The sequence below is a fragment of the Rhodopirellula islandica genome, assembly GCF_001027925.1.
Lineage (GTDB): Bacteria > Planctomycetota > Planctomycetia > Pirellulales > Pirellulaceae > Rhodopirellula > Rhodopirellula islandica.
The window spans coordinates 288,358-346,028 of record NZ_LECT01000006.1; the positions used below are offsets into that span (position 1 = coordinate 288,358).

The following is a 57,671-nucleotide window of genomic DNA, read 5'->3' on the forward strand; positions in this document are numbered from 1 at the left end:
CGGAACTCGGAGTGAAAAATCAGCATCTTGTGGTCAATGGTGTCTTCCAAGCCATCGACTCAAGCGACCCGTATGCAGTCGCTCTGCAACAGCGAGGTGCCACGGCTCTGGACGCGATGCCGGAGGGACTCAATGCTCTGCCGCAAACGATTGTGCCACTCAGCCCCAATGGCATGCTCGGGATCGATTCCCTGCGATTGCTCGGGACGATCGATTCCGCTGCGGTGACCGATGCAATCGGCGAAGGGGCTGATCCGACGAATGAGTTGCCGATGCTGTCTGAGTTGATCGATGATTTGGTGGCTCCCGGCCACGGGGTGATCTTGGCGATGGGCAAAGGTGGTGTTGGCAAGACCACCGTGGCTGCGGCGGTTGCGGTGGCCATTGCGGAACGTGGGTATGACGTCCACCTTTCCACGACCGATCCGGCGGCTCACCTCGCAGCGGCAATGAACGACGAACGCTTGCCAAATCTGTCGGTCAGTCGCATTGATCCGGAAGTCGAAACCGCCAAGTACTCGGCGGAAGTCTTGGGTAAAGCGGGCAAAGACCTGGACGAGCAAGGTAAAGCACTTCTCGAAGAAGATCTGCGATCGCCTTGCACGGAAGAGATTGCTGTCTTCCGTGCGTTTGCCGACGCCGTTGCCAGTGGTGCCAACCAATTTGTCGTGCTCGACACGGCTCCCACGGGGCACACGGTGTTGTTGCTGGATTCCGCGTTGGCCTATCACCGCGAAGTCACACGGCAAACCAGCGAGATGCCAGAAGCCGTGGAAAACTTGCTTCCACGACTCCGCGATCCAGACTTCACCCGCGTGTTGATCGTGACGCTGCCGGAGTCGACGCCGGTGCATGAAGCGGCTTCGCTGCAGCGAGACCTGCGACGCGCCGAGATCGAACCATACGCGTGGGTGATCAATCAAGTGCTGTCGCCGCTGCCCCTGACCGATCCGTTGATGAAACAACGGCAATCGCATGAGCAGCAATACCTGCGGGAAGTCAGCGAGGTTCAGGCCAATCGAGTCGCCATCATTCCCTGGCAACTCGAGCCGCCAACGGGACTGCAGGGGCTCAGTCGCCTGACACATTCGGCCCAAAGCACCTCAGCGTCTTAGGAGATTCCACCATGGCGAAGATTCAAGTGCTCGGCACGGGCTGTTCCAAGTGCGGCTACCTGTTGAAAAACGCAGAAGCTGTCGTGGAGGAGCGGCAAGCGGGCGATACCGTCGAGAAAGTTGACGACATCATGGAAGTGCTCGAGTTCAATCCTTCGGCGCTACCTGCCCTCGCCATCGATGGCAAAGTCGTCTCGGTGGGGACGGTGCCCAGTCCAACCGAGATTCATCAACTCATTGACCAATCAAACCAAAGAGAGAATCTGTGATGAAGACCAAGTCCCTGGTCAGCCTGTTGCTGCTGGCGTTTGTCGCCGTCAGCATTGCCATGGCCATTCGCAAGGTTGGACCGTCAACCGGTTCTGGATCGGCGGAGGCCGTTTCAGCACAAACCACGACCGCGGCGGCAACGCCAGTGGGCCTGCAATCCAAGCTCGCTGAGTCATCGTTCAACGCGGTTTACTTCCACGCGCCGCATCGCTGCCCGACCTGCCGCAAGATCGAGAGCTTTTCTCAGGAAGCACTCACCCCGGAGATCGAAGCAGGCGAGCTCGCATGGCAGATCGCGGACTACACGTCTGACGAGAACTCATCGTTCGTCGATCAGTTCAAGGTCTTCACTTCGACAGTCGTGTTGGTTGAGATGAAAGACGGAGAAGTGGTCCGTTGGAAGAACCTCGAAGAGGTTTGGAATCACACCAGCGATCAAGCCGATTTCACGGCGTTCATCAACGAAGCCTGGTCCGAATTCAAAACGTCTTGATGGGAGATCGTCGGCCATGAATGGCTATTGGATCGCGGCTGGTTCCGCATTGTGGTTGGGGATTTTGACTTCCATCAGCCCCTGCCCGCTGGCGACGAACATCGCGGCGGTGTCGTATGTCAGTCGCAACTTGGGTCAGTCCTGGAAAACCGTTGTCTCCAGTTTGCTGTACACCTTCGGGCGTGTGTTGGCCTACACGGTTCTGGGGACGCTGGTTGTTGCAAGTTTGTTGTCGGCACCGGGGTTGGCGGTTGGACTGCAGAAGTATCTCAACCTCTTTCTGGGCCCACTGCTGATTCTTGTCGGAATGATCTTGTTGGGGCTGATCGAGTTGCCAACGGGGTCTGGCCAAGGGATCCAGCGTCTTCGCGAGAAGTTTGAAAAGCTTGGGTTCGTTGGATCGGCGTTGCTGGGGATTCTGTTTGCGCTCAGCTTTTGCCCCGTGTCAGCCGCCTTGTTCTTTGGCAGTCTGATTCCCTTGGCGGTGAAGAATGATTCTTCTGCTTTCCTGCCGGCTCTGTACGGTGTTGGCACCGGTCTGCCCGTCCTGGTGTTTGCGATCCTGTTGGTGTTTGGCAAGCAGTCGTTTTCCGCGTTCTTCACTAAGGTGACCCATGCAGAAACCTGGCTCCGCCGGATCACTGGTGGCAGCATCTTGGCGGTCGGGATCTACATCACGATCCAGCAAGTTTACTTGAGTTGAGGAGCAGCCTCGCCTTCGCTGGGCATTTCGAATTCAGCAAACGACTTGCTCGTTCGATTGGCATAGGCGACGAGCGCCAACATCACCGGCACCTCCACCAGGACACCCACGATCGTGGCCAGCACCACGGGCGAGGATGCCCCGAACAGCGTGATCGCCACGGCAACCGAAAGCTCAAAGAAGTTGGAGGCACCAATCATGCCCGCAGGCGCCGCGATGCTGTGTCGGCAGTGGAGTTTGTAGCAGACCCCATAGGCCAGGAAGAAAATCAGCACCGTTTGAATGATCAGCGGAACGGCGATCAGCAGGATGTGCAGTGGATTGTTGAGGATCACTTCCCCTTGGAATGAAAAGATCAGCACCAATGTCAGCAGCAAACCCGCAATGGTGATGTTGTTGAATTTCGGCAGGAAAGCGTTTTGGAAGTACTCCTCGCCTTTGGATCGAATCACCAAATGACGAGTCAGGACTCCGCCCGCCAATGGGACCACGACAAACAGAACCACCGAGATGATCAGCGTCATCCAGGGAATCGTGATCCCACCGATGCCCAGCAAGAATGCCACGATGGGGGTGAAGGCAACCAAGATGATCAAGTCATTCGTTGCGACTTGAACGACGGTGTAAGCGGCGTTGCCGCGAGTCAAGTGACTCCAGACAAAAACCATCGCCGTGCACGGCGCGGAACCCAACAGGACGGCACCGGCCAGATAGTCTTTGGCCAGTTCGGGTGAGATCCAGGGCTTGAACACCACGTAGAAGAAAAATGCCGCAATCCCGAACATCGTGAACGGCTTGATCAGCCAGTTGACGATCCAAGTGACAAACAAACCTTTCGGGTTCTTGCCCACATTCTTGATGCTGGCGAAGTCGACCTTCATCATCATCGGGTAGATCATCAACCAGATCAGGAAGGCGATCGGAATCGAAACGTTGGCGTATTCAAACTTGGCGAGGAACTCGGGGATCGCCGGCAGAAACTTCCCGATCAGCACCCCGATCACCATGCACAGAGCGACCCAGTAGGTCAGGTTCTTTTCAAAGAAGCTGATCGCAGTCTTTTCAGCCTTGGTCATGTCGTTTGTCCTTCCGATTTCATGAGCTGGGAGCATTCGTCCCACGTTGGTTCGGTTTAACTTCTTTGCGTCCGCGTCAAGGCGAAGCTTTTTTCGTGTTTCGTTTGGGGCGGCATCCCTCAAATGCCTTCGCGAGGGTGCGAAAGGAGTCGGTGAGGTGCTTGTAACGCACGGCATAGAAAACCGTGCGGCCTTCTTTGGTGGCGGTGAGGACGCCGGCTTTTTCCAGTGCACTCAAGTGGCGTGAAACCACGGACAAGTCCACCACGCAGCATTCCGCGAGTTCGGTGACCGAGCATGGCCTTCCGCACTTGGCCAAACACGAAAGCAGTTTCAACCGCGTCGGTTCACCAAGCGCTTTGAACAGTTCCGCGTCGAGCGAGTCATCGATCGGCCCGCAGCACTGAGAGGCTTCTTGTGGATTCATGATCAACCATTTGCATGCATGTTTGCGTCAGTGTGCAAGCATTGCGGATTGCAAAATGGGTGTCAAGGTGAGTCTTCCCTCTGGGCGGGCCTCGCAAAGCAGCCGATGATGCAAGGAATCAGGACAGGGAATGCGAAATGACTGTCGGGCTGGGTTCATGGAACGGACATTGCCATGCTGAATTCAATCGAGAACATGAATGAGATCGAGAACGCAGATGGAATTGGAGCGGAAGCCAGCCCTGCCACTGGGCGAGTTTGTCACCTTGATGGCGTTGATGATGGCCTTGGTCGCCCTGGCGATCGATGCGATGTTGCCAGCCCTGCCCGTCATTGGGGAGGAATTGGGGGCCACGCACGCCAACGACAGTCAGCTCATCGTGTCCCTGCTGTTCTTGGGCATGGCGCTGGGGCAATTGTTCTTTGGCCCTCTCTCGGACAGCGTGGGCCGGAAACCGGCGCTCAGCGCGGGGTTGGGGCTCTTCATCGTGGGTTCGCTGATTTCGATGTTCGCTGGAAGCTTCACGCTGGTGTTGGTTGGACGTTTTGTGCAGGGGCTCGGCGTGGCTGGCCCGCGAAGCGTGTCGCTGGCGTTGATTCGCGATCAGTATCACGGCCGGTCGATGGCACGCGTGATGTCGTTTGTGATGACGATCTTCATCCTGGTGCCTGTGATCGCACCCACCTTGGGTCAGGGAATTCTGTTGGTGGCGGATTGGCGTGCGATCTTTGGGGTGCTGGCCATTCTCGCCCTGATGCTGTTTGGCTGGTTTGCATGGCGACAGCCAGAAACCTTGTTGTCGGCTCAGCGAGTGCCCTTTTCAACCCGACGGATCCTGCACGTCACCCGTGAGATCGGCACGAATCCGATCGCCTTGGGTTACACGGTGGTCGCCGGTTTGGTGTCGGGAGCGTTTCTGGGTTTCCTGAGTTCGGCACCCCAGATTTTCCAGCAGCAATACGGGCTCGGGTCGCTGTTTCCGATCTACTTCGCTGTGTTGGCTTCGTCTGCGGGAGTGGCGTCGCTCTTGAATGCCAACTTGGTGATGCGATTTGGGATGAGCGTCTTGATCGGACATGCGATGCGTTTGCTGACCGCCACCTCGGTTGTCTTCCTGGGATTCGCGGTCCTGCAGGCAGGCAGTCCCCCGTTGTGGACCACGATGGGCTACCTGCTGGTGATTTTCTTTGCCATCGGGATTCTGTTTGGCAATCTGAATTCGATGGCCATGGAACCACTCGGGCACGTCGCCGGGATAGGCGCGGCTCTGGTGGGCGCTGTTTCGACTTTGATTTCGGTGCCGCTCGGCATCCTGATTGGACACAGTTACAACGAGACCATCGTGCCACTGGTCAGTGGCTTTGCAGTCCTCGGGGCTCTGTCCTTGGTGGTCATGCGTTGGGTGGAAAGCCGTTTTCTACGACCAGCTCTTCCAGGCTGAGTTGTCCTGGTTTCGGCCAAGGTTCTTTGGTGCCTTTGCCGATCGCGACCATGGGGCCCATCACGTGATCGTCGGGAAGGTGGATCAGTTTGGCGACCGCTTCGATATCAAAGCCGATCATCGGGCATGATTGATACCCCATGCCTTGGGCCGCCAGCATCATCGTTTGCATTGCCATGCCGATCGAGCGTTGGGCTTCGTCACGCTGAAGCCACTCGCGGCCTTGATGGAATTCACCCATCCAGTTGACGATCATCTCGGAGATGTCAGTGGGGACATTCACCCAGTAGCGAGAAGGGGCTTTTTCCCAGGCTTTGGTGTCCCCGGTGAACAGCACCAACAACGATGCGTCCGTGATTTGTGACTGGTCGTTCCCGTGTTCCTTGCGAATCTTCGCCCGCAGTTCTGGATCGCGCAGGATCACGAACCGCCAGTGCTGGATGTTGAAACTGGTTGGGGACTGGATTGTGGCTTCGAGCAGCTCCTTCTCTTCCGCATCGGTGAGTTTGTGGGCTGGATCGAATGCCTTGGTGGATCGGCGTTGGTAGATGGCGTCTTTGACTTGCATGGGGGCTTCTTGAGATCGAGTTGTCGGTCGTGGGAGAACAAGAGATGGTTTTTGGAGGCGTCCTTCCGCCCACACGGATGCGGAAGGTCTGCTTGGGATGTCGGCGTACCTGCACGCTCGTCGACCTTGGCAAGGATCGTCTGAATCCGAGTTTTGCGAAACGTCGTGGAGCCGCGACAAGCTGTCGCTGTTGGGACCATCCGAGGGCGGCCGTTTTCGGGACTCGTTCGGGGCCGCGTTCGGTTGGGGGGCATCACAAGAGCCTGTCCCGAAGCGAAATCCGGCGGGAGTTCGAACGAAGCCACTCAGCCGGGCATGTGTGTGGCTGGTGCCTTGGGGATCGCACACTACAATTCGGCAAAAAGCGGCTTGCGTGGTTGGATCCGTTTCCAAACCACTGAATCCTGGCTGCCGAACTTCGCCCTTTGAACTCAAAGAGACTTGTGTGGACTTTCCTGCAATCGTGACAGCCATCTTCGGAGCTTTTGTCGTCTTTGGAGGAGTGATGGGCTATGTCAAAGCGAAAAGCAAAGCTTCGTTGATCGCAGGCGGCATCACGGGGGGGCTCCTCCTGCTGTCAGCGTTCCTGATGGCCCGAGGCATCACAGCCGGGGCAATCTTAGGGATCGTTGTATCGCTCCTGTTGATCGGTCAGTTTGGGCCTTCGCTTGCGAAGAAGTTCAAAGTGATGCCCAACCTGTTGGTGGTCATCCTTGGACTGATCACCCTCGGCACCTTGGTTTTCAGTTTCTTCCGGTAGGTGCGGAGAATGACAGCTGACGAGCCCGTGTTCGATGCGTTGAATCCCCTAAAGACCCCCGTCCCCTTTTCCGTACCCGAATCAAATGATTCGTACCACGTCGTCTCCGGGGCGGAGGCGGAGGTCGTCTTCGGCAGAGGCGAAGTAGGCGTCGATGCCGCGCTCACTCAGCGATCGGTCTTTCGATCCGTCTGTGCTGAGTGCGGCGATCAGATCGTCCTCCAAGGTGGCCACTCGGTTGATGACAGTTTGGGAGGTGTCGGTCCAAACGGCGATCAACCTGTCCGCATCGGTCTTGCCTGGAACGGTGGTCAGCCAATCCATGATGATCAGGTCATCGCCGTCCCCACCATCGAGTTGGTCAGCGCCCAGGCCACCGATCAGAATGTCGTTGCCGGTGCGATCATACAAACGGTCGTTGCCGCGGCCGCCATCGAGGTAGTCGTCTCCGCCGCCACCGGACAGTTTGTCGTCACCGTCTCCGCCGAAGAACCGCACCGGGATGGTTGAGCGACGGTCGCCGTAGAGGTCGTCTTCGCCGTTTCCGCCATAGACCTCGATTCGGCTGAGGTTGTCGTAGGTTGTGATGACGCGTGTCCGTTTCCCCAGACGCAGATCGACTTCGATGCTGTTCGGTTTGCCACGCACCGTGTCCAGTCGGACTTGGTCGTCTTCACCACTGCCGCCGATCACCAGAATGAACAGTCCCGGGTTGTCGGGGTCGGGGATCAATTGGTTTTGTGCGACGACGGTCGTGGTCGATGCGATTCCGCTTCCGTTGACGTCATCGCGAGTTTCGACGGTGATGGTGTAGGTGCCAGGTTCATCGGCGACAAACGTGAAGGACTGGCCCGTGCCAGCATGAACGCCGCGGCCGTCGGAGTCTTTGACTTCCCAGGTGTACTCGGTGGTGGCACCGTCGGGAGCGTCGGTGACATTGGCGCTGAACTGTAGCGTTTGACCGACGACGCCAGCGGAGCCAGCGGTGATCGCAACCGTGCGAGTCGCAGGCGGATCGACGGGCGTCCCGCCTTCGTCACTGGGGGGAAGTCCGCCGGGCGTCCAGGTTTCGGTCGTTGCAGCAGAGGTGGCTGCGTCGAGCAACCACTGCGTCATCTGTGGCGAGGTGGTGGTGAACAATCGCTGACCGAGTTCGTCGCCGTCATCGAGGCTGGGATAGTTGCGACCCTCCTCGCTGACTTGGTTGATTCCGGCGCCGCCGTTGACCAGGTTGCGACCGGTGCCGCCAAGGACCACGTCGTCGCCGTCGTTTCCGTTGACGCGGTCGTCGCCGATGCCGCCCAATAGAATGTCGTCGCCTTCGTCGCCTTGAATGGTGTCCTCGTGGAAATCGAGGCTGATCCCGGAGAGCTCTGGCGATCGCATCAAGAAGGTTTCGTTGACATCGCTTCCTTCGATCGCATAGACGGCCAATCGAAGGTCAACCGAAGTGGATGGTGCATCGATCAAACGGGGGGCAAGGATCGCGGCATGGTCGCCCAGGACGATGTCGTTGCCGGCGTCACCGTCGATGTCATCGTTCCCGATTTCCCAGCGGGCATCGACGTGACCATGACGTGAACCTTGCGAGAGCCGTTCACTGGTTTCGGCAGCTCGGGCGAGACGTCCCTCGGTCGTTTGCACGTTGGTCGGGACTTGGGCGTTGTCCAGGATTGCTAACTGATCGAGCAGCTTCTCCACGTGCTTTTCGAGTTCCAACGTTGCGATCGCATCCGCGGGTGAGTTCAGCACCAATGGCATCACCAGCACGCCATTGTCACCGATCACCATGTCATCGCCGATGCCGCCGCTGATTTCGTCCTGGTCGATGTTTCGATCCATTTCGGCGACGTACGCGATCCGGTTCAGCGGAGTGCGATTGTCAAGCATCTCGTTGATGTCGACGGCACGGGTGGATCGACGCTGCGTCAAACGAGTCTCAGCCGCCGTTGTTTGAGTTTGAAGCTGGACTTCGAGGTCGGCCAACTCTGCGGTCGTGAGGCCCGGGGTCACGATCGTGTCGGGCAAATCGGACAGGTCTCCCGTGATCATCGGTGCCACCACTCGAGCGTCACCACCAACGAGCATGTCGTTGCCGTCGCCGCCGCGAATGTCGTCTTCACCAATGGTGATTTCAAGCGTGTCGACGTAGTCAACATTGCGGCCGGTGATCGCCGGTAGGCTGGGGCGTTGGCTGGCGGCATCGGCCAGCAATGTGTCGATCACACCGATGTGGGCAACGCCGATCAGGGTGCCAGCGTCGGAGGCGACCGTTCGCAGTCCCTCCAGGTAGTCCATCATGGAGGCCGCGTTCTCGGCGATCGCCGCCGCGTCCGACAGTTCACTGTCGCCGGGGATGACGCGAGTCTCGGGCATCTCCATCACCATTTGGTCGCCGACGATCGTGTCGTCGCCGTTGCCGCCATCGATCGTGTCGCCGCCGATGTCGGTGTTGCGACTGGGGATAGGAAGGTTTCGGATCTCGTAGTCCACGACGGCTTGATCGAGCAGCATGTCGTTGAGTCCGACCATCAACCCGGTGATCGAGTTTTGAGTCTCGTCAATCGAGGCTTGCAATGCCGATACGTCCGATTGCAACTCGCTTTGCACGATCATCGAATCGCCTGCGATCACGTCCTGGCCGTCTCCGCCAAAGATGGTGTCCGCCCCGTCGTTGACCGCCGAGCGATCGACCAGCGTCGGCGTGACCAAGATTGACGCGTTGATGAACACGTCGTCTGTGGTTGGGATCGCATCCGAATTGGCGATCTCCGAAAGCGTCGCGTTGACTCCTGAGATCCGGTCCCAACGTGGGGCTTCCGCGAGCCAGTCGCCGGGAACAGCGACCATGTCCGGGACAATCACATGTCCGCCGCTGGGCAAAGACAAGTTGACTCCCGCAAGCGTCGCTGATTCGCTGGCGATCAACCGCAGCGAGTCTGCCATCATGGAAAGGTCACCGATGATCGAGGTGGTGTTGACACCGAAATCACCGATGAGTGTGTCGTTGTCACCACCGCCATCGATCGTGTCGTCGCCGCGACCACCGATCACCAAGTCGTCTCCGTCGCCGCCGAAAATGGTGTCGTTGGAATCGGCCTCAATGTCCATCAAGATCGCGACGTTGCGAGACAATCCGGACAATGGGTCGGTCAGAAGCACGTCGTCAAAAGTTCGCAGTGCGCCGAACAGAATCCGGTCAGCCGCAAGCAATTTGGCCGCCAGTTCCGCAGGAGGGTTTTGCAGCGTGGACGGGTCCATCGGAATGATGTCTGTGACGTGGGCGATTTGCTCGGTCAGCAGATCTCGATGCCAGGATCCGTCGGTGTTCAGTCGCGGGGTACTGTCGTCGTTGAATCCTCGCAGGATTTGACCTTCATCACCGAGGATCAAGTCAACACCAGCGTCACCTGAGATCGTGTCGGCACCCAAGCCGCCGATCAATTCGTCATCCCCTTCGCCGCCATGCATGACATCGTTGCCGCGTTGGCCACGGAGATGGTCCAAGCCCGCGTCGCCATGCAGTTCATCATTTCCACCAATCAGGTCGTCTTGATCGAATGCGAACACGTCCCGCATCACGATCGACTGCATCGGGGCAAGGTAGGTTTGGCGGGAGTCGCGTGTGACACCGCCATAGGTTCGTTGGATCCTTGCGTTGTCACCCAGGATCACATCGTTGTCATCGCCACCGTGAATCAGGTCATCTGCGTCGGCACCGCCCGCAACATTGTGTCCGCCGACCAAGTCATCGTCGCCGGCATCGCCATCGATCGTGTCCGAGCCTTGTCCGCCGTAGACGATGTCATCGTCATCGCCACCAGAAATGACGTCGTTGCCACCGCCATCGGTCGCCGCAACGAATGTGCTGGTGAGTTGAGCACCGAGGGCCTCGGCACGTGTGAACGTTGCGTGATCGCCGAAGATGACATCGAAGCCGCCACCGCCATGGATCGTGTCGCCATCGGTTCCACCGATCAATGTGTCATCATCATCGCCACCGGAAATCGAGTCGCGTCCGCCAACGGTCGGGGCGAGGACTGTCGCGACATCCACGATCCCTGACGCTGTGATTTGGAAATCCAACGATGCGTTGTCGCCGTGGATCAGGTCCATCCCGGCTTCTCCGAACAGTTGATCGCCGGCGGTCCCGCCGAGAATCATATCGTCACCGATCCCACCGTGAATCGTATCCGCGCCGCCGACACCCGAGTCCGTTGTGGTGACGAAATCGATGGTCCCAGGAGCATACGTCGGGGAGGTCGTGTCCAGTTCGTAGTCCATCTGCCCGTTGTCGCCCAGCAGGATATCGTGACCGGTGCGGCCTTCGATCACATCGTTTCCATTTCCACCCAAAGCGATGTCGTCGCCATCGCCGACGTCGATCGTGTCATCGCCACCTTGCATGGGATCGATGGTGCGAATTTGGTTTCGTGATCCCGTTTCGGTCAACGTCATTTGACCGCCGTCGCCGATCACCACATCGACTCCACTTCCCGTTGTGATGGCGTCGTCTTCCGCACCGCCAAAGACCAGGTTGTCACCGGCTCCGGCCAGGATGGTGTCGTCACCGCCGAACGTTGGATCGCTGGTTTGGATGTGCGTCAGCAATCCTGCGTCGAAGGTGGCGGAACCGTGATCGCCCAGCACGGTGTCGTCGTCATCGCCGGTCGTGATGTTGTCACTCGCGGCACCACCGAAGACGATGTTGCTGCCTTCGCCGGCGAGAATTGTGTCGTTTCCGCCGGATTCGGGGGAAGTGGTTTGCAGAGAGGTGAGTGCTCCAGCAACGAAGGTGGCTTCACCGCCATCGCCGAGCAGAATGTCCGCTCCGCCGGTGGTCGTGATGGAGTCACCGCCCTCACCACCAAAGAACAGATTGTCACCGGCTCCGGCCAAGATGGTGTCGTCACCGCCCAGGGTCGGATCGCTGGTTTGGATGCGCGTCAGCAGACCTGCTTCGAAGGTGGCGGAACCGTGATCGCCCAGCACGGTGTCGTCGTCATCGCCGGTCGTGATGTTGTCATTCGCGGCACCACCGAAGACGATGTTGCTGCCTTCGCCGGCCAGGATCGTGTCGTCTCCACCGGATTCAGGGGAAGTGGTTTGCAGAGAGGTGAGTGCTCCCGCAACGAAGGTGGCTTCACCGCCATCGCCGAGCAGAATGTCCGCTCCGCCGGTGGTTGTGATGGAATCGCCGCCTTCCCCGCCGAAGATCAGGTTGTCACCGGTTCCGGCCAAGATGGTGTCGTCACCGCCCAGTGCCGGATCGCTGGTTGCGATGTGCGTCAACAGTCCTGCGTCGAAGGTGGCGGAACCGTGATCGCCCAGCACGGTGTCGTCGTCATCGCCGGTCGTGAGATTGTCACTCGCGGCACCACCGAAGACGATGTTGCTGCCTTCGCCGGCCAGGATCGTGTCGTTTCCGCCGGATTCGGGGGAAGTGGTTTGCAGAGAGGTGAGTGCTCCAGCAACGAAGGTGGCTTCGCCGCCATCGCCGAGCAGAATGTCCGCTCCGCCGGTGGTCGTGATGGAATCGCCGCCTTCGCCACCGAAGACCAGGTTGTCACCGGCTCCGGCCAGGATGGTGTCATCACCGCCGAGGATTGGATCACTGGTTTGGATGTGCGTCAGCAATCCTGCGTCGAAGGTGGCGGAACCGTGGTCGCCCAGCACGGTGTCGTCATCGTCGCCGGTCGTGAGATTGTCACTCGCGGCACCACCGAAGACCAGGTTGTCACCGGCTCCGGCCAGGATGGTGTCATCACCGCCGAGGGTTGGATCGCTGGTTTGGATGTGCGTCAGCAATCCTGCGTCGAAGGTGGCGGAACCGTGGTCGCCCAGCACGGTGTCGGCGTCATCACCGGTTGTGATTTGGTCAGACCCGGCGCCACCGAAGACGATGTTGTTGCCTTCGCCAGCCAGGATTGTGTCGGAGCCACCGAGATCCGGCGACGTGGTTTGAATGTTGATCAACAATCCCGATTCGAAAGTGATCATTCCTGAATCACCCAAGATCAAGTCGTTGCCCGCATTGCCATGAATCATGTCGGCGTCCGCGCCGCCGACCAGCACGTTCATGCCCTGCCCCCCGGTGATCGAATCGGCACCACCCATGGATGGAGCGGTTGATTCGACAGAGAGTATCGACCCGGTGTTCGGATCGTAGGTCACGCGGCCTTCGTCTCCGAGCACCACGTCGATCAGCAAATCGTTCCCGGCATGCAATTGGTCGCCACCGGCACCGCCGAGAATCACGTTGCTTCCGTCGCCCGCAGTGATCATGTCGATCCCACCGATTCCGGAGTCCACCGTTTCGATCGTGGTCAGAGCCATGGGAGAGGTCAGCAGACCATCGGCCCGCGTGTAGACGAGACGTCCGCCGTCGCCGACGATCACGTCGTCACCGGTTTCCGGATCGAACACGAAACTGCCACCGGTTTGATTGATCTGGTCATCGCCGGCTCCACCGAAGATTCGGTCGTTCCCTGATTCACCCGCGATTTCATCGTCGTCGCCAATCATGGGAGAACGAGTTTGCATCGACTGCATGTTGGTCAGGCCAAGCAATGCCAAACCCCGTCGCTCTGGGACGATCCCATCTTGGTTCTGGAACGTCTCGTCGCCGGGTTGGGCTGGGACGATTCCCATCGTGATGTCGGCATGGTCACCAAAGATCAGGTCGTTGCCGAGACCGCCAGTCATGCGGTCGGCGCCCGCCAACGTCATGTCATCGCTCGTCGAAAAATCGCTGGTCGCGTTTGCAACCGCGAAGGCAAGGATCGGATCGTAGACACCGTCCAACATCAAACCCGCGAGATCGAAACGGGTTTTCAAGTTTGCGTTCAGACCCGTGTCACCGATCATCCGGTCATCGCCCGCACCGCCGACGATGACGTCATTCCCCGAGCCACCAAGCAAGAGGTCGTTGCCATTGCCGCCGTTGATTTGGTCGTCACCACGCCCACCGTACGCCACGACCCCGAAGTTGGCCGCACTGATGTCGAACACATCGTTCCCGTGATCGGCGAACGAGTAAGCGTTGCCGTTGCTGATGCCGGACGTGCTCGAATAACGTGTGCCGTCTTGGAATGTATCGCCCAGCAGAATCAACGGCGCATCACCGTCGGGGCTCGCGCCTGAGACGGTGAACGTATCGCCGCCCATCACGCCAGAAGTCTCTCGGTTTCCGCCGCCATGGATGACCGTTGTCGCGCCGACTGCCGTGCCTGTCACATTGATGGTGTCGTTGCCGCTGCCCATTAAGATTTCGACCACTTCCAGACCCTGGTAGGTGATTCCGGCCGTGGACATGCCGATGCCGGTCAACTGAGTTGGCGTGACATTCAATTCGTCGTCCGCTGCCGATCCGTCGTTGAACACGGCCAGTGTGTCGGTCTGCACCGCTTCGTTGGTGAAGTCATTCGTTCCGGTTGCTTCCGTTGCGGTCTCGGTTGGCAACATCACGGCGAGCGTGAGATCATGGGAGTTGCCTGATGAGCCACCGTTGACGATGATCGAACCGGCCATCAGAGAGGTCGTGTGGGGACTCGCTGTGAACGACTTTGTCGGCTGAGATTCTGCAGCGGGTGTGAAGGATTCGTCACCACGAACGAGCACGGTTTGCTCTTCCATCCAGTTCACGGAGGTGAACAACAGGTGAGGCGGTTGATCCGCGCCGAACCAATTCGATCCACCGTCGACGGAGACTTCGGTTTGCCCGTACAGAATCAGCGGCAACTCCACGTCAGCCGTGGGAGCCTTGGTCAACCGCACGGTGTAGCTGTCGATTGTCAAACCATCGCGAGAGACCACGGTTCGTCCATCCGATTCCACGATCAGGGCGTCGGCCGTCGCATTGTCGATCACCGTCACGTCGATGGTCGGAGCGGTGTCCGAGCCAATCACATGGGCAGGGTTGAACGTCGGGTCACTGCTGCTGAATTCATGCGTGATCGTGGAGGTGACCCGTTCTCGGAGATCAACGTCGTCGACGGCGGTGATGAGGACCGTTTGCGGGACGTTCCAGTTCTCTGGCGTGAACGTCAACGTGTCAGCGACCGCGTCGGTGCTGATTTGCCCGTCGTGGTGAAGCAAGACCGTGACATCGGCTGTTGGGCGACTGGTCAATTGAACGGTGTACGAATCGTTGATCCCCGCACCGGATGCCAGGTCGCCTTCCAAAACAGTCGTCCCGCCTTCGGTTTCGCGAAGGATCAGTCCGCCGAGGTCATCGTCGTACACGGTGACGAACAGGTTCTCGATCGGCAACGTGTTGAGGTTGGCGACCCGCTGTTGAACCGTGTTGTTGGTCGAGGTCGTGCGGGCGATCAGAGTATGGTTGATGATCGCTCGGGTTTCACCTTCGGCCACATCGTCGCCGATCGCGCGGGTGTAGATCGTCCGCGGTGTTTTCCAATTCGCGTCGGATCCGGAATCAAACACCAACGTGAGTGCGGTTTGCCAAGTCACTCCGTCGAGCGAAACTTCAATTCCCTTGGCGGGATCACTTTCAGTGCCCTTGGTCTTGCTCGCACCCGCTGCGGAGACGGTCAGGTAGGCTTTCGTGCCGGCGTAATTGGCACGGTCGACGGCCATTCCGATGGTGTAGTTGTCAAACGCCAAACGGGTTGCATTGTCGATCGAGTTGGTCGCGAAGTCGGCGGAGGTGTCATACGCGTTTTCGATCACGGATGATTCGCCACCGGAGTGAACGATCGACACGATGCCGGTCTCTTGCCCGGTGTCGTCGCCCGTGATGGTCACGCCGACGCCACCGATGTGTGCCTGTGCGTAGTCGGTGTCATCCGATTCGACGCCGTGGTTGATGATCGACGAGGCACCGCTGTCGGATCCTGACACGATCGTGTCGGTGACATCGCCACCGATCGAAATGAAATCGCTTCCCAGTCCGCCAACAATGGTGTAGGTCGCACCGGCGCGAGTTCCGAGCACGAAGAACGAGTCATCGCCTTCCAGGCCATCGATCTCGAACGCTTCTTCAACACCATCGAGGTTGATGTTCAGGCCGGCACCATAGATGCCATCGGCCGTGATCACAAAACTATCGTCGCCTTCGGAACCGATCGCCACGACGCGGTCGGTGCCTTCGCCACCGTTGATGCTGACGGGCGCGTTGATGTTGTAGTGAACAAGGTCGTCGCCGTCGCCGCCTTCAACGACGGTTTCACCTTCGATGATGAAGGCCCGAATCACGAACGTGTCATCGCCGGATTCGCCTTCCATCCGCAGCGACGCCTTGTTGCTGTAGACAGAAAACTCATCTTCCCCCGCACCGCCGAAGATCACCATCGGCTTGGAAATGCCATGCGACAAATAGCCCAGCGTGATCTCGGTGGTTGCGATTTCGTCACCGACCATCACACCACTGGGGTAAACCCCATTGACGGCTGACCCCGCCGCGTTTGGGTCACTGCCGAAGACCTGGCCAACCTGGAACACGTCTTCGCCTTCACCGCCATCGATCGTGGTGGCAGTGGAGTTGTCATCAATGAAGAACGAGTCATTGCCAGCGTAGGCATTGATTCGCAGGCGACCATTGATGGTTTCATCCATGTCGACTCGCTCAAAGTTGGCGGTCGGATTGTCGTCGCCGTCCAATTGCAGCAATGCCATGAAGTTTCGCCGCAGCAGCACGGTGTCATCTTCCAATGTCGTGTGGATCGTCAGCGTGTCGTCGCCGTCATCGGGGTTGCCCGAATCGGTGACGCTGACACGTTCGTTGCCGATTTGGTCCAAGCGAATGTCGATCGCGTCAGTGCCGCCACGCATGTCGACGTGATAGCGGTCGGCGTTCAAGTTTTTCAGCCAAACGAAATCTTGATCCGAGCCGCCGTGCAGTCGTGTGACAGGAGCGTCAATGTTTTGACGGATCTCGATTGTGGATCCGGTACCGAGATCAGCATTGCCATGATCCGCTTCAAAAACGACTTCCTCCGAAACGGTGACACTTGCGCCCTCGGAAACGGTCACGTCGTCACCCACCTGGAAGGTGATCGAACCGCTGGCGACATCGATCGACGAAGCCGAATCGAGCAACAGGTTTTCACCGGTCGCGGAGGAATCACGCACGGTCAGGCGAGTGTTGCCGGCGGTGGTGGCGATTGAATCCACGATCAATCCACCGGTGGTTTCGGTGACGAACACTGGAGCACCTGCTTCCATCGACAACCGTCCCTCTGTGGTCGCGGCATTGTGGTGGGTGTCGATTTTCAAGTCATTCGCGTCCGAACCGATGCCAGACCCGGCATTCAAAGTGATGTTCCGACCGGCGACGTTGGTTGCCGTGTCGTTCATCGCGTCGATCAAGTTGGCGTCGGCCCACAGGAGCACGTCGGCGATGTCCGCTGTGATGCGCCCAATGTTCAGGTCACCGCTGACTTCGGCCAAGCGAATGGTCACGTCCGCGGTCGCGTCGACTTGCCCGGCCACGTCGATTTCCAACGGATTGTCGGACGAACCGATTTCTGCTGTCCCGCCCGAGGCGGTCAAGTTCAGGGTGTTGGCAACCACGTTTGCGTCCGCATCGGGAAGTCCGCCGGTGCCGGTTTCGCGGCCGTCGAGAATGTCACCGGTCGCCGTGATGGTCACTGCTGCTGCGGGGGCGTTGACTCGTCCCAGCATCACGTCCATGTCGGAATGAAGTCTCGCCAGCGTGCCGGCAACCGTGACGTCATTCAGATGCAGGTCAACGAGGTTGTTGACGTAGGCGTTGCCACCGATGTTCGCATCGAAATTGCCGGTGATCTTGGATCGCAAGGCTTGCGTGTTGGACGTTAAATCACCCCCCGTCGCAATGGATGCGGTGGGGGCATCCAAGTGGACCATCGTGGGCGATGTGATCGGTGCGCCGATCAAGTTTTCGTTTGCGTCCAGCGTGATTGAATCGTCGGAAGTCAATTCGCTGATGGTCAGGTTTCCAGCGTCGGTGCTGATGCGCATCGCACCGCCAGCGATCCCGGAGATCAGGTTCAAGTCGCCCGACGTCGCCCGCACTCGCATCGCGCCGATGGCCTCCAGTCGTGTTAGACCCGGGGTGACGATTCGGAAGTCGGAATCAAGGTCCACACCACCCATCGTGCTGGCGCTGATGTCCAAGTGACCACCCGCATTGATCGCGAATGACCCGGTTCCCTGATCGATCAGGGATCCCGTCGCGGAAACACGCACGTCGCTGACCGACGAAATCGAATCGACTCCCAAATCGCCGTGGCCGCCGATGGCCACACCTTGAGGTGCACTGGCGATCAGAGAACCAGTCACTTCGACATCAATGTCATCGGTTCGGTGCAGTCGCAAACGCTCGATGATGGTTCGGTCTTCGATCAGATCGCCCGTTGAAACGGTGACCGATGCACCCGCACCGCTGGTCCCGGTCGCGGCGTCAAACGATTCGCTTGTGTTGTGAGCGATCGTGACGAGCTGCCAACGCGACGAGTCGGAGAAATCTTCTCCGGACAGGGTGACGTCTTGGTCCGCAGCGATGAATTCGTACCATCCGTACTCATCGTCAGGCGATTCGACCAACACCGTTTGGTGGGTTTGAATGGCGATCGGATCGGTGTTGTCCGTCGTGTTGAAATCAGGAGTGACAACCGACCAATTCGCGTCGTCGCTGACGAGCGAGGCGAGCTTATCGGGGTCCAGTTGCATGTCCACGCTGGCGGCGCCGGTGTAGCGGTAGATGCGATAGTGGACACCGACAACATCACCGACTCGGGCTGCTTGGATGGCAGTCCTTTCTGAATCGGACAAGGACTCCAAACCGTTCGCCAGATGAATGGTTTGTGGTTGCAGCAACGCACCGATTCGTCCCGACGCGGTCAAGCTGACATCGGTGGCGGAAACATTGAGTGTTTCGTTGTTGGTCGGCGCGGCAGGTGAGATCGTCGAGGCGGCTTCGGGGTACAGGAAGTGCGCCAGCGATGCGGTGATGATGGAATCGGTCGTCGTGGCTTGGAAAACTCGATCGGCGATGATCGACGCTTGGGTGTCGTCGTCCAAACGCTCGATTGTGTCGGGGTTGTAAACAGCTCCGTATGGTTCGCCCGCTTCGGCGGTGACAGCGTACGCCAATCGTTCGAGTTGGATGGCGGTTGGATCGGTGCCAGCGGCAATCGGCAACCGGATGCCTTCGTGGGAGAGGCCGGATCCTGGATCGGGGGCAATGGCCGCATCGTAACGAGTCGGTGCCAATTGAAGCGTGTTCGCTCCGGTCACGACGACGTACAACAGGGAACCGCTGACAATCCCGGTGCCAGTTGCTCCGTCGTTGTTGAATCGAATCAGACTGCCGGAGGCCAGTCCGTGCGGTGCGACGGTGGTGATGGTTCCAGTTGCCGAATCGATCGCTGCGACATGGATGGTTGAGGCAATCGTCGGGACAACCGATTGTGTTTCGATACGAGTCTGCCAGTGATTGTGATAATCCCGAGTCTTGCTCGCTTCGGTTTGACGGATTTGTTCGTGAGCGGCAGCGGTGGCGGCGTCTCCGAACAGTTTTTGACGTGCGTCAATCGCGTCAATTTGTTCGGGAGTCGGCGCCCTATCCGATTCAATGATTCCATCGACAACATCGCCTGAGGCGGCCGTCACGGTCACGTCGCCGGATGTGCTGAGGATCGCAACGACCGAATCGGTGTAGGCGGTCGGCGACACCAGATTCAATCCGCCGGAGATTTCGATGACGTTGATGTCGTCGCTCGCGTAGGCCGACAAGCCAGACGTTGTGTCAACTCTCAACGTGGAATCGCCGCCAACCGAACCATCTCGGGTGCGAAACTGCACATGGTCACCGGTCACGATGGAGGATTCGTTCTCCGCGACCAGCCCACCGGCAACGTTCAGGTACACGTCATCGCCCGCGGTGACGTTGCCGATCGTGATCAACGATGCGTCCGCTGCAGCGGAAGTTTGTCCAATCCCATGGATCGTGATGTCGCCCCCGGCGGTCGTGGTGAGTGGTGAATGACCGGTTTCAATGTGGGCAAAGACATTGCCAACGGTTGCGGTCAGGATTGGTGTTTCCCCGTAGAAACCCGAGGTGCCCGTGGTTTGAATGTTGCCCTGGGTGCTCGTGATCACGACTCCCGAACCTGCGGGGACTTCGACGTCGCCCGAGAAAATCACGTCGCCAACACTGACAATGGAGAGGCTTGGTTTTCCCGCTTGACCGACCGAGGTGATCTCAATCGGACGATCCGCGATCAGGGTGTGTGTGTAGTAGTCCGTCAAACCGCTGATGACGGTGACACGTGAGTGGACGGTCTTTGAACGCAGCCATCCGCCACCGGTGGTCCACTGCTCGACGTGGTGGGACTGGTTGACGTAGTCACTGTCGTAAACGTCGGTGGTGCCGCTGGCCGGTCTGGCGACACTCGTCCAGCGACTGGTGTCGGCGTAGTCTTCTTTTGACAGGTCGATCGATTCGGTAACGCTTCCCGCGAACCGGTAGTAGTCTCCGACAGTGCCGCCCGCATTGTGGTCCGCGATCACCCGAATGATGGTTTGCTCCGGCGAAACGCTGACGTTGCGATCGACTTTTTGTTCATAGGTCAGCGTGTACTGGTCGTCGCCAACATAGTCGGGGAAGTCCGCTTCGTCGGGGCGAACGACGACTTCGGATTGCAGGATGGGTTGGGCATCGCGGAATTCGATCGACTGATAGGAGTAGCCGCTATCCTTTTCCAAGAGGTCGGCAAACGAGTTGTCGCCGAACAGATTGAAGGACTTCTTCTCGTACACACGGACGACGGTTTTCGTTTTCTCTTGGCCTTCGATCCACAGATAAACTTGGCCGCTGGTTGCGCTGGAATACTGGTCCGACGAACCGGGGTAATAGAGTTGGCTAGCGGCCGTCGGGGTCGGCGTGCCAGGGGCGGGCGTGTATTCGATTTGCGGTGGCAGTCCGCCGGCAGGTGTGCTGTTGAGCGTGCCAATCTCGTGCAGTTCCGTCATCCCTGCCGAGGTGGTTTTGTAAGTCGTTCGACGCAGCAGTTCGGAATCGATCAGAACAATTTCGCCGATACGGTCCCGAGTCAAATCGATGCTGTCGAATACGATGTCAAACGGTGATTGGTTGTCGACGTCGAGAGACGCGTAACCGTCCGCAACAACAATCTTGCCGCCGCCGGTCGACAGGATTTGACCTGCCAGGGTGATGTGGCCGCCTTGGGGTTCGAGTTCACGAATGACGATTGAGTTGTTGGCCGCGTCGAAGTAGCCGTTCACCGGGATGGAGGTGGAACTCGTGTCGGATGTGAAAGACAGTCCCGCCAATGGATTGCCGCTGGCATCGATCAACGATTCGGTCGTTCGGCCTGGATTGAAATCAGAATCAATGTTCAGCGTGATGGTGTCGACGCCGGATTGAATCAGCCCGTTGATGTTCAGGTAGCGAGCCGTGACGGAAATGTCCCCTTGGGCAACAATCGCGGATCGGCTTTCGCTGATCGAGGTGGCAAGGTTGTGTCCGTCGGCGTTGACGTCGGAAGTGGTCGCGAAAACGTCGCGTTTTAGATGGCCGTCGGTGTTGAACACCGCGGCCCGCAGCGGTGCGAAGTCAATGTATTGCCGTGGGTCAACGTTGGTGTGCAGGAACGAGGGTGTGTTGAGCGTGAATTGATTTCCCGCCTGAATGATCGTTTCAGCGGAACGGATTTCGCCCGCCACGTTGATGCTGCCGGACGGATTGCTGATTCGGACGGTGCCGTTTTGATTGACTATGTCGCCATTGACGTACAGGTCCTTTTGCAAGCCAGCGGGCAGGTTTTGCAAGCCAAGTTCCGCAGCAGTCGCATCCGGCGGTGTGAATGTGATCGAGATTTCGCCGGTGCCCTGACCGTCGGGCAAACCCTCGGGCAACACCCAATTGACGTAAACATGTCCCGGGGTGAACTGTTTCAGTTCGCCATCGACGACCGCCGTGCGACGGTTGTCCATCACGGTGGTGTCGTTGATGATTGACATCAGCGGCGTGGCGTTGGCGATCGTGATGCTGGCACTGTCCCGGGCGGTCAGGACACCGGCTTGCGTGTTGGTGTTGGCTTCGATGAAAATCGATCCGGGAGCCGCGACGATGCTGGGCATTTCCACAAAGATCGCGTCGACGGATTGTTGGACTGGTTGTTGGGTGATACCCGCTCCCAAATCTTCCGCTGGCAGCAGCAGACCCATCGCGTCGAGTTCATCGTTGATTTGGTCGAGTTGAACTTGGTATCTCGCGATGGCTTCGGCGTTGTTGCTGTGGGACCGCATCCAACTCAGGACGGTGTCGCGTTGCTTCACCAACAGGTTGCCGAGGTTTTCATACGACAACGTTGGCAGTGGCAGTTCAGCGTTCTTGATGACGTAGAACTTGCCTGAGAAATCGTTGCGAAGTTCTTCGGTGTGGTCGCTGTCGTAGGACGGCATGTCGACCTCATCAAGCAGCGAGGGGTCATTGGTCCAATCCGATTGTTCTTGGGCGCTAACTGGCAACCAAGTCAAATTGTCCGAGTAGTTGGCCGTTTCGAGTATGACGGGGATGTTGGTTGCCTGATCCAATCGGTTGCCGGCGGAATCCGAAGGGCTGTAGCGGTAGTACTGGCCATCCACGCCGCCACCATTGGCATCGGCAACGGCTCGAACAATCGTTCCATAGTTCAAGAGAATCGGGATCGCATCGATGGTCAGTTTGGCGAACTCAAAAGGAACGTCCTCAGCGAGGTCCTCTTCGAAACTGAAACGTGTTTTTGCCCAATCCCGATCGGTGTCGGACAGAACGGGCGTCTGATCCGTGGCAAAGTCCAATCGCGTCCCGGCGTCGTGGTTGGTTTTATCCCACTCGACGTTGCCGATGGCCAAAACGGCTTGGTTGTACAAGCCGGCCGTGATCGTCGCTCCGGCATCCACATCGACTTCGCTGGTGCCGTTGATCGTGGTGTCGTTGGCGACCGTGTATCCATAGGGAACCAGAGACAGGCTCATGACCATGCCTTCTGCCTTGCCCGTCACCGGAATGGCCTGCGCCCGATCGGCGATCAACAACACATCGCGATAGCCTTCGATTCTGGATCCGCTGGAAATATCGACGGTGTTGTGCCAGTCAATGGTGACACTTGGGTCGCCGATGGTGATGCTCGGTCGCAACGAGATCGTGGTGACCTCCACGTCGGCGAGGTGGTCGATCAGGTTGGGGACTTGGAAGCTGTCACGGCCTGTTTGCAGGCGGACTTCGGAACCTCGGATCAGGGTGCCGTTGACGTCGATGCGGTTCTGAATGTCACTGGCGGAACTTGCGTTGACACCGCCCGCACTGGCGACCGAGGCAGACAACAGGCTGGCACTGGGCCGCAGCAAAATTTCGCCTTGGGAAGACATCGTGATATCACCGCGACGGTTGATGATCGATGAGTCGCCAAGTGTGATCGCTGCGTCCGTGTTGGAATCGAGGTTGCTCAGCGCGGTGGACACCGCCAGACCCGCGATGGCTTCGAGGTGGATGCTGTCGTAAGCCGTGACCTCGACACCGACATCGATCTTCAAGTCGCCGATCTCCTCTCCGTCGACGATCACGCTCGAGTCGTCGCCGACGGTCACGGTTGCATCCACGCCGTCGGCGTCGGTGCCGATGTCCGTTTGGCTGGTCAAGACCACCAAGTTGCCGAGGGCCGCTGAACCAGAACGTAAATTAGTGCCATCGTTCTGCTTGGTGACCGTGTTCTTGGCCGCGACGCTCAAGTTGGAAGCGGTGATGTTCGCTCGGTCGCCGATGGAAACATTGGCGTCGCCAGTGAGCGTGAGATGCAACCCTGCACCGCTGCCCGCGGCAAGCGCAAAGGTGTAGGCGTCCGCTTCCCCGTCGAGCTTCTGCAGCGACGTCGACGTGACGCTCATCGGTCCCGATTGAATGGTGACGTCATCGCCGATTGAGGCGATGGTTTGTTGATCGCTGGTCAGAATCGTGTTGGCACCGACTCCTGATGCAATGCCAACCCCGCTGGCAATCGCTTCTCCGAGGGCGTCGTTTGCGTTGGTTGCGGCGATGCGAACGCCACCGGCCAGAATGGTGGTCCCGTCGCCGATTCGAGCGGTGACCTCATCGACGTTTTCGCCTCTGCCCAGTTGAGTTTCCGAAACCATGGCACCGATGGCCACGGCACCTGCGGCACCACCACCGGTCGTGCTTCGCGACGTGATGTCGGTGGTCGCAACAATTTCGACGTCCCCCGAGGCACTGATCGTTCCACCGCTGATGTCGGCGTTGACCGCCTGAGCGATTTTTGCCGTGCTGTTGTTTCCGGCCACGCCGAGGTAGAGCGACGCAGAGACGCCGACGCTTTCCGTTCGCTTGATGTCAACGGTGCCGCTGCCATTCACGGTCACGCCGGATGCGTTGATAATCGCGTCCGTGATCGATGCGTCGATCGTTGACAAGGCTTCGTTCGTGACCAGGGCAACGCCCAGTGCGGCACCGAAGGACAGAGCCAAGTCGATGTTCACCGCCGTCGCGTCGAGGGTGGCGTCTTCTTCGGCCTGGACCGACACGTTGCCAAGCACATCCAGTTTGACTTGGCCAAGGATTTTTGCTGTCACATCGTTGTTGATGCTGTTGTGCAAATTCAGTCCACCACCGCTGGCGGAGAACCCACCTGCACTGATGGCCGTCGAAACGCCGGTGACGTTGTCGATCTTCATGTCGCTGGCGTCGGCTGTCACATTGATGTCGCCTCCGGCCACGATTCCAAAGCGAGTGGTCGCGCCCGTGTCGCCGGAGATCCACGATTGGACTTCGTTGCCTACCGTGTTGGTGACGGTGGTCACGGCAACCGCGAGTGCCCCGACCGCATCGGCAATGGAAGCGCCCACTCCAGTCGCCTTGGTCACGGCCACACTCCCCGTGGCGTGAACGTTGACATCTCGTCCAGCGTGAATCGTGCTGTCTTCGATGAAGGCGTGTGTTTGCGAATGGACCTTCGTGGTCGAGGTGGCTCCGGTGGCGGAGACCGCACCGCCGATGGAAACCGCCACCGCGATTGCGCCAGCGGCGCTGGCTGTTTGCAACGTTTCGGAGCTTGTCGCGGTGACGTCCACCGTCCCATCCACATCGATTGCACTGCCCGTGATGGACGCGTAGCTTCCTGGAACGGCGTTGTCATGCACCGAGTCGAGTTGATTGATTGCGATGGCCGCTCCAATCGCACCGCTGCCACTGACGATCCCACCACTCGCAGCGACCGAGGTGCTGACGACGAGTGCGTCGACGGTGCTGGTGTTGGTTGCGTGAACGTTCAAGTCGGCGGACGACACCACGTCGCCACTGGAACTCAACACCGAGGAACCTTGTGTTGACACGAGGCTGTTGTCGACGGTCGCATGGACCGTGTTGCCAATTCCGTTGAACGAGTACGCGCCCGCGCCTACCAAAGCAAGGGAAGCCTCACTGACCGCGGCGCTCACTCCAACTGCGATGGATTGAGACTCAATCTTCGCGTTCGCAGTGGCTTCGACGATGATGTCCCCGGCAAGGCTTTGCTCGGGAGTCAGCGTTTGTCCTTGCAGGCTGGTCGCCGTTGCGGTGTCGTGCCCGGTGGCCAGAATCCCGCCTTGGACGTTTTGAATCGAGGCGTTGACTCGGTTGTGGGACAAATTGATCGCTGCCGACACACCGATGCTGAACGCACCGGATGCTTCCGCGCTGAAGGCGACCGTGATCACAGAGGCATTTGCGACGGTGGAGATTTCGGAATTGTCGTCTGCCGTGATCGATGCCGACACGACATGGATGGAGGGCACAGCGTCCCCCGAGAAACCGCTCAGCAAATCATCGTCCGCGTCCTTGATCACGCGATCTTCTGGGCCACGATAGGCAATCGTGGCGGGAGTTGGGCCGTTGCCGGAGACCTGGGCGGACACATCCATGCCGATCCTGTTGACAACGCCGAGGCCCATGCCTGCCAGACTGACGGCGGCAGAACCGGCAATGCTGGCTGCGCCTCCGTTGGCGAGCGTGACGGCGTGAATATTGGAATCGGATTTGGCATCCACGATCAGCTGACCGTTCGCCACCACGTTGGAATCTTCCACCAGAGCCGACGTTTGAGTGTGTGACAGCGACACGTCGACACGTTTCCATTTCTGCACGTTGTGCAGGTCCAGTTTGCCGATCCAGTCCGGCGAACTGCCCTCCGAGTCTTCGTCATAGTCGATCGCAATGGGATCATCGCCGACGTATTCGTAGATGTTTCCTTTGGCGGGACCGTAAGACAATTTCAGCGATTGTCCGTTGGTCATTTGAGTTTGATCGCCAACCCAATTTCCTTCCGTGTGCTCGGTGACGAAATCGGCAGTGACGCTGTTGTCGGCTTCGTAGCCGATGACATTTTGAGCCACGGTCACGCCGAAGGAAATCGCGACTGCGTCGGAACCGCCGATGCCGAGGGCAAGCGATGTGGAATCAATCACCGCGTCGATGTCGGCGGACGATTCTGCGTCGACTTGGACGTTCCCTTCCGCGTGCAATCGTGAACCGGTTACGATCGCGAGCGTGCTCCCGGTGATGGTGTTCGTTGCACTGGCTCCTGCTCCGCTAACCGCGACGCCTGTTTCACCGCTGAGTGCCGCGGCGATGGAGGCGCTGGCGGCGATGACGCTGATTTGCCCGCTGCTGGTTGCGGTGACCGTCACGTTGTCGACGGCGAAGTCGCGAATGTTGAACGTGTCGAGCGTTTCGTGGGTTCGCGAATCGATCTCGTCGTAGGACACGATCTGTTCGAAAACCGCGTTGGTGATGTTCGCATCGACGTTGGATTCGATGGTGTTCAGCGCAATCCCAACCCCGACGGACACGGCCACTCCGGTTTCACCACTGAAGGCCGCCGACAAGGCAGCGGCACCGGCGAAGGCGCGAATCAGAGACGTGTCTCTGGCGTCCACGGTCACATCGTGAGAGGTCCATGCACCCGAGTCGATGTTCTTGATTTCCGCGATGGTGTCTGCCGCGATGTGGTTGGTCACAGAGGATCCCACACCGGCGACTCCGCCTCCATTCGCATCGCTGGCCGCGGCTGCCACCGCGACGGCGATCACCACGGTGCTGATCCGCTGATCGCTGGTCGCAATCACGTTCACGTCGCCGTTTGCGGAAATGGTCGCGCCATCGATGATCGCGGTCGTGGAGGCATTGCTCAGACCGTCGTTGTCGTGTCCGATCGAGTTCGTCGCGACGGAAACGCCGAGCGCAAACGCGGCTCCGGTTTCACCACCGGCTGCAACTGAGGCGCTGACCGCGACGATGGTTGACAGAATGCTGCCTTGGTTGGCGGCATTGACGTTGACGTCCCCGGCACCGGTGCCTGCGGTATCGGTTCCCGAATGGATCGTCGAATCGGAAATCTTCGCGGCGGAGGTGCTCGTCACCGTGTTGTGAGAGAACGCACCGCCGCCTGAGACGGCCACACCGGATTCGACACCGCCACCCAATGAGACGGCTGTGGCGGTGGCGATGGAAGAGAGGGAAAGTTCAAAGACTTTCAGTTCGCCATCGATCTCTTCGATTGAAAAGGAGTCGCCTGAGACTCGGTCCACGACCATCCAGCCCGTGCCGACACTGATCGCTTCGGTGGGATTGTTTGCATTGACCGCTTGCTTGCTGAACTGTTGAGTGATGTCCATTTCAGGGACGAAGTCAGCAGCGATGACTTCGCCGTAGATCTGCTTGTACAAGCGCAGCTTGATTGCATTGTCTCCGGCCTGATCGGCCTGCTCTTCGTTGCTCGCGCCATCGACCTCGGCATTCGCGGCATCGTCCAGTCGAGCGGCATTGACGGCGTAGTCACCGGTTTGGTCAAGCGTTTGTCGCAGTTTGCCCTGAACATGCGTGCCAACCGTCACGTTGCCACCGGCGGCGAGAGTGGACGAATCGATCGTCGAGCCGAGCGTGGTTTCGATGAAGTTGTTGGAGATCGAGGCGGAAATGTCGATCGCAACTCCGGCTGCATCCGAGCTCGCCCCCAGCCCCAACGAAGCCCCAATGGCCAGCGTGTGAATGCTAGCGGAATCATCTGCCTGCACGACAATGTCTGCTCCCGCGATGACGTGGGAATTCCCCTCGATGGCGGCGGTGACGGATCGAGTGATGTCGGCCGAGGCGTAGGAACCGCTTGCAGAGACAGCGATGCCGTTGCCACCTTCCGAATTCCCCACGGCGATCCCACCCGCAATGGAAACCGTGTCGATTTGATCGCTCACCTCGGTCTGAACGTTGACATCGCCGCCCGCATTGACGGTTGAGTCATTGATCTGAGCGATCAGCCCGCCACTGATTTTGGTCGCCGCAATCGAGGCACCGATTGCCACGCCGACGCCCGATCCTTCGCCGGGAGTGGCTCCCAGTGTGAGCGCCACCCCGCCCGCGTCGGACGACACCTTCGACGTGTCCGTGGCGGTGACGTGGACGTCTTGCGTGGCGATGATGTCTGCTGCTTCGATCTTCGCGGCAGTGTTCGCCGTGATCGTGTTCCAGCTCGCACTGCCCGCCAAACCGACTCCTAATCCACCACCTTCTTTGGCGGCCGGTGGAGCCGCACTGATGGCGGCGGAGGCGGCCACCGACACAATCTCACCAGATTGATTGGTGGTGACGTTGACATCGTGAGCGTTGTGAATCGTCGCGTTTTGAACGATCGCTTCGGTGGTGGTGTCGATGATCACGCGACTGAAGGAACCCACCAGCCCCACGGCGTTGTCGTCAGCGATCACGAGCGCGCCAGCACCCGACAGTCCAATGGTGGAACCGGAGTCATCGGCGGAAACAAGCAGGTCGCCACCGGACAATCCGATGGTGCCCGATGTGTTGATGTTGGCGCGTGTCGTTCGGGTGACTTCGTTCCACGACGCGACGCCAGCGATCCCAATGCCGGTGCGGCTGGACGTGGGGGATGCGTCTTCCGAGGAATCACCGCCGCCATCGACCTCTTCCTCGGTTTCTCCAGCCTTGGTGTTCGATGCGGAGGCGCCGGCCAGTCCAAGACCGATTTGCCAGCCCGTGGAATCGGCACTGACTTGGACACGGGTCGCGGTGATCGCTGCGTCTTGACCAACCAACGTGTCGTTGTCGATTCCCTCGCCATCGCCGATGATCGCTCGGGTATCCCGAGTGCTCTGTTGAACGTTGACGCTGATCCCCGCGCCCGACGATTTGGCTCGCATCACGCCACCGGCCATTCCGGTTTGGATTTGGTTGGAATCTGCGGTCACGTCGATCACGCCACTGTCAATCGTGACACCGTCGTGGACGTGAGCGATGGTTTTGTGTGTGCCATCGAATGTGTTGACGCTGCCCGAGACACCAAACCCGCCGGACTTGCCACCGGCCAAGGCGATATTGAGGCCGAAGTGATCTTCCGTGGCACTGACTTTCAATTTTTGATCGTCACCGGTGCGGACCATGGCACCCCGCTGAATCGTGGCTTGGGTCACAGTGTCGAGCACGTTGACAATCACGGAACCACCGATGCCACCTTTGCCAGAGGTGTTGTTGCTGATGATCGCACCGGGCGACAACGAAGTCGGTGCTTCGACGGCGGTGTGAACCAATCGTGTTTCTGTATTGGCGTCGACGGTCACTGTCTGCGTCGCAGCCTGCCACGCAGCGTTTTGGTTGATTCGGGTGAAGTCCCCGATCGTGGCCAAGGATTCGGTGTGATATTCCGCAACGACCAGTGTGCCCGCAACGGTGTACTTTGCGGCACCGTCTGTGCCTGTGTTTTCTCCGCCGATTGCCGTGGTTGCTCCGCCGGAGGGATTGCTCAGCAACGTCCCAACGGTTTTGGTGATGTTTTCCACACGGTCGAGTGAAAACCCGTCGATCTCGAACGCATCGTGAATGCCGGTCCAATTCTCGGGCTCGGCAAACAATGGCAGCGCGAGTTGGCTGCGAACCGTGAGTTGGCCGCTGGCATCCAGCTGCGCCCCAGAAAGGATGTCCGATCCGCTTTCGATGATGGCTTGAGATGAGTTGTGGTACACGCCAATGCTGATCCCCACTCCGGCAGCCACTTTCTTTTCTGTGCCGCCGACTTCACTGCTGTCACCACCATCGGTCACGATCTTCCCCGAGGTTTGCGTCTTGAGACGGTTTTCGATTTCCGAATCGATCGAGACGTCCACGGATGATGACAGCACTGCAGTCGCCGCAATGGTCGCGGCCACATCGTGAGTGACGACATTGATGGCGACGCCACCTGAGACGGTGAACAGATCGTTGCCTTTGCCTTCGCCTCGCTGCAGATCGGTTGCCGTCGGTCCTTGCTGCGATTGGCCCCATTCCTTGGTGCTGTCGAACGATCCCGCCAGCCCGCCGACCAAGTTCCCTACTTCGTTGCGGCCATTTTTGAGTTTGGTGAGGAACGGTGCGCCCCCGGTTGCGGCGCCGACGGTCGACGAGTTCGCCGCCGTCAAAGACGCCTTCACCGAGACGCCTTCTGTCGCGAGCGGGTCCACCAATCGGTGCGTGGTGGTCGTTGCGGCGGTCGCAACCGGGATGGCGTTCAGCGTGATGGGAGCGGCGTTGATCGCGTCGCCTTTGGACGCCGACAAACGAATGGAGTTGTCGTCGATGACCGTTGCATAGTAAACGCCGCCATCGACCAATCCGTCGATGGCCGGGTCAAGGAGAATGACATCGGCAGCCACCTCCAATGCATGCCGCGATCCACCTGGACCAGGACCGGTCAAATCAACGATCGCTGCCGGTGTGGACTCGGTTGCAATCGTGGTCAAGCGGATGTGATCCGCATCCACAGCGTCAATGGTGTACTGGGTTCCTGCGTTGAGTCCGCCGATCACGCCGCCGTCCGCAAGGTATGTGACCACTTCACCGGTCTCAAATCCATGCGAGTCCAATCGGATCGTCTCGCCAAATGGATTGGTTGTCGGGTCGACTGAATCCGAGTTGATGACCGGACCAGCGGTCGGGTCGAATTGCAAACGATTGACCGACGGTTGCACGCGAGTCGGCACGAATGTCAGTGTTCTCGCAACCGGTTTGGAAGAATCGTTGTCCGTGTAAACGTCCAAGTGGTGTTCATCGCCGATGCCGGCGGCGGAAAGGTCAATGACGTCCGCAGGAGTGCCGCCATCGGGAGTGACGGGGCGCAATTGCAATGAATCGCCGCTGGTCGCCAAAACCTCGTAATCCGTTCCATCGGTCAATCCGCCGATCGCCACGTCACCGGCATCATGGCGATAACGGACGATCACGCCGTCGAACAACTCATGACTCGGGATGGCGATCTCATTGTCGGTGACGTCCAAGTCGCCGCTGATCACCGCCAAGACGTGTTCACCAAACTGAATCGTTGCGGAATCATCGAGGTCAACCAGGACCAGCGAATCGGGGCTTGCGGACAATCCAAACCGGTCGTCGTCGATGGAATCGACGACGACGTAGTAGTTCTGATTGTTGACAATCTCACCCGGTGTGCTGTTGTCCCCAGCCTCATAGTTCACCAGGGTGCCAGTCGTCAGTCCGTGACCAGGGATGACGAATTGATTGGCCACCGGGTCGACAAGCGGAGTTGCCCGGGTGCCGTCAAATTCGGTCGCTTTGGTTTCAAACGAGAAGGATTGATTTTGATTGTCGTGGAACGTGGCCAACAGAGTTCTGGCCGTTCCCGCGAATGCTTCGGTGCGGGTGTTGGCTAACTGGATCGACTCGGCGTCATCAGAGATGACGTAGTAGGTGGTGCCGTCAATGAGACCGGCCGACGAGCTTCCCGAATCGCCGCTGACAGCATCGACGCCCGCGTGATACGTGATCGCTTGACCGGTGAACAACACATGACCCGGCATGGCGAGCGTCTTCGTCGCCACGTCAACCGAGTGAAAGCGAGCGTGCTGGGTCGTCAGCTGAGTGCTGGATCGATCCGCGTCGGTTCGGTAGGTGATCTCATCACCGGTTTGCAGCCCGTGATCGGGAATGGTGATTTGATCCGTCGTTGAATCCACCACGCCACTCGCGTTGGGAACAAATGTTTGTGCCACTCCTGCGTACACAAAACCGTGCGAGTTTCCGACGCCAACGTCAGTCAGGTCCAGTGGCGTGGAGTCATTCTCGGAAGTCAAACCGGCGAGTTGAAATTGAATTTGGGTGGAGTTCGATCCAGGCACAAAACCTCGGTTCACAACCAGGTAGTTTTTCCGGTCTTCCAGGCCACCGATTGCCTGCGGTTCGTTGTCGTCGTCGCTGCCAGATTGGTACGACAGCACATACCCGTTTTGGATCGCTTCGAAATCGTTGACTTGGTCCTTTCTCAACGTGATCGTGTTGTCTGTGAGATTGACCGAGGTGGCCGGATCGAACAGCGAAACTTCCGTGGTGTAGATCGAGTGGGTCGGATGATCGCTGGCGTCGTACGCGGACAGCGTGTCCGTTGAAAGGTTAATGGAACGCTGGCGGACGACTTGGAAATGATCGTCGTCGATTTTGACCACGAACAACGACTCGCCACTGGTCAAACCAGGCAACGGGAATGCCTCGTTGTCACCAATCGGGATCGCTTCATAGTTCAGTGGGTCGCCGGTTTCGAAACCATGATCTTCGGCGTGGATCGTGGTGCTTTGGGTCGGCACTGAATCGTTGTTTAGATTGACACCTTGGAAGGTGCCGGCGGCCGTGAGCTTTCCGGCAACGGTGGCCTGGATGTCAGCGGTGTCCACCGCGACAGCGAACCCGAGTGCCACGGTCGCGTCGACATTGATTCCGACGCTGGCGGCGGCGTTGTTGGTTCCGACGCCCGTTGCGTTGACGTTGATGCTGCCGGCCGTGGAGGTCACGACGACGCCAGAGTCAATTTGAGTTTTGCTGACCGAATCCGAGACGCTGACAGCGGCGGCCGCACCGGCTGCTTTGGAATCAGAGGTCTTGGTCTTCGCTTCTTCCAAGCTCTCTTGGCTTTCCAACAGCGGCCCTTCAACGGATTCGGACTTCTCGATGCCGTTGTCGTTGGTGGCCGAGGCTTGCACATCGGCAATGCTGTCGGCGTTGGAACCGATCGTGATGGTGCCGGCGGCCTGAATGGACGTGCTGCCTTGCAAGAACGTTTGGGCAGAAGCGTTGGAAATGCTGACACCGACCGCAACCGTCCCCAATCCGCGAGAGACCGCCCCGGTGCCAAACTGCATGTTGGCCAACGCGTACGTGGTCGCATCAGCGGTGGCGTCGGATGTGATTTTGACGGTCCCATCCGCTGTGATCGTCGCTGAATCGAGCGTCACGGTTGACTCGCTTTCGCGAACCATGACGGACACCGGCATCGGCAGCGGTGCCAAAGGGAACAGAGAGTGCAGTGCTTTGTGGGTGTAGCCGGAGATCACCTCAGGAACGACGGTGTCGATGTTCTTGTCGCGAGCCTCGGCCGTGATTTCGACATCGCCACTGGCCGTGATGATGGCGGAACCAATGCTCACGCTGGTGTTCTTCTTGCCCACGCCGACCGGACGCATCGGGCTGACCAGCGAAGAGATACGCTGCGCATCGAGCGTGATGTCCTTGCCGATCAATGCGACGCCATCTTCGATTTTGACAAACCGGTCCGACAAAAAGACGTCTGCAAGATCAATCGGTAAGTTGCTCGCCACCGACAATCCGGACTCCGCGCCGACGCTGTGCAGCGAGAGGTCGCCCGCGGTGATCTGGGCGTTGGCATCAACTGTGATCTGCTCGCCGATGATCGTGAAATCAATCGCAGGACTGAGGTCAATCGTGCCGCTGACGTGGATCGTGTCTTCACCGAGGTACGCATCGATCTTGATCGAATTGGCCGACGTGGGGATCTCCCATCGTGTTTGGTCCGTTTGACTCGCGGGAGGGACGACTTCCAAGCCGTCGAGGTACACCGTCAAGTCATGGTTGCCGTCAACGATCAAGTTTCCCGAGTCTTGCGAGACCTGAATCGAATCGTACAGAGCCGACCCGCGGACTTCGTAGTCGCCCGCCATCAGTTGCCGTGATTCGAGCGATTCGAATCGAGCCGAACGTCGATGACGCCGACGGTTCTTCTTCGTTTTGGATCGACTGTTGGGACCGCTTTGTTCCACGCTGGAACAGTTTGCGCGGCGAAGTTGAAGTCCACGCAGTAAGTCATCGATGTTCATCGTCAGCCTGTTTCCATCCATGGAACGAATCATGACCGCCGTTTCTTGAGCGAAATCCCAAGAAAACGGCGAATTCATTGCAGCAGGAAATACTCAAATTGAAGGCGCATCGCTAGACGAGTTTCACGCGGGGAAAACTGTCACCATTTTGATGTCTGGTTGATCTTGACGCGGGCGTTCTTGTTTGGATAAGCCTCAAGCTGCCAGGATCTTCTTGGTGCCGCTCAACCCTCGCTGTGAACAATGGTTCACCCGACCGCATCAACTCTGAACGATCTCTTGAAACTGATGACTCAAAAAATTGATTGGGTTGGCATCACTTCCCGATGCCTCGTTGGGGCCAATCTGCTGGTCATTGGATGGTCGTTTTCTGGCAAAGCGTCGGCTCAGTCACCGCAGAACGATTCGCCGGCGAGTGGGTATTCCAGTTCATTCGATAGCGTGACGGATCTGCCGGCGAACGAGATCGATGACCTGATCGACCAGGCGTCTTACGCTCAGTGGACGGAAGCAGCTGCCGCTGATGGCGGGGTGACCATTCACAATGGTGCCGATTCGTCGATTCAATTGATGAATCTGGAACGCCGGCTGGCCCAACAGGAATCGCAACTCGCTCGATTGCAGAATGGGCCTGCTCGGCCGGGCAAGCTGTTTGCACGCTATGAAAGCGTGATTGTGCAGCCCGTGCAGAGCAATCAAACCGCCTTGATCGTCCAAACAGGCGACGAAGAGTTCGCAACGGTCATGTTTCCATGGGAAATGAAGCACAGTCCCCGTGTCACGCTTGGTTACGAACCACCAAGCAACGGTGTCGGATGGCAACTTCGATACTGGCAGTTCGATCACGGCCAGTCCTTTGTTGCCAGTGAAGACAACGGCATCATCCAGCCGGGATGGCGAGCCGATGTGCCCTACCTCGTCGAAGACGGTGACGTCGCTTTGGGCGTGCAGCTCTTTGAAGAAGGCACCTTCACCAGCCGCGTTCGAGCGGATGTGATCGACCTGGAGGTCTCCCGCAACTTGATCCAACCCGTCGACGCATTCATCGGGATGCGATACGGCAAGTTCAGCCAAACGTACTCCGCCGTGACCGATGAAGGGTCCGTCAACGCAATCACCGAATTCCGAGGGCTTGGTCCTACAATGGCTCTGCGTCTGCGGCAGACATTGCCGCTGGATCGCTTGGCGATGTTCGGAACATTACGTGGGGCGATGTTGTATGGCAAAAAAGACTTTTTGGGACGAGAGTCCAACTTTGGCAACACACAACACGTCAACGGAATCGATTTGCGATCGTATGACGAAGGCGTGAATTCCTTTGCCGGCAGTCTCGAAATGCAAGTCGGCGTTGAATACACAATCACGGATCACTTCACGACCTTTGTTGCCTTTGAAGGCCAGCATCATTCCAGCGTCGGCGGTGTCAATCCACCGGCCACGATGGAGGGCCGCGACGGTGACGTGACTGGTGACAGTGTCCTGGACGACGACCTCAGCTTCGTCGGGCTGACCACCGGCATCCAGTTGCAATACTGATCCACGACGCATCCGTCGCAAAACATCGTCGCGAAACTCATTCCCGTCGCGAATCTCATTTTCGTCGCGAATCTCATTTTCGTAGCGAAACTCGTCAAGAGTTTCGTCCATTCCCTCTCCGAATCATCGAAACTCTTGACGAGTTTCGCTACGAGTCGACGAGCTTTCGTTACAAGTATTTGGGATCAGGGCGACGGAAGCAGGCCGTTCTTTTCAAAAAAGAAAGCGTTTGCCAAACTTCGTCCCAGCCCGCTTCACCAAACAGCCGAATGCGTGGTGCGCCAGGCAATAGGCATCCGGTGTACGGGTAGGTCTGGAAATGATCTGTCTTGACCAAGCCTTTCCGTTCGGGATTTCTGGCGATGTATTCCATGGTGGATTCGATCGCACCACGCTCCAGTTCATGGTCCTTCAGAACATGATCGTACGGTTGCAATTGGAATTGATGCCCGACTCGTTTCAAGCAGTCGTTTGAATTCAAGCGAAACGCTTTCATGGCGGGCAACTGATCCGAGTCATCGGCGAGCCCTGCCCACAGAAGGTGGATGTGGTCGGGCATCAAACAATAGATCGGACAAGCGATCTGATAGCGGAAGGCGGCGTGGGTCAGCAATTCTCTCATCTTGTAGAGAAATCGAGCGTCGAGCCAACCGGTACGACGACCGTCAATCGTGCACACCCAATGCACCCATGCTTCGCCCCGGTAATACTCAGCCGGCAATCGTTTTAGCCGTTGCGGACGCTCGACAGTCATCCCTTTATCGTAGCGAAACTCGTCAAGAGTTTCGTCCACTGCCTATCCGAATCATCGAAACTCTTGACGAGTTTCGCTACGGATGGATCGTATCGATGAGCGACGCGTGGGAAGGAAGTCGCATGGCGATCTCAGTGTGCGTCGAGCGAATGTGTTCCAGGAATTGGGCTGTCCCTGGTTGGGAGTCGCGCGAGCCTGGCAACGCGACCGTCGCAGCGTCGTGAAGCGATCGTAGCGAAACTCGTCAAGAGTTTCGTCCACTCCCTCTCCAAAACATCGAAACTCTTGACGAGTTTCGCTACGGATGGATCGTATCGATGAGCGACGCGTGGGAAGGAAGTCGCATGGCGATCTCAGTGTGCGTCGAGCGAATGTGCTCCAGGAATTGGGCTGTCCCTGGTTGGGAGTCGCGTGCTCCTGGCAAACAACCTGGTTGAACGCCTGCTGGACTGAGAATGTAGTGGTGGTTCACGTCCAGGAACGTGGGATCACGCTGTGGCATCAGGACTCGGCCTGTGCGAGTGTATTCCTCCAGCAACCTCGCTAGAGAGTCAGGCAACGCGACCGTCGCAGCTTCTTTCCAAAACGCCGTGTCGCGGCGCTGTGAAACGACATAGTGCATCAGCACAAAGTCACGCACCTGAGCGTAAACCTCCGTCATCCGTGTGTTGAATGATTGGGTGTCGCAGGAGCGTTTGTCAAAGACACCTGGCAAGATCGTCGTCGGCAAACACTCCACCAATTCGTCCAGGGCGCGCTGGACCAAGAAGATCCCGGTGGACTCCAGCGGTTCGACAAAACCAGCGGACAATCCGATCGAGACGCAGTTGCCGACCCACGACATCGGTCGCATCCCCACTCGCATCGGGACAACTCGGGTCTCCATTGTTTCCCCGTCGCCACCGACCAAGTCGATCAGTTCGCTTCGGGCGTCTTCGTCGCTGATGTGAGCCGACGAAAACACATAGCCGCAACCCGTGTTCTCGTGCAGAGGGATTTGCCAGGACCAACCGGAGTTCATTCCGGTGCTGATCGTGAACGGCGGCAGTTCAGCGGAAGACTCTTCATCATCGCCCAATTCATTGCGAGGCCGACGCATCGTGATGGCGCGATCACAGATCAATTGCCCGGACCAGTCGGTCCACTCTGATCGCATCTCTCGTTCAATCAGCACACTCGCGAATCCGCTGCAGTCGATGAACAGGTCCCCTGCCACGGCGGTTTGCCCATCCAGTGAAAGGGATTGGATGTTGCCTTGCTCATCGTGGGCCGCGCCGCACACGTCCGCGACAACGTGCTGGACGCCTTCGTTGATAGCAATCTCTTGCAGGAAGGCAGCCAGCTTTCCCGCGTCGAGATGAAACGCGTAGTTGTGCGCAAGACTCGGTTGACCAGGCGCACGCGGACCGCGCCCTCGTTCGCACAGTTCGCGTTGGAAGCTGTAGTCGGTGTACTTGGATTCGACGGGGATCCAGCCCTGGCGAACTCCCCGTTGCCAGGTGTGAATCAGGTCCACGCCATCGATGGGGCTGCCGCAAATCCCAAACGGGTGCCAGTAACGGTGTTGGGGTTCGACCCAGTTGTCGAACCGAATCGCGAGTTTGTAAGTCGCACCGGTCCGGCGGATGAAATCATCCTCGTCGATGCCCATGTTCTCGATCCAATCCACGATCGCTGGGATCGTCGCTTCGCCCACACCGATCGGTGGAACACGAGCCGATTCAACCACGGTGACACGGCATCCGAGTCGACGTTTCAACGTCGCGGCACTCATCCACCCCGCCGTCCCACCACCGACGACAACGATGTGAGGGGCGTTGGCCGAGGGACTGTCACCAAGTTGTTGGTCGTGATGCAGCACCGTGGTGTCGTCCGTTTCCATCACGCCATTTCCTCATTTTCGTTCATTGATCGCTGGCGTTCGTGTCGCCGGTTGCGGATGGGGCGTCGCTGGGCATGCATCTGGCAGGTTCTTCCTGGTGGTCGGTGGCGGGTGGCGAGTGGGGCTCGATCACCAACGGTGGCGCGTTCGCTTTCTTGCGAAGCCAGTGGATGGATTTGCCGACCGGTGGAAAGCGAATGAGTTTGGCTTCCAATTGATGCTTTCCCGGAAAGTCCAGCAACAGGACACCGATCGCGACGGTCAGCAACCCCTGGCCGGGAAGGATCAGCATGGCAATTCCGGCAAGCAGCAACGACGCGCCCATCAAGTTCTTGAGGATCAGCCCTGACCATCGTAGCAACGGATGCTGATCCGCAAACAGGGTTCGGGGCCGGTGTGGTTTGGCGAAGTAGTCAGCCGGGATTCGGACCACCAGAAAAGGCACGCTGAGAAGACTGCCAACGAAAACCACGGCAGAGATGACCGCGGCCCACTGCATGGCACCTTTGTGTTCCAGGAGCTGGTCGTAGAGGTCGTTCAAAAAGTTCATTGGATGGGGGCGAGCAGACGGCAGACACGAACCAGGAACCGATAGGGAAGTGAACTTTCGGTGTACTCGGCCGCCGACGCAAGTTCGCTTTTGGCAAAATCCGCTTCCAGCATGGCTTCGACTTCCTTCGCGAATTCTTGGTTGATCATCAGCATCGTGATTTCGAAGTTCAATCGCATCGATCGGTTGTCGAGATTCGCCGTCCCAATCAGCGAAGTAGAGTCATCGATCAACCAGACTTTTTGGTGCAAGAAACCAGGCTGGTAGCGGTAGATCTGGATGCCTGCTTCTTTGGCTTCTTCCAGGTAAGAGATTCCTGACCAATAGACATGCAGGTGATCAGGGTTTTGCGGAATCAGAATCCGGACATCGACTCCGCGAAGGGCCGCCAGTTGCAACGCTGACATCAATTGCTCATCAGGAATGAAGTACGGACTGACGATCCACAAACGGTCCTTGGCAGAATTGATTGCGTGCAGGAAGAACAGCGTTCCTGTTTCAAGCATGTCCGCCGGTCCAGTCGGCAAACACGCGGCGACGACTTCACCTCCTTCCTCGCGGACGGGATTCCATTGAAGTTGGGGAAGCGATCCTGTGGCCCAGTTCCAGTCTTCCACGAAGGGGGCTTGAATGCAGAGCACGACCGGACCGCGAAGTTCGACGTGGGTGTCACGCCAGGGAGTGAGCACCGGGTGATCGCCGAGGTATTCATCACCGACGTTGTGCCCTCCTACAAAAGCCACCTTGCCGTCCACCACCACAATCTTGCGGTGGTTTCTGAAATTCAGTCGGAACCGGTTGCCTTTCCCCTGTGTTGTGTTGAAGGGAGAGATTTCGACGCCGCCGCTGCGGAGTTCCTGAATGTACTCAGGCGACAGGTCTTTGCTGCCCAGTTCATCGTAGAGCACGAACACGCGGACACCTTCGGCGGCCTTTTTGAGAAAAGCGGCTTTGCACCTTTGCCCCAGGTTGTCGTCTCGCAAAATGTAGAACTGAAAGAGCACGTACTCTTCGGCTTGGTCGATGCTGTCCAGGATGGCATCAAATGTTGCTTGCCCATCGATCAACAGTTTGGCGGAGTTGCCGGTGGTGATGGGAAGTCGGCTCAGGCGGTTGAGAAGACGCGACTGGCTTTTTTCGGAGGGTGTTTGAGGTACCAGCAAGAGATCGTCTTCCTCGAGTTCCGTTCGAGTGAGTTTGACGACCTCGCTGCTTGCGAGTTGTTCGCTGCGTCGCAGCAGATCGTATCCATCAAATTTTGACTGCCCGAGTGCCCAGTACGCGGGGACGGCGACGTATGGCAACGTGTTGAGGCTGACCGCCCAGGCCACGGCACCTTGCGAGGTGCGTGTCGACATCACGGCTTGAATCGATGTCAGGGCGCCGAGCACATGCATGAACATCACAAATGCGGCAAAGGCCCGCCTCTTTTTGGACCTCGGCTCGGGGGTTTCAACGGAAGCGTCCGCGGATTCAGAGGTTGGTTTGCTGCGTTGGAACATGGCGATGGCAACTTGTTTTGGTGACGTCCACATGACTCGCCATCGCGAACGTCGCTGAAGCCAGGGTGTGGTTCCGTCGTGACGGAGCGATTGTATCGGACGCGGTGGGAAACGTAGCCACGGTAGCGCCGAGTCTCTCGGGCACGGAGCCAAAATCAGAGGAGGCGTTGGCACCGTTGGTTGGCACAACGCCATGAACCGCGTCGCATCATCCCGATGGTTGGCCAAGGCGATCGTCGGGAGGGGATTGGTCGATGCACCTTTTGCATCCCAGTTCATACCCGATCATTGCGTCGCGGCCCGTCTGCGTGAGCACCCAATGACGGCTGACCAAGGGCGGCGAGTGGCGGACGTGCTGGTTGTGGCCGCAGGCAAGTTGAGCTACCCAGTGGCCTTCATCGTCGGTGTGGAAACCAGTGATGGCTTGTGGAATGGTTTCCTCATCAGGGTTCTTCATGATACGTGTTTGCCTCGCGTGGCGGTTTAAAACAGGAGTTTGTCTGCGTGGCAACTGAAAGAGCGTGTGCTCAATCATTCTTCGATCTCTCTGCCATCGCCCAGTAGGTGGGACAGCATCCGGCGAGGGTTTTCAAGGAAGGAACGAGTCACTCGGTAATGTTCCGTTTCTTCGTAGGCGATGGGGTGGATGCCCGCATCCGCGAAAGGTGGTTGGACTCCTTGTCATAGCGGGAGCGTTCTCTTCTTCCGCTCTCTTGAACAGGTGCATTGGCATGGCGAGCCAGCCCTCTGCGTCCGGCTTCAGGCCAATGACCTCGGGTTGGTGCCGCAGAACCAAGCTCAGGAATTTGCTGGTCGAAACGAGCGATGGATCATTGTTCATGGCACGATTCTAACCGAAAACAAAAGACGCTCGCGATCGATTGCTCCACGGCAGAGGCTTTGCATTGGATCAGCGACGCGAGTCGCTCCGATGTCCGAAGATTGAGTCGGCCGGTTCTCTCGACTAAGGTTGGCCTGCCAAGGAAACGCTTGGTCGCCGATGTGTCGAAGGTTCCTTCCCCGCTTGTTTTGAACGCCATGAAATCGTTGCCGCCTGCTCTTTTTGTCGCGTTCGTTCCTCTGATCCTGGTTCTGGCGATTCTGCCCGGGGAAATCACTGCGTCTGCGATGGAGCAAGACGCAGGCGCACTCGAAGAACGGGGCTCCCATCGATGGTCTCCGATCTATCTGACCGCGAATGATCTGTCGATCGCAACGGGGAAGCCTTCGCTCGTTCTGATGTCGAGTGGATCGACGCACGTTCCCGTGTGGTCTTTGTCCGGCGGCACCGTGGGGCAATCGATTGCCGGCATCGTTAACGGGCTTCCCGACGAGTGCCGCGCGGTGAAGGTCGAGATCGTGGTGACCTCCACCGACGCGGGAACCAACCCGGACGTGGAGGATGTTTATCGGGTTCACTTGTCGCAAATGGTGGACGATGCGCCGTTCACATCGCGATACGCCTTGGGCAAACCAGTGCGAACACCGCTTCCCGCCGGTCCGCTTCATTCCCGCACCATCGTTCTGGAGTCCTACTACGAAGTGGTTCCCAACGCGCCCCTGACGGTGCGGATTCAGCGGGAACCTGGCTTGCCCGGCGACACGTTCACCCGCCCCACTGGTTTGGCGGTTGTGAAGGTGACGCCCTTGAGCGCTCTCGCGAAAGCTCATGTCGTGCAGGATGTGCGTGGCTACAACTCGTGGCCGATGACTCAGGCCATAGGCGACATACTGGTCTGCACCTATAGCCGGGGATCAGCGCATTCGATCGGAGAGGACGCTCGCGCCGTGTATGCACGGACTTCGACCGATGGCGGAAAAACGTGGACGGCGGAAACGGTCGTCGCGAACACGCCTGGCTTCGGTGAAGTCACGGTCGGGAAAGGCCTGGATTCCACGGGGGCGATGCTGCTGTGGGTGCGCCGCGTCGGCAAGCAGCGACATCACGACCTCTACCGCACCACCGATGGCGTGACCTTCACGCTTGTGGCGACTCCTGAACTCGCCACACAACCGATGCAGATCACGGATGTCTTCGCGGTCCCCGAGGTGGGGTTGATGGCCTTGTGGTTCGCGGGGAACTACAGCGACAAAGCGGTTCACTCCTGGGGCGTGATGACCAGCAGCGATGACGGTGTCACCTGGACGCAGACTGCCGTCGAGTCCGGGTTGTTGAAAGCAGACTGGCCCACCGAACCCTCCGCTGTTTACCTCGGCGATGGCAGGATCCTTGCTGTTGCGCGAACGGAAAGCGGGCCAGCTCAATTCCAGATGGTCTCGACGGACAACGGTGCCACGTGGACGCGCCAGCAAACCAACATCAGCGACATTTACGCCTCCACACCCAGCCTCATCCTCGACGCCGAAACCGGTTGGTTGAGTAACTATTATTACGAACGTGGCCGCGGCATCCTCCGGCGTCGAGTCGTTGATCCGGACGTTGTCTTCGACCATCCGCTGCATTGGCCCGCTTCGGAGGCAGTCGCCACCGGCAGTCCGCTTCCGTGGGATTCGGGCAACGCCAACGCCACCGTGATTGGGGACACCCACCACGTCTCCTTTTACTCTGGAAAGGCGCCTGACACAGCGGTCATGGTTTCGGAGTTTCCCGAACCCACGGCAGGAAAGATCCACCCCAGCACCAACGGTCCCAAGAGATAGGGGGACGGATCATGCCGATCCTCCACCATCGCGAACTTGATTGGTGCCCGATCGATGAGCAGTGGTCGACGGGGCGCATCCAAGTCAGAAGGCCGTGGCGATGGGTTATACTCTCATTCTTGCCTTTCCTTTGGCCGTCGTACGCTCGTTCCTGACGAGTCCGACGGTTCCCGCCCCAGCAAGGAAAATCTGCCATGTCGGATCATGCTTTCTGTCTCACGTTTCGCACCGATCCAGAGGGCGTGCACAGCCCTGCTTTCCCTGCACTTTGCATTGACGAGCCTGTCGGAGGAATCGGAGTTTCTGAGTGGGGTGTCGGAACTCGTCACAATCCAGCCAGGCGATTCGTGAATTGGTCACTTCGATTGATCATGATGGTCGCGCTGTTGAGCGGTGGTGCTTCCTTGGCCGGTGAACCGGTTTTGCAATGGCAGTTTGATGGTGCGTCGCAACCGGGGAGTTGGCTGGGCCAACATGGAACGCTCGAAAGTGGTCCAAGACCACCGAAGTATCCCGGATTTGACCGTGGCAACATGGCGATGCCCTTCGCGGGGCATGAAGGAGCCATTTTGGTGAAGGATCACGAGCGAGGTGGTTTCACCAATGTTCGTTTTGGCAAAGGGGACACATTTGCCTTTGAAACCTGGGTGAAGTTCAAGGGCATCCGCGCAGGACAAACCGCCTATCTTCTGGGCAAGGGACGGCACCCAAAGCACGGGGAGGACTTCGCGGAGAAGAATCAGAATTACTCCGTTCGATTTCAGGGAGCGAAGGGCGGAGCCCGTTTTGGAATCCTGTTCACGAGTGAGCATCCCGAGACAAAGGATCGATTGTGGCATCGGTGGTGGAGCGAGTCCACGGTGCCTGGCACGGGCTGGCATCACGTGGCATTGCAGTTCACGTTCGGGAAAAGTGACAGCCTGTTGGCTTGGATCGACGGCAAAGCGGTCACGGGAACATGGGATGAGAGCGGTGCGACCGATCTTCCGCCGGTGCAGGATGCGGATGATCTTGTCATCGGCACGGGCTTTACCCGAGAAGAAGGCTCCTCCTTTCAAGGCTGGTTGGATCACCTCGCAATCTATCGCGGTGAGTTGGATCCCGATGAGATGAGCCAACGCTATCAGTTTGTCCCACCACCACCCGCCGTGACGCGGGAGATGGTTCCGCCGGGCAAGGTGTTGATTCAGATCAGCGAGGAGGGCGTCCCGAAATCCAATCACTGGCCCGAAGAGCCGGTCGTCACCGAGACTTACCTGGAAGAGGTCTTCGGGCTGTTCGAACTGCCGCACAAGTACGTCGCGACGGGCGTTCGGGGTGATCGGTCCAACCCATCGCATTTGCGAGCCTCGGCAGTCGTGGGGTTCCCACCGGGGAAACATCGGCTTCTGTTGCGAGGCCGTGGTGCCTGTCGTCTGTTCGTCGACGGAAAGAAATTGTTAGAGACTTCGCCTCGTCCGCACGACCCCGGAGGCTATGAGCCACTCTCGGTTCAGGACGAGTACCTTGATCTCGGGCCAGACTTCCGCTTTGCTCCCCCCGGCAATCGGGAGGCATGGTGTGAATTTGAAACGAATGGTGGCGAGCATTTTGTCATCCTCGAAACAATGGTGGGTGGTGTCACTGGACGCAGCACGTTCCGGCCTGATGTCGGTGAGACGGTGGTTGCCATCTCACCGGAAAAAAGCGAATCATGGTGGCTGCTTGCGGGCGGGAATCGCGAAGTGCATTACACAGATGATGGATGGCAAGCATACGAAGAGGAACGTCGCTCGGTGCTCGCCAAGAGGAATGCTGTGGCTCGATCGGAACGTCGTGCGGCCAATCAGGATTACTGGAAACGCCGCCGTGCCATCGCTGCCGAGTGGCTGTCGAGCATCGACAAGGTCGCTGTGCCGGAGCTGCCCAGCGGATACCCCGCTCGGAATGCGATCGATCATTTCATTGCCGCACGGATATCAGACGTCCAACAGGAATCCGTTCGGAGTGATGCGACCAGCATCGATTACTTCAGGCAGATTCGCCCGCTGTTGGAATCACGTTGTTACGCTTGCCATCAAGGTGAAAAGGCTCAGGGGGATCTGCGTCTGGACGATCATCCGTCTGTGTTGATCGGTGGCGAATCGGACGGTCCAGCCATTGTTCCCGGCGACATCGACAGCAGCGCGTTGATTGATCGGGTCACAACGGAGGACGAGGATGTCGTGATGCCGCCCAAGGGCGATCCGTTGACGGACGAGGAAGTCTCGCTGCTTCAACGCTGGATTGAGGAGGGGGCTGTCTGGCCGCAGTTCGACGTTGACCGTTTTGAGTTGACGCCGTTGGCCGATGACTTGCAATTTCTTCGTCGGGTAACCCTGGACATCGTCGGTGTGCCCCCGACGGAATCGGAGATCATCGCATTCCGCAATGACGCCCCCGAGACACGCCGCAGTCAGGTGATTGACCGGTTGTTGGACGATCCTCGCTGGGCAGACAACTGGATGGGCTACTGGCTGGATGTTCTTGCTGAGAACCCGAACATGCTCAACCCGACATTGAACAACACCGGGCCGTTCCGCTGGTGGCTCCACGAGTCGCTGTTGGATAACAAACCTGCCGACCTGTTCGTAACCGAACTGATTCGCATGGAAGGGAGCGAGCGTTTTGGTGGTCCTGCTGGTTTCGCCACGGCGACGCAGAACGATCTGCCGATGGCTGCCAAAGGAATCATTGTCAGCTCTGCATTTCTGGGAGTCGAAATGAAATGTGCTCGCTGTCACGATTCCCCATCGCATGTTTCCTTGCAGGAAGATTTGATGCAGCTTGCGGCATCGCTCAAGCAAAAGCCGATCACGTTGCCCGAATCCAGCAGTGTGCCGATGGATCGGCTGAGTCAGGCGGGCCGCCAACCGCTGATCCAGGTGACCCTGCTACCTGGAACCGTCGTCGCGCCCGCTTGGCCGTTCGAACGCTACTGCGATGAATCGGTTGCGGATGCATTGGCTGAACGTCCCGGGAATTCGCGAGATCGACTCGCCGCGTTGATCACGGCTCCTCAGAACGAACGCTTTGCTCAGGTGATGGTCAACCGTGTTTGGCAGCGACTGATGGGGCGTGGCCTGGTTGCTGGAGTGTCCGACTGGGAAAAAAATCGTCCCACGCACCCGGCACTGCTGCGGTGGCTCGGGCACCAGTTCGTCGCGACCGGGTATGACCTCCAAGCCATCAATCGATTGATTCTGAACTCGCATGCGTACCAGCGTGCGACGGACTTGTCGCTGATCGAAACCAGTCCGCTGTTCATTTCGCCAGCACCGCGTCGATTGACGGCCGAGCAGATCGTCGACTCTGTTTTCCACGCCACCGGAACCCCGTTTGATGTGGAGGAAGTCAGTCTGGACATTGACAGTGTGCGAGCAGTGAACACGACGATCTCGCTCGGACCAGCGAGTCGTTGCTGGATGCTCACCTCGAGCTCGAACGAACGGGATCGTCCCAGTTTGTCTCTGCCACGGATCACGGCCGTCACGAGCGTGTTGAAGACCTTCGGTTGGCGAGGTGCTCGCCAGGATCCGCAGAGTCTTCGCGACACGGATTCCAACATCCTTCAGCCAGCGATTTTGGCCAACGGCGTCATGAGCACTTGGCTGACTCGGCTGAGCGACCGCCACGGAATCACATCACTCGTGCTGAAGGACCAGCCCGTTGAGCAACTGGTCGATCGCATTTTCCTTCGACTGCTGACACGGAAACCATCCGCGGAAGAGAAGGAACGGTACGTTCGCTTTCTGTCCGATGGCTACGACACACGCGTGATTCCGGAATCGAAACGCATCCAACCGACACCTGGCAAACGCGAACGCATCCGTTACGTGAGCTGGTCGAACCATGTCGATGGGCCGGCCAATACGTTGGCGGTGCAAAAGGAAGCTGACGCCCGCCGTGGCGATCCACCCACCAACGCTTTGAACGAGGACTGGCGTCTCCGCATGGAAGACATGCTGTGGGCCGTCCTGAATTCGCCGGAATGGGTTTACACACCGTAGATCCATGGAAACAGTCCAACACTGGAGTACCACGATGAAACGCCGCAACTTCATTGCTCAATCCGGCGCAATTGCTGGAGCCGCTTTGGCCAATCCCTCGGTGCTCGCATCACCGCCAGCGGTCAATCTTCCGAAGGGCAAAGCCGAGCACGTTGTGTTCATTTGGCTGGGCGGAGGCATGTCTCAGATCGACACCTTCGATCCAAAGCGTCGTGGTAACTCCCAAGCCTCGCCGAAACTCGCTGGCTCGGAATACGACGCCATCGACACCGTCGTGCCGGGAGTTCAGTTTTGCGAACACCTGCCTCGTTCGGCGAAGCTCGCCGATCGCATGACAGCCATTCGCACCGTGAATCATCACCTGGTCGACGAACACGCTTTCGGCACGAACTTTGTCCACACGGGGCGCCCCATCAGTGGAAGCACGACCTATCCGTCGATCGGTTCCATTGTCAGTCATGTGCGTGGTGCGGCGAACCCCGACGTTCCCGCTTACATGCTGATCGGTTATCCCAACGTCGCCCGTGGTCCCGGTTTCCTGGGGCCAAAGGCTGGCTACGTTTATCTGGTCGATACCGAAAGCGGGCCCGCTGGTTTCTCACGGCCGGCGGACGTGACTGCGCTTCGAGTCGATCGACGCCGTCAATTGCTCCAGCCACTGACCGACCGCGTCCCGAGCGACTCCCTGCTCTCGGAGTACCGCACCGCTCAGGCCGAAGCACTGCGTTTGGCTGGGCCAGACTTCATGCGTCATTTCCGCTTGCAGGATGAGAGCGACGATCTGCGGAATGCGTATGGGGGGGAGTTCGGGCAACGATGTTTGTTGGCCCGACGCCTCGTGCAGGCTGGGGTACGATTCATCGAAGTGTCACACAATCTGAATTTCATCAATGGAACTGGTTGGGACACTCACAACGAAGGCCAGCAGAATCAACATGTGCTGATCAAGGAACTTGACATCGCGTTGTCAGCACTCATCACGGACCTGGAACAACAGGGCATCCTGGACAAAACACTGATTGCGATCGGGACCGAGTTTGGCCGGCCAGCGGAATATGATGGTCGTGGCGGGCGCGGGCACCAAGGGACGTGTTTCAGTTTGGTTCTCGCTGGCGGGGGCCTCAACCATCAAGGGGCCTACGGCGTCACGGATGAGCTGAGTAAAAAGATCGTCGAAAAACCTGTTTCCGTTCCCGACTTCCATGCCACGATCCACGCTGCCCTTGGCATCAATCCAGGGCTCGAACTATTCGATGGGTCTCGTCCGATTCCGATTACCGATCAAGGGAAACCTGTCGCGGCGTTGTTTGGCTGAGCAATGAGCAGGGGGCAGTGTCATGCGTCCAATGATGCCTCCTTCTCGCCAGCGAACCTCGCACCCTTGTACCCAGGCTCTGCCTGGGCACACTCTGTCTTGGAGGCTCCTGCCTCCTGTCTCCCAACCCGGCAGGCAGAGCCTGCGGCGCATGGCGTTCCCAGGCGGGAGCCAGGGAACGAGCAGCACGCTTGTACCCAGGCTCCGCCTGGGCACACTCTGTCTTGGAGGCTCCCGCCTCCTGTCTCTCCAAACCGGCAGGCAGAGCCTGCGGTGCATGGCGTACCCAGGCGGGAGCCTGGGAACGAGTCGTGACGAAATGCTAGGCTGACGGAAGGTGTCCATCCTCTCGCCCAGGAAAGCAATCATGTCTCGCTCTCGATACAAGTTCGGAGAAGACTACCGGCCGTACTTCATGACCGACACCATCGTGGCTTGGTTGCCTGTCTTTTCTTACCCGGCATTCACCGACGTCATTTTCGATAGTTGGCGTTTTCTTCAAGGCGAGCGTGACATCCGAATCCTCGGATTCGTTGTCATGGAAAACCATCTTCACTGGATTGCGGTGGGCCCGCAAATTGGCAAACGCGTCGGAGAGTTCAAGTCGTTCACGGCGACGAGCATCTTCCACAAGATGAAGCGGATGGGATATGGAACGTTGCTTCAAGAACTGGAGTATTTCAAACTGCGTCACAAGGTCGACCAAACGCACCAGCTATGGCAAGAAGGAAGTCATCCGCAAGTGATGGAGTCGGACGAAGTGATGTGGCAAAAGATTGAATACATGCACCACAATCCGCTGCGGCGTGGATACGTCGACGATCCGCTGCACTGGCGTTTCTCCAGTGCTAGAGCTTACGCTCGCCAGCCTTGTCTCATCAACGTTTGCACCGACTGGATGTAGCACCCTTGTACCCAGGCTCCGCCTGGGCACACCCTGTCTTGGAGGCTCCCGCCTCCTGTCTCCCCAAACCGGCAGGCGGGAGCCTGCGGCGCATGGCGTTCCCAGGCAGAAGCCAGGGAACGAGGGGTACCCTTGTACCCAGGCTCCGCCTGGGCACACCCTGTCTTGGAGGCTCCTGCCTCCTGTCTCCCAAACCGGCAGGCAGAGCCTGTGGCGCATGGCGTTCCCAGGCGGGAGCCAGGGAACGAGCGGCACGCTTGTACCCAGGCTCCGCATGGGCACACCCTGCCTTGGAGGCTCCCGCCTCCTGTCTCCCCAACCCGGCAGGCAGAGCCTGCGGCGCATGGCGTTCCCAGGCGGGAGCCAGGGAACGAGCAGCACCCTTGTACCCAGGCTCCGCCTGGGCACACTCTGTCTTGGAGGCTCCCGCCTCCTGTCCCCCCAACCCGGCAGGCAGAGCCTGCGGCGCATGGCGTTCCCAGGCAGGAGCCAGGGAACGAGAGGAATGAGCAGGGCAACAGGTCGCTTGAACCGGTCACAGAGAACGAATCAAAAGACGCCGAAAACAGACGCGAGAAAGCTGGTGGTTCGAGTTGATTTCGAACGGCTTCCCCTCATCATTCGGGCTTTGGGAAGAGTGCCATCAGACTGTCCGCGAAGATCCGGTGGCCGTTGACGTTGGGATGGTTGATGTTGTTTTCCATCAGGGTGATGTAAGGGATTCCCTGTCGCCAGAGCCGACCGTAGCGAAGGGATCCTTCAGCGACCGCGATCTGGTTCTGTTGCGCAAAAGCACGAACGCCTTGGACGTAGGCGCGGGGATCGTCATCGATGTTTTGCTGGCTCGAAAACCCCATCCAGCTGGGGCGAACATAGTGCGGTGTCAGAATGATCCACTCGGCATCTCTCTCGCGCAAGTCGGCCAGGATCTTTCCGTAACGCTCCTCCACTTGCACTTCTGAAAGACCGGCATCGTTGACGAACTCCGACACGATCAGATCGGCCTGCCGGTTCAACACCTTCTCCTGGTAGTTGTGTTCGCTGCCCGGTGGCTCGCTCAGGTAGCTACCGGTATTCCGTCCGCCCCACGCCTCCGTGACCAATTCGATTTTGGCGTTTGGATAACGCGATTTCAGACGCTCCACAAACATCGATTGGTAGCGATTGAAGGTCGACACGCTGTCACCCCAAGCGAGGATTTTCAGGGGCTCTCCGGACTGGAGCTTTTTCAAAGACTCAGGCAGCAATGTTTCCGCAACGGAAGAACCGTTGGCTGTTGTTTCGGGGTAGGCGGTTTCCAAGATTGGGAAGACGTGGTCCTTGCTCAACGCATCAAGGCGGGTGGGAAGGTAGATGTTCGCCAGCCGGATCTGGCCCGCATCCAAAGCCGGCGGTTCGGGCATGGAAGCATGTGGCGTTCCTTTCTTCAGCACGATCTGATGATGCCCGTTTAGCACGACCGAATCGATGCGTTGTTTGGTGTGTTGGTAGTCGATGTACACCGGTTGGTCGGGGGCGATGGCTCCCTGCGGCAACCGACCGACCGTGCCGGAGACAAGGTCAGCCTCGTAGTCGATCCCTCTTTGAAATGTCTTGGCCGCGGGCTCCAGACCGGCTCGGACGACAACACTGGTGGGGTCGAGCAAACCTTCGACCGTGCATTCCGCTGCGATGACTCCTTTGAGACGAACACCCTTTCGCCAGCCCGCTGTCGTCTTGGCGTCGAAGTCGGGTAAACGATCGTGTTTCTCGTGGGTGACCGTGACGATTTCGGGACCAGCGAGTTTCAATTCAGCCGCAACCGATTGAGCTCCCGGCACGGTCACCGAGACGGTCCATGCTCCCGTCAGCCGCACCTCGGCGGGCGTCGCGACGGGGGATTCTGCCGCAACCGAAGTGACGCAGCAGATCGCGATCGCTTGCACCACGAGGAGAAGGAGGGTGAGTGTCAGGGTAGGTTTCATGGGGTGACCTTCAATGCTTCCACTAGGATGACCGCGATTTCTTCGCGGCAAATGGTTCTGAGTTCTCGACCTTTTTCGACTCGCTCCGCGTCGTCTCCGTAGTTGGACTGGCCAACGGAGAACTTGCGATCACGCCGGATCGTGCACGGGGAGCGGCATCGTTCGCGCCGACGAACGGTGCTGGCGAGGCATGGGACTGACGCCGCTCCAGTGCCATTCAGTCCTGAGTCCTTGGCTTCCGCGATGGGTTCTTTGCATGCAGTTCGGCAAGCGTTTGGACCAGTTTCCCGGGATCATCGCACAGCAAAGATTCCGGACGATATTTTAGCAGCGGCAGAACTTTCTCGGGTGTCCCTGTCGTCGCGTCGAAATGGATCTTCGCTCCCGCCTCGCGAATCTTTGTCAGTAGCGTTGGGTCGTTTTCGATCCAAGCAATCTGAGGTCGCAAGTAATTCATGTTCGCGGATAAAAACGCATCCATCTGCTTTTTCTGACGCAGGAAGATCAGCGTCTGGAGTTCCGGCAAGCGTTCTTTGAGTTGCTGCGATTGTTCCACGGTTCGCACGGCCGCGATCGTCCGCGCGGTTTCGCCATGGACTTTCACGGCTGCGGCAATTCGATCCGCATACGTCGCGCCTTCTTCCTTCAGGTCCAATTGGACATCGATCCGTCCACGGCAGACCTGCAGTGCTTGTTCCAGTGAAGGCACCCGTTCGGCATGGTACTCCGTTCCGAACCAAGTTCCGGCGTCCAGTGCCGCCAGTTCGTTCCAGGTCAGATCGTTGACACGCCCGCTGCCGTTGGTTGTCCGGTCCACCTTCGCATCGTGCATGATCACCAACTTGCCATCGCGCGAGGTGCGGACGTCAAGTTCGACCGCCGTTGCTCCGGCTTCCATCGCTCTTTCGATCGCTGCGATGGTGTTTTCGGGACGATCATGGCTCGATCCACGATGCGCCGAAATTCGCTGGACGGATCCGGCCGCTGCCGCCAAATCCTCTGCATGCGTTTGGGCCTCGGCCCTGCCGCACGTGGCGATTGCAAACACGGTGCAGAGCACCACGCAACTGACAGCACCTCGTTGTTGTCTATCGTTTTGGCGTCGTGAACGCATCCCAGTGAAGGCGAGCCGATAGGAAGGCGGGGTGTTGCTCATCGTTTTGTTTCTGGTTGTGCAGGGGGCTGTTGGTTGGACTGGTTCCTTCACAGGCTGGAAGCCGATGCCACTTCCCTATTGGACTGCGTCGCCTTGGCGGAGCGTCAGCAAGTATTCGATCAAGTCGGAAAGTTGTTGCTCAGTGAAGTTGGCGACGAGGCCTTCGGGCATCAGCGAGACGGATTGGGGGCGTTCCTCTTCGATGTCTGCTTCGTCGATCGTGATCTGTTGGCCGGTGGCGATGCCGAGCGTGATTTTCCCGTCTCGGCGATCGAGTACCAATCCGTTTTGGACGCGGCCGTCTTCCAGCAGAAAGGTGGTCGCGACAAAGTTGTAGTTGATCGCTCCGCTTGGGTATTGGATGTGATACAGCAGTTCTCGGTCACCGTACTTCATCCCCACGGACGCCAGATCGGGGCCGACCAACGCGCCTTCCCCGGTGACCCGGTGGCATCGCGCGCAGGCGGCGTCTTTGTGATTGGCAAACAGCTCGCGGCCTCGTTCGACGTTGCCTTGCATCGCCAGCACCGCTTGCACGTTGTGAATCTTCGCGCTGTCGCTGCCTGCCTTCACTGGAAGTTGCTCCTCAGCTGCGAGACGAATTCGACGATCGGAATGATTGTGCAGCAGGAACGACAGTTCGCTCTCCAAGTCGGCAGCAATCTTCGTCTGCTTTTGCAGCGACAAGACCGTGTTGGCTCCTTGGAAACTCGTCGCGATCAGCTGCAAAGATCGACGTCTTGCATCCAGTGGCATGTTTTCATCAAGGAGGGCATGCAGCAGGGTGGGTTGTGCCGTGTCGTCTGCCATCGAGTGGATCGTTTCGAGCGCGGCCAAGGCAAGTCGTCCACCGCTCGGACTGCCTTGCGCATCGTCGATCAACTTGGCTGCTAACGCACGAACAGGCTGGTGCTTCATTTTTCCGAGGGACGTCAGGGCTGCCACGCGAACAACATCCTGTTGTGTGTCGTCGCCTGCAAGTTTCATCAGTGGGGCTTCGAATCCGACCAACGATGCGTTTGCGATCGACTCGATCGCGGTGATCTGGAATGCGGGCGAGTCCAAGGCATTCATGAACACCTGACTTAGCGAATCGTCTTTGGTAAGTTCACGCCAATCGGTGGCAAGTTTGCGACCGAGTTGCCTGATGATTTCGAGTTTGCCTTCGGCGGTGACTCCATCTGCAAAGAATCGTTGGACGAGCACACGACCAGCAGCCGGGTCTGCAATTCCAGCCAGGGCAAGCGAAGCAGCTTGTTCGACCGAAGGGGATTGGTTGTGCGATAGCAGTTGCTCCATCGCAGGCAACGCTTCGCTGCGCTGAAGCACCCACGCCAAGCCAATCACGCGTGACGCCGAATTCGAGGGCGGCAATGCATCCTGAGGCCGAAGGAACGCATCGTTGGAACCAACCGGGTAAAACGGAGGCACGGCGATCGGTTGCTCATCCCACCCCGCTTGGATCGCTGTTTCAGCCAAGCTGCTGAACAGACGCGTGATGAATTCTGGCTCGCGATGGATCAAGGCGACTCGCAGAGCCTCCAGATAAAACCGGTCGCGACCGTCCCATGCAGCGGTCAACGATTGCAACGCGGCGCCGATGTCTTCGGTTGGCTGGTTCGAAATGGCGAGCAACAATGCGCGGCGCACGCCGGCGTCCGGATCGTCAACGAGGGCTAGGATTCGATCAAGGTTCTGGTTCGATTCATTGTCTCGGTCCGATTCACTGAGCAGGCTGAGTGACGTTTCGCGGATTCGCGGATCGGGATCGTGGAGAGCTTCCGCCACGTCGGCTTGGCCGGTGGTTGGCAGTCCATGCAGGACATGAAGTGCTCGCGCGCGGATGACTGGGTTTGTGTCCTGGAGCAACTCCAGCAATTCATCGCGGGCTCCCGCACCTTGTCTCACCAATTGGTCACGTGCGGCCAGGCGTGCCACTGCGTTGGGTGACTGCAACGCTTCGGCCGCGTTGTCTCCATGGAATGTCAACGTGTTCGGCTTGGTGTTTTCTGCGCTGACGCGATAGATCCGCCCGGTCGTCTGATCGGAAAACCGGTTGCCACCGACTCCGGCATCGTACCAATCGCAGACGAACAGCGATCCATCGGTGGCGACGGAGACATCGACGGGGCGGAACCAGTCGTCATCGCCTTTCAGCAGCACATCGTAGTCCGATCGGAAGCCGGCCCCATGGCGAACGAGTGGGTGCGAATTGACTTGATGTGTCCCCGCATCGATCTGCAGCACCGCGCCATGATACTGTTCGGGCAACAGGCTTCCCTCGTAGACCACCAGCCCACTCGGTGACCCGTTCCCGGTTCCAACCAACTTCGGAATGATGCCGGGCAATTCTTCCGCCCAGTGCCGAGGCGAATCAGGATGCTGGTAACCGTACTCGCCGCCTTCCAGCACCCAGTACATCCGGCAACCACGATCGCCGTCATCATCGTTGTCGCTGCCAAACACGTTTCCGAAGGAATCCACCGCTGCCTCGTAGTTGTTGCGATGGCCTGACGACAGAATTTTCAGTTGGGTTCCGTCGCGGTTCACGCGTAGCGTTGTGCCAACATTCGAGGACGTCACCCGTTGGCCGGATTGGTCCATGACATCCAGCGTCGGTTCGCCGGTTTTCAGTTTGTCTGCTCCGTAGCGGGCGTCGCCAACGGTGAAATACAGTTTCCCATCGGGACCGAAAGTCATCCCATGCAGTCCATGGTCGCTATCGACACCACGAAATCCAGTCAGCAGAGTGTGTCGGCGATCCGCGATGTCGTCCCCATCGGTGTCTTCCAGAACCAAGAGGTTGGGTGAATTGCCCGTGTAGACCCGCGTTCCGGTTTGAACGCCATCTTTCCAAATCTCTTCCACGGCCAGTCCCAACGGCACCGGGAAAATGTTGTCAGCGAACACGGTGACTTGGTCGGCTTTTCCGTCGCCATTGGTGTCGCTGAGGATCTTGATCTGATCCGCGTCTGCGACTCGGCTCATCGAATCGAACTCTTTCTGTTTCATTCGATAGTTGAGTCCTTCCGCAATCCAAACACGTCCGCGTGAATCGATTTCCATTGCCGTTGGGTTTCTCACCATTGGCTCGCTGGCCCAAAGAGATACTTCCATGCCTGCGGCCGGATGCAACGACTTGAGAGAGTCGGTGGGTGAGATTTGGGCGGACGCACTGCCGCAGCTGACAACGAAAAAAGACAGGCAGGCAGATCGCCAGATGGATCGCAACATGAACAGCGTCCGAGCAATGAAATGGAGGGGAGGCGGGGAGGGAATCAGGACGCGCGAGACGAGGGAGGCTTCCGTTGGTGAAACAGAATTTGAATGCCGTCCATGCCGGCGACCACAAGGGCGATGCCTCCGTCTGCGTCCAAGTCAGGGGTGCCAATTGTAATCCAGTCCGGACTTCGCCGTGATTGATCGTGGCCATCCCGTTCAGAAAGTGTTTCTCCGGACATCTCTCAATGTCCGCGTGGCTTGGCTGAAGGCTCACCACCGTCTCGGATGGACCACTCGATGCCTGCTGCTTTTTCGTCCCTTCGAATCAAATAGAATGCCTCCTTTCCAAAGTGGAAGCCGTCGTGAAAGCTTTCTGTGTTCAACGTGTCAGCAGAAGTCGTTCGGCAAAAGTCGATTCACCGAAACGTGTTCACGTTCGGGTCTCGTGAACTGAGAGCTGATGCTCGGTGGCTGATTCAGCCCCATGAGACCTGACCACGTGTTTGAAAATTGTTTCACTGTCCCATCCGTCTTCCAGAAGGCGATCAGCACCATGCGAATCCGAAACTGCCGTTCTTTGGCCCCCGTTTTGATTGTGGCGGCTTGCGTCGCTGTGTCGTCCACTGTTGTGCAGTCTCAAGAACCTCAAGGGGTCGTTCCAGGGGCCGAGAAGCCACTGCGGATTTCGCCCCGACCTGACAATGACCGGAACAGCGAAGGCGATTTCATCCAACTCAAGGATGGACGGCTTCAGTTGATTTACACCAAGTTCATCGGCACGAGTGACCACGCACCCGCCGAGCTCATGGCTCGGTATTCCGCTGACGGTGGCAAGACTTGCTCTTGGTCTGGAACAACGGCGATGACCCGTTGGCAATCGTCAAGCCAGTCGGCCGGCGCCCTTTCACAGCGGCGCTCTCCGAAGACGAAGGCGTCACCTGGAAGCACATCCGAAATATCGGCACCGATCCACAGGGGTGGTATTGCTACACGGCGATCGAGTTCATCGACGATCATGTGCTGCTTGCCCATTGCGAGTACCCCGGTCTGAATTCGTTGCAAATCACTCGCTTTCCGATCCGTTGGTTGTACCAGTCAAGCGAGGTCGACAATGTGATTCCTGTCACTCCCAATGAATCTCAATAGCGCCCCTGGCTGAAGGACGCGGGTCAGGTGACACCTGGGAACCTGAGTCGGGTTGGCCAGCGAGTCGGCCGATCGGCGTGTCCGGCCAGACAAATGACCCGGACGGGCATCAGTTTGAGGGCACTGTCGGTAGTCGAAGCACCACAAAGATGCCGTAGGCCGCGGCGGATAGGGTGACCAGTTTGGCGGCGACATGGAGACTGCTAAGGATCAACGTTGATCCGACCAGCACCGTGACCATGGTGATGGCAACCACTTTCACTCCTGGTCGAACACCGCCTTGGTTGTGCCAATCACGCAGTGGGCCGCCGACGATTGGCCACGCCATTGCTTTGGCGTGCCAGCTTGGCGACACACGGATGAGGAAGTAGCACATCAGCAGGAGGAATGGCGTGGTCGGGATACCCGGTAACACGACACCAACCATGGCGAGCGCAAAGAACAGCCCGGCCAGGAACCAGTACAACCAGCGTTTGATGCCACGGGCTGGTTCGATCATCGAGGCGGTCTCAACCATCGAAAACTTTCTGCCGATCTGTTCGGATTGGGCGGGAGCGATGGCCAAGCAAAGTCACTTCCATTGGACGTGGATGGGGACCGTCGCGTATCCGCTGGCAGGATACGATTCCAACGACGCAGGGGATTCGGGCTGGAGATGAAAACCGAGTGTTTGATCCAAGAGGGATTCCATGAACACACGCATCTCCATCCGAGCAAGTGGTGCGCCCGGGCAAACGTGAATGCCAGCTCCGTACAGCAGGTTGTTTTTCGGACTGCGATCGAACTTGACCATCCCAGCATCTTCGAACGCGGATGGATCGCGATTGGCGGCGATCCAGTTGATATCCACACGCTCTCCCGCGTCGAGATCACGTCCACCGAGTTGGGTAGGACATGTGGTGGTCCGCCGATTGCTATGCAATGGATTGTGAACTCGCAGGATTTCGTCCATCGCGGCCAGCAGCACGCAACGGTCACGACGCAACGTGCTTTGGTGCTCCGCATTGTCTGCCAGGTGATGAATCAAAATTCCGATCGAAGC

At 58.4% G+C, this 57,671-nt stretch carries 27 protein-coding genes (2 of these 27 only partly in view); 12 read left to right on the forward strand and 15 right to left on the reverse strand.

The window, feature by feature from the left end; genetic code table 11:
* The 4 genes in view from arsA to RISK_RS02595 are tightly spaced (at most 16 nt apart) and all read left to right on the forward strand, a layout consistent with a single transcriptional unit that may run on beyond the window.
* Window positions 1–1,115, forward strand: partial view of an arsenical pump-driving ATPase gene (arsA, locus tag RISK_RS02580; protein WP_047812648.1) — the 3' portion only. The gene continues 667 nt to the left of window position 1, outside the view; 1,115 of the gene's 1,782 nt are visible here — the last part of the coding sequence; the start codon falls outside the window, past its left edge; its stop codon occupies window positions 1,113–1,115.
* A gap of 11 nt (window positions 1,116–1,126) precedes the next feature.
* Window positions 1,127–1,384, forward strand: a complete 258-nt coding sequence (locus RISK_RS02585) for a thioredoxin family protein (RefSeq protein WP_047812649.1) — start codon at window positions 1,127–1,129, stop codon at window positions 1,382–1,384.
* Window positions 1,384–1,878, forward strand: coding sequence for a nitrophenyl compound nitroreductase subunit ArsF family protein (locus RISK_RS02590; RefSeq protein ID WP_047812650.1), 495 nt, complete (start codon window positions 1,384–1,386; stop codon window positions 1,876–1,878). Before RISK_RS02585 ends, RISK_RS02590 begins: the two co-directional genes overlap by 1 nt.
* 16 nt (window positions 1,879–1,894) lie before the next feature.
* The gene (locus RISK_RS02595; protein WP_047812651.1) at window positions 1,895–2,581 is read left to right on the forward strand and encodes an aromatic aminobenezylarsenical efflux permease ArsG family transporter; all 687 of its coding nucleotides are present in this window, start codon (window positions 1,895–1,897) and stop codon (window positions 2,579–2,581) included.
* Here the strand turns inward: RISK_RS02595 and arsB are convergent.
* Entirely contained in the window at window positions 2,569–3,657 is a 1,089-nt protein-coding gene (gene arsB / locus RISK_RS02600; RefSeq protein WP_047812652.1) for an ACR3 family arsenite efflux transporter, read from the reverse strand. The two genes, RISK_RS02595 and arsB, sit on opposite strands and share 13 nt — an antisense overlap.
* Window positions 3,658–3,733: 76 nt before the next feature.
* The gene (locus tag RISK_RS02605) at window positions 3,734–4,084 is read right to left on the reverse strand and encodes an ArsR/SmtB family transcription factor (protein ID WP_047812743.1); all 351 of its coding nucleotides are present in this window, start codon (window positions 4,082–4,084) and stop codon (window positions 3,734–3,736) included.
* 199 nt (window positions 4,085–4,283) lie between these two features.
* Here RISK_RS02605 and RISK_RS02610 point away from each other — a divergent pair, with 199 nt between their 5' ends.
* Window positions 4,284–5,525, forward strand: coding sequence for a multidrug effflux MFS transporter (locus tag RISK_RS02610; protein ID WP_236695966.1), 1,242 nt, complete (start codon window positions 4,284–4,286; stop codon window positions 5,523–5,525).
* Here the strand turns inward: RISK_RS02610 and RISK_RS02615 are convergent.
* Window positions 5,476–6,093 carry a nitroreductase family protein gene (locus tag RISK_RS02615; RefSeq protein WP_047812654.1) on the reverse strand — a complete coding sequence of 206 codons (618 nt, stop codon included), beginning with the start codon at window positions 6,091–6,093 and terminating at the stop codon, window positions 5,476–5,478. The two genes, RISK_RS02610 and RISK_RS02615, sit on opposite strands and share 50 nt — an antisense overlap.
* 445 nt (window positions 6,094–6,538) lie before the next feature.
* Here RISK_RS02615 and RISK_RS32085 point away from each other — a divergent pair, with 445 nt between their 5' ends.
* Window positions 6,539–6,853, forward strand: coding sequence for a TMEM14 family protein (locus RISK_RS32085; protein ID WP_160311391.1), 315 nt, complete (start codon window positions 6,539–6,541; stop codon window positions 6,851–6,853).
* A gap of 81 nt (window positions 6,854–6,934) precedes the next feature.
* On the opposite strand, the gene RISK_RS02625 is transcribed toward RISK_RS32085, so the two are convergent.
* Window positions 6,935–34,042: a PKD domain-containing protein gene (locus RISK_RS02625; RefSeq protein WP_160311392.1), complete on the reverse strand. Its 27,108-nt coding sequence runs from the start codon at window positions 34,040–34,042 to the stop codon at window positions 6,935–6,937.
* 255 nt (window positions 34,043–34,297) lie between these two features.
* Between RISK_RS02625 and RISK_RS02630 the strand changes: the two genes are divergently transcribed.
* Window positions 34,298–35,545 carry an Lpg1974 family pore-forming outer membrane protein gene (locus RISK_RS02630; protein ID WP_150122469.1) on the forward strand — a complete coding sequence of 416 codons (1,248 nt, stop codon included), beginning with the start codon at window positions 34,298–34,300 and terminating at the stop codon, window positions 35,543–35,545.
* 169 nt (window positions 35,546–35,714) lie between these two features.
* Here RISK_RS02630 and RISK_RS02635 read toward each other — a convergent pair whose 3' ends face one another.
* The 6 genes from RISK_RS02635 to RISK_RS33485 form a co-directional block, all read right to left on the reverse strand.
* Window positions 35,715–36,299 carry a transposase gene (locus tag RISK_RS02635; protein ID WP_047812746.1) on the reverse strand — a complete coding sequence of 195 codons (585 nt, stop codon included), beginning with the start codon at window positions 36,297–36,299 and terminating at the stop codon, window positions 35,715–35,717.
* Window positions 36,300–36,597: 298 nt separating this feature from the next.
* Window positions 36,598–38,181 (reverse strand): tryptophan halogenase family protein, encoded by a 1,584-nt coding sequence (locus RISK_RS02640; RefSeq protein ID WP_053061032.1) that lies wholly within the window; start codon window positions 38,179–38,181, stop codon window positions 36,598–36,600.
* Between the two features lie 22 nt (window positions 38,182–38,203).
* Window positions 38,204–38,731, reverse strand: a complete 528-nt coding sequence (locus RISK_RS02645; RefSeq protein ID WP_063838425.1) for a PGPGW domain-containing protein — start codon at window positions 38,729–38,731, stop codon at window positions 38,204–38,206.
* Window positions 38,728–40,266 (reverse strand): cardiolipin synthase, encoded by a 1,539-nt coding sequence (gene cls, locus RISK_RS02650; protein ID WP_236695967.1) that lies wholly within the window; start codon window positions 40,264–40,266, stop codon window positions 38,728–38,730. The genes RISK_RS02645 and cls overlap by 4 nt, the downstream gene beginning before the upstream one ends.
* Before the next feature lie 175 nt (window positions 40,267–40,441).
* The gene (locus RISK_RS02655) at window positions 40,442–40,690 is read right to left on the reverse strand and encodes a DUF3565 domain-containing protein (RefSeq protein WP_047812656.1); all 249 of its coding nucleotides are present in this window, start codon (window positions 40,688–40,690) and stop codon (window positions 40,442–40,444) included.
* Window positions 40,691–40,822: 132 nt separating this feature from the next.
* Window positions 40,823–41,074: an RNA 2'-phosphotransferase gene (locus tag RISK_RS33485; RefSeq protein ID WP_261340205.1), complete on the reverse strand. Its 252-nt coding sequence runs from the start codon at window positions 41,072–41,074 to the stop codon at window positions 40,823–40,825.
* A gap of 197 nt (window positions 41,075–41,271) precedes the next feature.
* On the opposite strand from RISK_RS33485, the gene RISK_RS02665 reads away from it, so the two are divergent.
* The 4 genes from RISK_RS02665 to RISK_RS02680 all read left to right on the forward strand — a co-directional run bounded on the left by RISK_RS02665 (window position 41,272) and on the right by RISK_RS02680 (window position 49,141).
* Window positions 41,272–42,894, forward strand: coding sequence for an exo-alpha-sialidase (locus tag RISK_RS02665; protein ID WP_047812658.1), 1,623 nt, complete (start codon window positions 41,272–41,274; stop codon window positions 42,892–42,894).
* A gap of 371 nt (window positions 42,895–43,265) precedes the next feature.
* Window positions 43,266–46,922 carry a DUF1553 domain-containing protein gene (locus RISK_RS02670; RefSeq protein WP_160311393.1) on the forward strand — a complete coding sequence of 1,219 codons (3,657 nt, stop codon included), beginning with the start codon at window positions 43,266–43,268 and terminating at the stop codon, window positions 46,920–46,922.
* A gap of 34 nt (window positions 46,923–46,956) precedes the next feature.
* Window positions 46,957–48,237 carry a DUF1501 domain-containing protein gene (locus RISK_RS02675; protein ID WP_047812751.1) on the forward strand — a complete coding sequence of 427 codons (1,281 nt, stop codon included), beginning with the start codon at window positions 46,957–46,959 and terminating at the stop codon, window positions 48,235–48,237.
* A gap of 367 nt (window positions 48,238–48,604) precedes the next feature.
* Window positions 48,605–49,141, forward strand: coding sequence for an REP-associated tyrosine transposase (locus RISK_RS02680; protein ID WP_047812659.1), 537 nt, complete (start codon window positions 48,605–48,607; stop codon window positions 49,139–49,141).
* Between the two features lie 617 nt (window positions 49,142–49,758).
* Here the strand turns inward: RISK_RS02680 and RISK_RS02685 are convergent.
* From RISK_RS02685 to RISK_RS02700, 3 genes are all read right to left on the reverse strand, one after another.
* A complete protein-coding gene (locus RISK_RS02685; protein WP_083434733.1) occupies window positions 49,759–51,105 on the reverse strand; it encodes an SGNH/GDSL hydrolase family protein in 1,347 nt (448 codons plus the stop codon).
* A 217-nt stretch (window positions 51,106–51,322) separates the two neighbouring features.
* Window positions 51,323–52,261, reverse strand: a complete 939-nt coding sequence (locus tag RISK_RS27850) for a glycerophosphodiester phosphodiesterase (RefSeq protein WP_083434734.1) — start codon at window positions 52,259–52,261, stop codon at window positions 51,323–51,325.
* Between the two features lie 75 nt (window positions 52,262–52,336).
* Window positions 52,337–55,495, reverse strand: coding sequence for a PVC-type heme-binding CxxCH protein (locus RISK_RS02700; protein ID WP_053061035.1), 3,159 nt, complete (start codon window positions 55,493–55,495; stop codon window positions 52,337–52,339).
* A gap of 825 nt (window positions 55,496–56,320) precedes the next feature.
* Between RISK_RS02700 and RISK_RS32885 the strand changes: the two genes are divergently transcribed.
* Window positions 56,321–56,629 (forward strand): sialidase family protein, encoded by a 309-nt coding sequence (locus tag RISK_RS32885; protein WP_047812664.1) that lies wholly within the window; start codon window positions 56,321–56,323, stop codon window positions 56,627–56,629.
* 109 nt (window positions 56,630–56,738) lie between these two features.
* Here the strand turns inward: RISK_RS32885 and RISK_RS02720 are convergent, their stop codons facing one another.
* Window positions 56,739–57,194, reverse strand: a complete 456-nt coding sequence (locus RISK_RS02720) for a YbaN family protein (protein WP_236695968.1) — start codon at window positions 57,192–57,194, stop codon at window positions 56,739–56,741.
* Window positions 57,195–57,200: 6 nt separating this feature from the next.
* On the reverse strand, window positions 57,201–57,671 hold the 3' end of the coding sequence (locus RISK_RS02725) for a cytochrome P450 (protein WP_047812665.1). It continues 681 nt past the right edge of the window; the window shows 471 of its 1,152 coding nt (coding positions 682–1,152); its start codon lies beyond the right edge, outside the window; it ends in the stop codon at window positions 57,201–57,203.

Excerpts from the sequence above, each read along its gene's own strand:
- RISK_RS02625 (WP_160311392.1), bottom strand. The coding sequence starts at position 34,042 with ATGATTCGTTCCATGGATGGAAACAGGCTGACGATGAACATCGATGAC.
- RISK_RS02595 (WP_047812651.1), top strand. The coding sequence starts at position 1,895 with ATGAATGGCTATTGGATCGCGGCTGGTTCCGCATTGTGGTTGGGGATT.
- RISK_RS02685 (WP_083434733.1), bottom strand. The coding sequence starts at position 51,105 with ATGAAACCTACCCTGACACTCACCCTCCTTCTCCTCGTGGTGCAAGCG.
- cls (WP_236695967.1), bottom strand. The coding sequence starts at position 40,266 with ATGTGGACGTCACCAAAACAAGTTGCCATCGCCATGTTCCAACGCAGC.
- RISK_RS02675 (WP_047812751.1), top strand. The coding sequence starts at position 46,957 with ATGAAACGCCGCAACTTCATTGCTCAATCCGGCGCAATTGCTGGAGCC.
- RISK_RS02630 (WP_150122469.1), top strand. The coding sequence starts at position 34,298 with ATGACTCAAAAAATTGATTGGGTTGGCATCACTTCCCGATGCCTCGTT.
- arsB (WP_047812652.1), bottom strand. The coding sequence starts at position 3,657 with ATGACCAAGGCTGAAAAGACTGCGATCAGCTTCTTTGAAAAGAACCTG.
- RISK_RS02670 (WP_160311393.1), top strand. The coding sequence starts at position 43,266 with ATGATGGTCGCGCTGTTGAGCGGTGGTGCTTCCTTGGCCGGTGAACCG.
- RISK_RS02655 (WP_047812656.1), bottom strand. The coding sequence starts at position 40,690 with ATGAAGAACCCTGATGAGGAAACCATTCCACAAGCCATCACTGGTTTC.
- RISK_RS02700 (WP_053061035.1), bottom strand. The coding sequence starts at position 55,495 with ATGTTGCGATCCATCTGGCGATCTGCCTGCCTGTCTTTTTTCGTTGTC.
- RISK_RS02680 (WP_047812659.1), top strand. The coding sequence starts at position 48,605 with ATGTCTCGCTCTCGATACAAGTTCGGAGAAGACTACCGGCCGTACTTC.
- RISK_RS02665 (WP_047812658.1), top strand. The coding sequence starts at position 41,272 with ATGAAATCGTTGCCGCCTGCTCTTTTTGTCGCGTTCGTTCCTCTGATC.
- RISK_RS02635 (WP_047812746.1), bottom strand. The coding sequence starts at position 36,299 with ATGACTGTCGAGCGTCCGCAACGGCTAAAACGATTGCCGGCTGAGTAT.
- RISK_RS02645 (WP_063838425.1), bottom strand. The coding sequence starts at position 38,731 with ATGAACTTTTTGAACGACCTCTACGACCAGCTCCTGGAACACAAAGGT.
- RISK_RS02585 (WP_047812649.1), top strand. The coding sequence starts at position 1,127 with ATGGCGAAGATTCAAGTGCTCGGCACGGGCTGTTCCAAGTGCGGCTAC.
- RISK_RS27850 (WP_083434734.1), bottom strand. The coding sequence starts at position 52,261 with ATGAGCAACACCCCGCCTTCCTATCGGCTCGCCTTCACTGGGATGCGT.
- RISK_RS02590 (WP_047812650.1), top strand. The coding sequence starts at position 1,384 with ATGAAGACCAAGTCCCTGGTCAGCCTGTTGCTGCTGGCGTTTGTCGCC.
- RISK_RS02615 (WP_047812654.1), bottom strand. The coding sequence starts at position 6,093 with ATGCAAGTCAAAGACGCCATCTACCAACGCCGATCCACCAAGGCATTC.
- RISK_RS02640 (WP_053061032.1), bottom strand. The coding sequence starts at position 38,181 with ATGGAAACGGACGACACCACGGTGCTGCATCACGACCAACAACTTGGT.
- RISK_RS02605 (WP_047812743.1), bottom strand. The coding sequence starts at position 4,084 with ATGAATCCACAAGAAGCCTCTCAGTGCTGCGGGCCGATCGATGACTCG.
- RISK_RS02610 (WP_236695966.1), top strand. The coding sequence starts at position 4,284 with ATGAGATCGAGAACGCAGATGGAATTGGAGCGGAAGCCAGCCCTGCCA.
- RISK_RS33485 (WP_261340205.1), bottom strand. The coding sequence starts at position 41,074 with ATGAACAATGATCCATCGCTCGTTTCGACCAGCAAATTCCTGAGCTTG.